At 69.2% G+C, this 46,273-nt stretch carries 46 protein-coding genes (1 of these 46 only partly in view); 25 read left to right on the top strand and 21 right to left on the bottom strand.

All coding sequences use genetic code 11. The features are described 5' to 3' along the window. The coding region (locus tag ACXC9Q_RS07640) for a transposase (protein WP_457055755.1) at nt 1-476 on the top strand (476 nt) is incomplete at its 5' end. 444 nt (nt 477-920) lie between these two features. Here ACXC9Q_RS07640 and ACXC9Q_RS07635 read toward each other — a convergent pair. Then, the gene (locus ACXC9Q_RS07635) at nt 921-2,315 is read right to left on the bottom strand and encodes an amidase (RefSeq protein ID WP_457055754.1); all 1,395 of its coding nucleotides are present in this window, start codon (nt 2,313-2,315) and stop codon (nt 921-923) included. Nucleotides 2,316-2,391: 76 nt separating this feature from the next. Further along, nucleotides 2,392-2,547: a hypothetical protein gene (locus ACXC9Q_RS07630; protein ID WP_328521459.1), complete on the bottom strand. Its 156-nt coding sequence runs from the start codon at nt 2,545-2,547 to the stop codon at nt 2,392-2,394. 364 nt (nt 2,548-2,911) lie between these two features. Here ACXC9Q_RS07630 and ACXC9Q_RS07625 point away from each other — a divergent pair, with 364 nt between their 5' ends. Then, nucleotides 2,912-3,877, top strand: coding sequence for a Mom family adenine methylcarbamoylation protein (locus tag ACXC9Q_RS07625; protein ID WP_457055753.1), 966 nt, complete (start codon nt 2,912-2,914; stop codon nt 3,875-3,877). Here ACXC9Q_RS07625 and ACXC9Q_RS07620 read toward each other — a convergent pair. Both ACXC9Q_RS07620 and ACXC9Q_RS07615 read right to left on the bottom strand, forming a co-directional pair. After that, nucleotides 3,874-5,415 (bottom strand): carbohydrate kinase family protein, encoded by a 1,542-nt coding sequence (locus ACXC9Q_RS07620; RefSeq protein WP_457055752.1) that lies wholly within the window; start codon nt 5,413-5,415, stop codon nt 3,874-3,876. The two genes, ACXC9Q_RS07625 and ACXC9Q_RS07620, sit on opposite strands and share 4 nt — an antisense overlap. Before the next feature lie 75 nt (nt 5,416-5,490). Next, nucleotides 5,491-7,581: a DUF2157 domain-containing protein gene (locus tag ACXC9Q_RS07615; protein WP_457055751.1), complete on the bottom strand. Its 2,091-nt coding sequence runs from the start codon at nt 7,579-7,581 to the stop codon at nt 5,491-5,493. A gap of 134 nt (nt 7,582-7,715) precedes the next feature. Between ACXC9Q_RS07615 and ACXC9Q_RS07610 the strand changes: the two genes are divergently transcribed. After that, entirely contained in the window at nt 7,716-8,378 is a 663-nt protein-coding gene (locus ACXC9Q_RS07610; protein WP_457055750.1) for a class I SAM-dependent methyltransferase, read from the top strand. A 185-nt stretch (nt 8,379-8,563) separates the two neighbouring features. Next, entirely contained in the window at nt 8,564-8,983 is a 420-nt protein-coding gene (locus ACXC9Q_RS07605; RefSeq protein WP_457055749.1) for a DUF805 domain-containing protein, read from the top strand. A 52-nt stretch (nt 8,984-9,035) separates the two neighbouring features. Here ACXC9Q_RS07605 and ACXC9Q_RS07600 read toward each other — a convergent pair whose 3' ends face one another. Beyond that, a complete protein-coding gene (locus ACXC9Q_RS07600) occupies nt 9,036-10,445 on the bottom strand; it encodes a metallopeptidase TldD-related protein (RefSeq protein WP_457055748.1) in 1,410 nt (469 codons plus the stop codon). Then, nucleotides 10,442-11,953: a TldD/PmbA family protein gene (locus ACXC9Q_RS07595; RefSeq protein WP_457055747.1), complete on the bottom strand. Its 1,512-nt coding sequence runs from the start codon at nt 11,951-11,953 to the stop codon at nt 10,442-10,444. Before ACXC9Q_RS07595 ends, ACXC9Q_RS07600 begins: the two co-directional genes overlap by 4 nt. A 113-nt stretch (nt 11,954-12,066) precedes the next feature. Between ACXC9Q_RS07595 and ACXC9Q_RS07590 the strand changes: the two genes are divergently transcribed. The 4 genes from ACXC9Q_RS07590 to ACXC9Q_RS07575 all read left to right on the top strand — a co-directional run bounded on the left by ACXC9Q_RS07590 (nt 12,067) and on the right by ACXC9Q_RS07575 (nt 16,180). Next, nucleotides 12,067-12,576, top strand: a complete 510-nt coding sequence (locus ACXC9Q_RS07590) for an RNA polymerase sigma factor (protein ID WP_457055746.1) — start codon at nt 12,067-12,069, stop codon at nt 12,574-12,576. Further along, nucleotides 12,573-13,241: a hypothetical protein gene (locus tag ACXC9Q_RS07585; RefSeq protein ID WP_457055745.1), complete on the top strand. Its 669-nt coding sequence runs from the start codon at nt 12,573-12,575 to the stop codon at nt 13,239-13,241. The genes ACXC9Q_RS07590 and ACXC9Q_RS07585 overlap by 4 nt, the downstream gene beginning before the upstream one ends. A 49-nt stretch (nt 13,242-13,290) precedes the next feature. Next, nucleotides 13,291-13,959, top strand: coding sequence for a hypothetical protein (locus tag ACXC9Q_RS07580; RefSeq protein WP_457055744.1), 669 nt, complete (start codon nt 13,291-13,293; stop codon nt 13,957-13,959). Nucleotides 13,960-14,167: 208 nt separating this feature from the next. Continuing rightward, entirely contained in the window at nt 14,168-16,180 is a 2,013-nt protein-coding gene (locus ACXC9Q_RS07575) for a hypothetical protein (RefSeq protein WP_457055743.1), read from the top strand. A 128-nt stretch (nt 16,181-16,308) separates the two neighbouring features. Here ACXC9Q_RS07575 and ACXC9Q_RS07570 read toward each other — a convergent pair whose 3' ends face one another. The 4 genes from ACXC9Q_RS07570 to ACXC9Q_RS07555 form a co-directional block, all read right to left on the bottom strand. Further along, a complete protein-coding gene (locus ACXC9Q_RS07570; protein WP_457055742.1) occupies nt 16,309-16,620 on the bottom strand; it encodes a hypothetical protein in 312 nt (103 codons plus the stop codon). Between the two features lie 184 nt (nt 16,621-16,804). Beyond that, on the bottom strand, nt 16,805-16,930 hold the full coding sequence (locus ACXC9Q_RS07565) for a nucleotidyltransferase domain-containing protein (protein WP_457055741.1): 126 nt from the start codon (nt 16,928-16,930) through the stop codon (nt 16,805-16,807). 84 nt (nt 16,931-17,014) lie between these two features. After that, nucleotides 17,015-17,725 (bottom strand): nucleotidyltransferase domain-containing protein, encoded by a 711-nt coding sequence (locus tag ACXC9Q_RS07560; protein WP_457055740.1) that lies wholly within the window; start codon nt 17,723-17,725, stop codon nt 17,015-17,017. Beyond that, a complete protein-coding gene (locus ACXC9Q_RS07555; RefSeq protein ID WP_457055739.1) occupies nt 17,722-18,594 on the bottom strand; it encodes an alpha/beta fold hydrolase in 873 nt (290 codons plus the stop codon). Before ACXC9Q_RS07555 ends, ACXC9Q_RS07560 begins: the two co-directional genes overlap by 4 nt. Nucleotides 18,595-18,739: 145 nt before the next feature. Here ACXC9Q_RS07555 and ACXC9Q_RS07550 point away from each other — a divergent pair, with 145 nt between their 5' ends. The 5 genes from ACXC9Q_RS07550 to ACXC9Q_RS07530 are packed head-to-tail and all read left to right on the top strand — an operon-like array spanning nt 18,740 to nt 24,320. Then, nucleotides 18,740-19,669 carry an ABC transporter permease gene (locus ACXC9Q_RS07550; RefSeq protein ID WP_457055738.1) on the top strand — a complete coding sequence of 310 codons (930 nt, stop codon included), beginning with the start codon at nt 18,740-18,742 and terminating at the stop codon, nt 19,667-19,669. A 1-nt stretch (nt 19,670) separates the two neighbouring features. Continuing rightward, on the top strand, nt 19,671-20,669 hold the full coding sequence (locus ACXC9Q_RS07545) for an ABC transporter permease (RefSeq protein WP_457055737.1): 999 nt from the start codon (nt 19,671-19,673) through the stop codon (nt 20,667-20,669). Next, nucleotides 20,662-21,660, top strand: coding sequence for an ABC transporter ATP-binding protein (locus ACXC9Q_RS07540; protein WP_457055736.1), 999 nt, complete (start codon nt 20,662-20,664; stop codon nt 21,658-21,660). Before ACXC9Q_RS07545 ends, ACXC9Q_RS07540 begins: the two co-directional genes overlap by 8 nt. After that, on the top strand, nt 21,657-22,631 hold the full coding sequence (locus tag ACXC9Q_RS07535; protein WP_457055735.1) for an ABC transporter ATP-binding protein: 975 nt from the start codon (nt 21,657-21,659) through the stop codon (nt 22,629-22,631). The genes ACXC9Q_RS07540 and ACXC9Q_RS07535 overlap by 4 nt, the downstream gene beginning before the upstream one ends. Nucleotides 22,632-22,637: 6 nt before the next feature. Continuing rightward, nucleotides 22,638-24,320, top strand: coding sequence for an ABC transporter substrate-binding protein (locus tag ACXC9Q_RS07530; RefSeq protein ID WP_457055734.1), 1,683 nt, complete (start codon nt 22,638-22,640; stop codon nt 24,318-24,320). A gap of 4 nt (nt 24,321-24,324) precedes the next feature. On the opposite strand, the gene ACXC9Q_RS07525 is transcribed toward ACXC9Q_RS07530, so the two are convergent. Beyond that, nucleotides 24,325-24,822: a phosphatase domain-containing protein gene (locus tag ACXC9Q_RS07525; RefSeq protein WP_457055733.1), complete on the bottom strand. Its 498-nt coding sequence runs from the start codon at nt 24,820-24,822 to the stop codon at nt 24,325-24,327. Continuing rightward, nucleotides 24,815-25,372: a GNAT family N-acetyltransferase gene (locus ACXC9Q_RS07520; RefSeq protein ID WP_457055732.1), complete on the bottom strand. Its 558-nt coding sequence runs from the start codon at nt 25,370-25,372 to the stop codon at nt 24,815-24,817. Before ACXC9Q_RS07520 ends, ACXC9Q_RS07525 begins: the two co-directional genes overlap by 8 nt. A 152-nt stretch (nt 25,373-25,524) precedes the next feature. On the opposite strand from ACXC9Q_RS07520, the gene ACXC9Q_RS07515 reads away from it, so the two are divergent. Genes ACXC9Q_RS07515 through ACXC9Q_RS07505 form a run of 3 tightly spaced genes read left to right on the top strand, consistent with a single transcriptional unit; the run spans nt 25,525 to nt 32,441 of the window. Next, the gene (locus ACXC9Q_RS07515; protein ID WP_457055731.1) at nt 25,525-26,655 is read left to right on the top strand and encodes a metallophosphoesterase family protein; all 1,131 of its coding nucleotides are present in this window, start codon (nt 25,525-25,527) and stop codon (nt 26,653-26,655) included. After that, entirely contained in the window at nt 26,652-29,402 is a 2,751-nt protein-coding gene (locus tag ACXC9Q_RS07510) for an AAA family ATPase (protein ID WP_457055730.1), read from the top strand. Before ACXC9Q_RS07515 ends, ACXC9Q_RS07510 begins: the two co-directional genes overlap by 4 nt. A 42-nt stretch (nt 29,403-29,444) precedes the next feature. Next, entirely contained in the window at nt 29,445-32,441 is a 2,997-nt protein-coding gene (locus ACXC9Q_RS07505) for a helix-turn-helix transcriptional regulator (protein ID WP_457055729.1), read from the top strand. Here ACXC9Q_RS07505 and ACXC9Q_RS07500 read toward each other — a convergent pair. The 3 genes from ACXC9Q_RS07500 to ACXC9Q_RS07490 all read right to left on the bottom strand — a co-directional run bounded on the left by ACXC9Q_RS07500 (nt 32,435) and on the right by ACXC9Q_RS07490 (nt 34,650). After that, nucleotides 32,435-32,710 (bottom strand): hypothetical protein, encoded by a 276-nt coding sequence (locus tag ACXC9Q_RS07500; RefSeq protein ID WP_457055728.1) that lies wholly within the window; start codon nt 32,708-32,710, stop codon nt 32,435-32,437. The two genes, ACXC9Q_RS07505 and ACXC9Q_RS07500, sit on opposite strands and share 7 nt — an antisense overlap. A gap of 93 nt (nt 32,711-32,803) precedes the next feature. Next, nucleotides 32,804-33,646, bottom strand: a complete 843-nt coding sequence (gene fdhD, locus ACXC9Q_RS07495; RefSeq protein ID WP_457055727.1) for a formate dehydrogenase accessory sulfurtransferase FdhD — start codon at nt 33,644-33,646, stop codon at nt 32,804-32,806. 17 nt (nt 33,647-33,663) lie between these two features. Then, nucleotides 33,664-34,650, bottom strand: coding sequence for a phosphotransferase family protein (locus ACXC9Q_RS07490; protein ID WP_457055726.1), 987 nt, complete (start codon nt 34,648-34,650; stop codon nt 33,664-33,666). 57 nt (nt 34,651-34,707) lie between these two features. Between ACXC9Q_RS07490 and ACXC9Q_RS07485 the strand changes: the two genes are divergently transcribed. Beyond that, complete coding sequence (locus tag ACXC9Q_RS07485) at nt 34,708-35,325, top strand: trimeric intracellular cation channel family protein (RefSeq protein ID WP_457055725.1); 618 nt, start codon at nt 34,708-34,710, stop codon at nt 35,323-35,325. Here the strand turns inward: ACXC9Q_RS07485 and ACXC9Q_RS07480 are convergent. Beyond that, a complete protein-coding gene (locus ACXC9Q_RS07480; RefSeq protein ID WP_457055724.1) occupies nt 35,308-36,036 on the bottom strand; it encodes a MerR family transcriptional regulator in 729 nt (242 codons plus the stop codon). The genes ACXC9Q_RS07485 and ACXC9Q_RS07480 overlap by 18 nt on opposite strands. Nucleotides 36,037-36,075: 39 nt before the next feature. Continuing rightward, a complete protein-coding gene (locus ACXC9Q_RS07475) occupies nt 36,076-37,275 on the bottom strand; it encodes an MFS transporter (protein WP_457055723.1) in 1,200 nt (399 codons plus the stop codon). A gap of 48 nt (nt 37,276-37,323) precedes the next feature. On the opposite strand from ACXC9Q_RS07475, the gene ACXC9Q_RS07470 reads away from it, so the two are divergent. The 3 genes from ACXC9Q_RS07470 to ACXC9Q_RS07460 all read left to right on the top strand — a co-directional run bounded on the left by ACXC9Q_RS07470 (nt 37,324) and on the right by ACXC9Q_RS07460 (nt 39,796). Beyond that, a complete protein-coding gene (locus tag ACXC9Q_RS07470; protein ID WP_457055722.1) occupies nt 37,324-38,403 on the top strand; it encodes a ferrochelatase in 1,080 nt (359 codons plus the stop codon). Continuing rightward, a complete protein-coding gene (locus ACXC9Q_RS07465) occupies nt 38,400-39,200 on the top strand; it encodes an inositol monophosphatase family protein (protein ID WP_457055721.1) in 801 nt (266 codons plus the stop codon). Before ACXC9Q_RS07470 ends, ACXC9Q_RS07465 begins: the two co-directional genes overlap by 4 nt. 296 nt (nt 39,201-39,496) lie before the next feature. Continuing rightward, nucleotides 39,497-39,796, top strand: coding sequence for a DUF4193 domain-containing protein (locus ACXC9Q_RS07460; protein WP_130379292.1), 300 nt, complete (start codon nt 39,497-39,499; stop codon nt 39,794-39,796). A gap of 76 nt (nt 39,797-39,872) precedes the next feature. On the opposite strand, the gene ACXC9Q_RS07455 is transcribed toward ACXC9Q_RS07460, so the two are convergent. Both ACXC9Q_RS07455 and ACXC9Q_RS07450 read right to left on the bottom strand, forming a co-directional pair. Then, nucleotides 39,873-40,199, bottom strand: a complete 327-nt coding sequence (locus ACXC9Q_RS07455; protein WP_457055720.1) for a DUF4235 domain-containing protein — start codon at nt 40,197-40,199, stop codon at nt 39,873-39,875. A gap of 29 nt (nt 40,200-40,228) precedes the next feature. Continuing rightward, a complete protein-coding gene (locus ACXC9Q_RS07450; protein WP_457055719.1) occupies nt 40,229-40,684 on the bottom strand; it encodes a DUF3093 domain-containing protein in 456 nt (151 codons plus the stop codon). A gap of 53 nt (nt 40,685-40,737) precedes the next feature. Here ACXC9Q_RS07450 and dut point away from each other — a divergent pair, with 53 nt between their 5' ends. The 4 genes from dut to ACXC9Q_RS07430 all read left to right on the top strand — a co-directional run bounded on the left by dut (nt 40,738) and on the right by ACXC9Q_RS07430 (nt 43,101). Further along, on the top strand, nt 40,738-41,190 hold the full coding sequence (dut, locus tag ACXC9Q_RS07445) for a dUTP diphosphatase (RefSeq protein ID WP_457055718.1): 453 nt from the start codon (nt 40,738-40,740) through the stop codon (nt 41,188-41,190). 77 nt (nt 41,191-41,267) lie between these two features. Beyond that, complete coding sequence (locus tag ACXC9Q_RS07440) at nt 41,268-41,918, top strand: DUF3710 domain-containing protein (protein WP_457055717.1); 651 nt, start codon at nt 41,268-41,270, stop codon at nt 41,916-41,918. A gap of 18 nt (nt 41,919-41,936) precedes the next feature. Further along, nucleotides 41,937-42,326: an OB-fold nucleic acid binding domain-containing protein gene (locus ACXC9Q_RS07435; protein ID WP_328521424.1), complete on the top strand. Its 390-nt coding sequence runs from the start codon at nt 41,937-41,939 to the stop codon at nt 42,324-42,326. Then, complete coding sequence (locus tag ACXC9Q_RS07430) at nt 42,319-43,101, top strand: DUF3159 domain-containing protein (RefSeq protein WP_457055716.1); 783 nt, start codon at nt 42,319-42,321, stop codon at nt 43,099-43,101. Before ACXC9Q_RS07435 ends, ACXC9Q_RS07430 begins: the two co-directional genes overlap by 8 nt. Nucleotides 43,102-43,107: 6 nt before the next feature. Here ACXC9Q_RS07430 and ACXC9Q_RS07425 read toward each other — a convergent pair whose 3' ends face one another. Together ACXC9Q_RS07425 and ACXC9Q_RS07420 are read right to left on the bottom strand one after the other, a co-directional pair. Beyond that, on the bottom strand, nt 43,108-43,785 hold the full coding sequence (locus ACXC9Q_RS07425; protein WP_329478431.1) for a potassium channel family protein: 678 nt from the start codon (nt 43,783-43,785) through the stop codon (nt 43,108-43,110). Continuing rightward, nucleotides 43,785-44,447, bottom strand: a complete 663-nt coding sequence (locus tag ACXC9Q_RS07420; RefSeq protein ID WP_457055715.1) for a potassium channel family protein — start codon at nt 44,445-44,447, stop codon at nt 43,785-43,787. Before ACXC9Q_RS07420 ends, ACXC9Q_RS07425 begins: the two co-directional genes overlap by 1 nt. Before the next feature lie 116 nt (nt 44,448-44,563). On the opposite strand from ACXC9Q_RS07420, the gene ACXC9Q_RS07415 reads away from it, so the two are divergent. After that, nucleotides 44,564-46,273: the 5' portion of an APC family permease gene (locus ACXC9Q_RS07415; RefSeq protein WP_457055714.1), read on the top strand. The gene runs 318 nt beyond the window's last position; 1,710 of the gene's 2,028 nt are visible here — the first part of the coding sequence; its start codon is at nt 44,564-44,566; its stop codon lies off the right edge, out of view.

Below are 46,273 nucleotides of genomic sequence, written 5' to 3'. Positions count from 1 at the left end.
TGATCGTCCGCAAGGAACGCCCCCACCCCGGTGCCCAACTGCGCCTCACCGACGTGGACGGGCACCGGATCACCGCGTTCGCGACCAACACCGCCCGCGGGCAACTCGCCGATCTCGAACTACGCCACCGCCGCCGGGCCCGCGCCGAAGACCGGATCCGCTGCGCCAAGGACACCGGACTCAGGAATCTCCCATTGCATGACTTCGCTCAGAACCAGATCTGGTGCGCGATCGTCGCCCTGGCCTGCGAACTCACCACCTGGATGCAGCTACTCGCGTTCACCGATGCCGACGGCACCACCCATGAGGCGCGCCGGTGGGAACCCAAACGCCTACGCCTGCGGCTGTTCTCGACCGCCGCAAGGCTCGCCCGGACCGGCCGCCGCACCGTCGTCCACCTCGCCCGCAACGGCGCCTGGACCGCCCTGCTACACGCCGGCCTCATTCGGGTCCGCGCACTCACCGCGCCCGGCTGAGGACACCCCACCCGTCACTGTGACCCGAAAACAGACCCGGCCCGTGGAACCGCGCCCACCCGAGACGACACTCGGGTCCCTGTCCTACCCGACTGCAAGAATCAACCCCGAATGCCGGCCACCAAGCCGCGGCCGCCGCCCGCGACGGAGTCACGAAAGATCCGGGCTAGGCGTCCTGAACCCCCTATCCGACCTCAACCTCATCCCCGAAGACACCTTCTGGGGATTGGCCCGAGGCGAAATAGACCTCTACACCACCGCCCACCCCGAATACGCCGACCGCCTGTCCGCCACCGCCCTAACCGCCGAAACCTTCGCCCGCTACCCCCTCAACGCCTACCGCCTAACCCTCGGCTACAAAGACCTCGACACCCGCCCCCCAATCCCCACCAGGGGCCGAATCCCCAATCCACTTCACTTCGCGGAATCCATCCCACCCATCAGCTAAACGCCGGTTGGGGGGCCGTGGCGCCAGAGGTGGAGGTCTTCGTCTATGCGGATGCCTAGGGCTAGGAGATTGGCTTCGCGTTCGGGGGTGGTGGCCAGGGAGAGGCCTACGGGGAGGCCTCGGGTGTCGAAGCCGGCGGGGACGTTGAGGGCGGGGAAGTCGGCGATGGACCAGGGGACGGACAGGCGGATGCGGGGACCTTTGGGTGGGCGGGTGTGGTCGATCAGGGGTGGGGCGGCGTCGATGGTGGGGTGGGCGATGGCGTCGAGGCGGTGGGTGGTCATGATCTCGCGCCAGTCGTGGGTCCATTGATCTCTCAGGCGCAGGGCCTCGGCGTAGCGTTCGGGGCTGATGCGTTCGCCTTTGCGGACCCGTTCGCGGACCTGGGGCGTGTAGAGGTGGCTGTGGGGGACCAGGGCGTCGTGGATCTGGTGGGCTTCGCTCTCGTTGATGGTGTCGAAGACGCCGGTGGACTTCTCGAGGACTGTCTTGGCGTTCGCGGGGTTGCCGATCTCGACCAGCTGTGCGCCGCGGGCGACCAGTAGGTCGAGTGCGTCCCGGCAGACCGCGGCGATCCGATCGTCGACCTGCTGCCAGGACATCTTGGTCGGCAGACCGATGCGTACGCCGCTCAGATCGGTCGGCGGCTCGAGCGGGTACGACGGGATCGGCTCGTCCCGTGTCGCCGGGTCGCGCGGGTCGTGTCCGGCCAGCACGTGCATCAGGATCGAGATGTCGAGCATCCGCCGAGCCATCGGACCTGCCACGTCGAACGACGGGCTCAGCGGGATCGCGCCGTACCGGGAGATGCGGCCGCGGGCGCTGCGGAGGGTGCAGACGCCGCACGCGGCGGCCGGGATGCGGAGCGAGCCGCCGGTGTCGGTGCCGGTGGCGATCGGGACCATCCGGCCGGCGAGCGCGGCCGCTGATCCGCCGGACGAACCACCAGGGGTACGGCGTACGTCCCACGGGTTGGCCGTCGGCGTCGACGCCGTACCGTAGGCGAACTCGTGGGTCGTGGTCTTGCCGAGCAACCCGGCGCCGGCGGCCGACAGGCGTTCCCAGACGGCGGCGTTCTCAGCCGGGACGTAGTTGGCCAGGACCTGGCTGCCCGCGGTGGTGAGCACGCCCTTGGTGAGGAACACGTCCTTCACCGCGACGGGTACGCCGGCCAGGGGGCCGACCGGCTCGCCCGTCACCCGGGCCTGGTCGGCACGGTCGGCGGCTTCCAGCGCGAGGTCGGGAGTGCGGGTGACGAATGCGCGAACCGATGATTCGGACAACTCGATCCGGCGCAGGCAATCCTCGACGAGTTCACGCGCGGAGAGTTTGCGCTGCCCCAATAACGGGAGCACCTCGGTCAGGCTGAGATCCGCGGCGGAGTCACTCACGTCTGCGAGCCTACGGAAAATACCCGCCCGGGGGAGTCCCGGGCGGGTGTCGAGGGGTACTGCGGGGATGCTGCGGTCAGTGCCCCATGGCGGTGGCGACGTTGTACAGGCCGAAGCAGAAGACCATGACCACCCCGAAGAGCAGAATGAACAGAATCTGTTTCCAGAAGGAGATCAAGAGCACCGCACTGGCCAGCACGACAACGGTCGCGACGAATTCGTTGGGAGGCATGGCGTTTCCTCTTTTCCTTCGATTCACTTCCCTTGAGTTCTTGTCTTTCGCCGCTCACTGGTTAGAGTTGGGCGGCGGCTCGGCGTTACTGGTTACGCTTTCAGTGAACGCCGCGACAATCGGTTGTCAATCCATATACATTGGCACGACTTTCTTTGTCCGGACATGATTTTGGCAACCTCGCGCCGGCGCGCACCGGAGCTTTGGCAGGCGGCGTTGATACGCTGGCGGCTTTCCCGGTATCGCTTTGCGCCAGTTGGCAGACCCGGCCTGCCAACTGGCAGGAACTGGCACAACACGCCGCCAAAACTCGTCCGGTTGGGAAGTTGCGAGGACGCGGCAACCGTCCGCTAGCATTCCGGGTGTGGTGATCAGCGCCGCCGGCCCGGCGGCTATGGCGGACGTCCCACCGCCTCCAGTTCCAGCAGTCGTCCACTCCCAGGCAGCCAGGTTCTCGCTCGACGATTGCCGGAGGCATGCACCGGGGTTCGCCGACCTGCTGCTCGACGCCGTGCAGCGGCACGACGTCCCGAGCCGTGCGCTGAGCGTGCGCACGCTGCTCCATCTGCCCCGGCTGGCACGGCCGAACGGGACCATCGGACGCAATGCGGTGATCGCCGAACTGAATCGCAATGCGGCCCGTCTGCAGCGCGATCAGCAGGCGATAGAAGACCTCATTCCGAAAGACAAGTACGAGCTCACCGACCTGCGTTTCGTGCGGCTCGGGAATACCGATGCCGACCAGATATTCAGTCGTCTGCATTACCTGCGCAGCGCCCGTGCAGGCTCGGTGAACTTCGCGCTGGTGGACCCGGTGAACAAGCTCCCGGTCACGCTCTGCAGTGTTTCCCCGCTGGAATGGATGCGGGTCGGCAAGCAGTTGCAGGCGCAGTTCGGCGTACCGCTCGGCGCGGCCTGGGACGTGTCCCGGGTGTATTCGTTCGACGTCGCTCCGGTGAATGCGATCTCGTATCTGCTGTCGAAAGTCCGGCAGGTGATCCGGCGCGAGATTCCCGGCGTACAACTGCTGACCACCGCGGTCGACCCGAATCTCGGATTCGTCGGATCCAGCTACCGGGCCGCCAACTGGCAGCAGTGGATGTCGATCGAGGCGCGGCCTTATCTGTACGTCGACGGCATCTACGCCAGCCCACGTCAGCTCCGGACCCGGTACGGCGGCGCGAACCTGGCCGAACTGCGTCGCGCCAACCCCGGCGGCCGCTTCGAGCAGAGCCGCGCCAAGCTGCTGGACTCAGTGATCTACTGCTGCCGCCTCCGCGGCATCACCGAGCCCGTCCCGCTCGAGAACCAGCGCCGCCTCCGGCGCTAGCCCAGGCCACCGCCGGTCACCGTGAACGGCGAGCGGGACAGCAGCGCGTCGATGCGTTTGCGGTCGGGCATCGAGTTGGACAGCGGGAAGTCGGCGGACGCGCAGGACATCGCGGCGGCCGCCCACAGCGCCACCTCGCCGGTGAACTTCCGGTCGTTGTCGATCAGCCTGGCCGCCAACGCCGCGCAGAAGGCGTCACGCGAGGCCGACGACTCCTTGTAGATCGACGGGATGATCGGCACGCTGAGCACCTCGTGGGCAGGGCCGGAGTACACCGTGCATCCGCCGTTGACCAGCAGGCAGAGGGTCTCCACCCCGAAGGCGAGCAGGTTCCGCGCGACTGGATCCGGGTCGAACGGGCTGAGGCCCTGCGACGCGAAGTGGCCGAGCTCCCAGGGGTGCGCGACCAGGTAGTCGATCCTCGGGAAGGCATCCCGCGAGATGCGTTCGTCGACGTACGGCTGTCCTGGCGTCACGATCACCAGTGGCCGACTGGCTGGGGTGCGATGGGCCAATGCGAGCGTTTGCTGCATCGTCTCCCGCGGGACCTCGAAGGTCATCAGCAACGCGTCGCAGCCGGCCAGGTGGTCGTACCGCTCGTCCATGTCCTCGGGCTCCAAGAACACCTCGGCCTGGTTGCGCCAGTTGACCGCGATGCTGTCGCCGAGCTCGCGTTCGAAGACGCCGGTGAACGGCGTACGGCGGCCGCGGACGCGCTTGACCAAGGACGTGTCGACACCCTCGTCGCGCAGGTACTGCAGGATCTCTTCGCCGAAGCGGTCGTCGGTGACCGCAGCGATCAGGGAGGTGTGCAGACCGAGCCGAGCGGCCGCGACCGCCTGAGACAGCGCCTTGCCGCCGGGGGAGAGGTCGAAGCCGTACGCCTCAGTCGACGTCTCGGGAGCCGGCAGCGCCTTGATGCGGAACGTCGCGTCCATGACCGCGCCGCCGACGACGATCACACGGCCTTTCCGTGGAGTGTCGGCGGTCGGGGCGGCGTCGAGCATCGCGACGGTCTTCGAGCCGACGGAGTAGATGTCTCGGCGGATGAGTTGGTTGGCGAGCTCCCGGAGTACGGCGGGTTCGGTGGTGCCGCGGAGAGCTCGGTCGCTGGGGGCCTCGCCGGGCTTGTGACCGAGGGCCTGGTGGAGGCGGTGCCAGTTGTTGAGGAGGGTCTCGCGGCGGCGGCCCAGGGAGGTGCTGTAGAGCCCGAGAGTGATGCGCTCCTCGATCCCGGCGCGTGTGTAGGTCTCCGTATGCAGTCCGAGGGCCAAGATCGCGTCGGCGACGATCTGATGGGTGCCGTTGAGGTCGTCGCCGACGCAGGTGGCGACCAGGTCGAACGCGGCCGACGCAGGGTCGAGCTCGTGAACCGAGGCGAACCGGCGGGTGGCCGCGAGCTCCATCAGAGGTGCTGCGATGCCGGACCGGCCGGCGTGCAGTCGAGCGGTGGTGAGGCCGTCATGGGTGCGGAGTTTCTCGAGCACGCTGGCAAGCAGCAGTACATCCGCGGTCTGCTTGTCGCTGCGGTTCGTCATCCGGCCCCCGGGTCGTGATTCTCCTCGAACCAAGTATGCGGACCAGCAGGCCATCCGGGAAACCGAGCGCGCGCGTCACCGCAGGGCGGTGACCCAGCGGGCGGCTTGTTTGGCTTGGGTGAGGCGGCGTTCGTAGGTGGCGCCGACGGTGAGGAGGATGGTGCCGGCGGCGCCGAGGGTGATCCAGCGGGGGATCAGCGGGGCGACCTCGAGGAACTGCCAGACGCCGATCTTGGCGAGGACCGCGGCGCCGATGACGAAGGGGGCCTGGAGGCCGCGGTAAACACCGACCAGGATGACCGCGAGCGCGGCGGCGACGACCAGGGGCACCCGGATCCAGTTGTCGTTGCTATCGGCAAGCAAAGCGGAAGGAACCAGCCCGATCAGCAGGCCGGGGCCGAGGTAGACCCAGCTGGATTCGTTGCGCCAGGCCAGTACGCCGATCGCGAGCATGACGACCGCCGGCGGGACCGTGAACCACTCGACCGTGGTTGCTCCGGAGGCGACGACGAAGGCCGTGTTGGCGATGATCAGCAGCAGGCCGGCGACCAGCAGTCCGATCCGCCGCACCGGATTCATGCCATAGGCAACCAGCGGTGCCGCCGCAATGGTCAGTACGACGCCGGTCGCCGTGTCGGCGGCGGTCACCATCACGGCCATGAGTTGCGCGAGCAGGACGGCAAGCGCCGCAGTACTCATCAACACCCGCTCCAGCGGCTGACCGACGTACCGGCACGCGAGTCCGATGCCGGCCGCGCCGACGACCGCGAGACTGACCGCGGCGGCCCAGAGGCCGATGTACTCGTCGCCGGCGCACAGCAGGATCGCGATCTGCGCGGCAAGCGATGCGACTCCCGCGGCCGGGACCGCGTCGACGACCTTGCGCACAGCGGCGAAGACCGCCAGTACGGCGACGATCGCCGCGAGGAAACCGAGTTGCCGGATGTCGTCCCGTGCCAGGCAGAAGAGGAGGTCGACCGCAGCCACGGTGATGATGCCGACGTGCAGGATGAGGGCGAGCTTGCCGGTTCGACGGGCCAGCACGATCTCCGTGATCCCCAGGACGGTGAGGACGCCGGTGGTCAGCCAGCGGCCGGGTCCGGGGATCTGCGGGAGACAGGTGGCGACGGCGAACCCGGCCCCGGCGGCGCAGACGGACTCGCCAAGTCCCCACTGGACCGAGGCGGGGAGCGGGCGCTTGCGGAGGATGACCAGGCCGGTCGCGGCGGCGAGACAGACGACGGCGGCCGTCGCGACCGTCTTCAGCAGCTCCGCGTGCGTGGGGACCGGGCCGAGGTCGAGGTAGCCGCCGGTGGAGTACGTCGCGAGCAGGCCGACGAAGGTTCGGGTCATGCCGGCGAGCAGGATGCCGCAGAAGACCACGGCCGAGGTGATCGCGCCGGTACGACGGACGACCGTGGTGCCCTTGGCCGACAGGATCAGCGTGATGACCACCTGGGCCAGGAGAGCGGCGAGCAGCACCGGGAGGCTGGTGCGGTCGATCAGGACCAGCGCCAGCGGAAGCTGACCGGCGATGACGGTGGTGACACCGTACGTGACGACCTTCGGTGCCATCCGCGTCATCAGGAGGTTGATCAGGGCAAGGGCTCCGAAGACGATCGCGCTGTAGGTGAACCAGTCGATGCCGTCCAGCGAGCCGAGGCCCAGGGCGCGGACGCCGTACAGGTCGACCGTGAGCAGGCCGCAGCCGAGAATCGCGAGGGCCTCGGCGGTGCCGGCCAGGGAGCGCCGGCTCGCGGGGACGGAGCCCGCGAAGGCGAGGGCGGCCAGGGTGCCGATGATGCCGGCCTGCAGGGAGACGGGAAGGCTGTCCCAGTTGACGGCCAGGAAGGTGACACCGGCCGCGAGGAGCAGCAGTACGCCGAGGCTCAGCAAGGTGCCCTGTGGACTCAGGTGTCGCGCCTTGTGGGTGGGCTTGGGCTGCCGAGGCGGCTCCGGCAGGCGGTGCGGCGCGCCAACAGACTCGTACGGCGGGGCCGGCCTGGTCGTTCGAGCTGCGACCGGTGCGGGTTTCGGAGTGACGACTCCCCGGGGCGGAGGCGCCGGGAACTGAGGCTGCGGTGCGGGTTGCACAGGCTGCACGGGCTCGAGGCTGAGCTGCAGCGGAGTGTGGCACGTCGGGCAGGTGATTGCGGCGGTCGGCATCGCGTCCTCCTGAGGCTCACTTCACTATCCCGAGGAGGAACGGATGCCTGCGTGAGTACGTCTACTCAACTTGTGACGTAGGCTGCTGCGGTCTGCCGGTCGTCCAGACCGGCGTGACGAACACGGGGAGCAACATGAAGACTGGACACGTCGAGCTCGCGAGAGCTCAGCAGGACCGTTGGCAGACGGCGTACGCACACCATCCGCAACTGCACGGATCGGAGCCGTCGGCCGCCGCGCAGTGGGCGGCCGAGGCGTTCGGTGCCGCAGGCATCGATGACGTGCTCGAGCTCGGCGCCGGGCATGGTCGCGACGCGCTTTTCCTGGCCAGACAGGGTTTCAGCGTGCACGCCACCGACTTCAGCGAGTCGGCCCTCGACCAGTTGCGCCTGGAAGCACAGCGTGAGGGCCTGGACGACCGCGTCACGGCCGCGCTGCACGACGTCCGCGATCCGTTGCCGCCGGCCGACGCCACGGTCAACGCGGTGTTCGCGAATCTCCTGCTGAACATGGCGTTCTCCCGGGCCGAACTGCGATCCCTGGTCGCCGAGATCCACCGCGTGCTCTGCCCTGGCGGGCTTTTCGTGTACGCCGTGTGGTCGGTGGCGGACCGGTGTTCGGGGAATTGGCAGCAACTGGACGGCGGCCTGTCGGTGCACGACGGTTTCGTCGGGCGGTTCTTCGACGAGCAGTTGGTGGCCGAGTTGGCCGATCAGTGGGAGTTCGGCGAGGCAACGCCGTACGACGAAGGCCGGCGGCGGCTGTGGCGCGTCACGCTGACCAAGCCGGAAGGCTGAGCTGACCCGACGGCAAGCTGAAGCCGGCTCTAGCTGTCGGTCGGTTCCGAAAAGGTCAACTTGGCTCTGGCCCCGGCGCGGGAGATTGCGGTGTGGTCACCAAAGCGAAAAGTTGCATTGACGAACCCCGACCGGTTCCGACAGGCTCTGTCCGCGTCTCACCTTCGACCATCGGAGAATCAGCAATGCAGTGGTACATCGACGTTCTCAAGAAGTACGCCGTGTTCAGTGGCCGGGCCCGGCGCAAAGAGTACTGGTTTTTCGTGCTCTTCAACGTGATCGCCTCGATCATCCTGGGCATCGTGGACAAGATCATCGGCACGGACTACGGCAATGGTGGCAGTGGCATCCTGTCCACGATCTACAGCCTCGCGGTGCTGCTGCCGTCGATCGGTGTGGCGATCCGGCGGATGCACGACACCAACCGCAGCGGCTGGTGGATCCTGATCAACCTGATCCCCTGCATCGGCTGGATCTGGTTCATCGTGCTGGCGGCCCAGGAGGGTGGGGCCGGTGACAACCAATACGGTCCCGACCCGAAGGCGGCTGAGCGCTTCGGCCAGCCGGGTGCCGGCCCTGCCGAGCCGGGCTACCCGACTGTCTGACCCCAGACATGCAGAACGCCCCGCGAGCTACTCGCGGGGCGTTCTGCTGTCTTCAGCTGGCCTGGCTGACGCTCGACATGTTGAAGTCGGGGACCAGAAGCGGCGGTGTCGCGGTCCGGGAGAAGTAGTCGCCCCACTCCCGCGAGAACGACGGGACCGTGGCGCCCGCGGTGGTGAAACGAGTGAGTAGGTCGACCGGGCTCTCGTTGAAGCGGAAGTTGTTCACGGCACCGATCACCTCGCCGTTCTCCACCAGGTAGACGCCGTCGCGGGTCAGGCCGGTGAGCAGCGATGTCTGCGGGTCGACCATCCGGATGTACCACAGGCAGGTCAGCAACAATCCGTGCTCGAGCCCGGCGACCAGGTCGTCGGTCGATCCGGAGGCGCCGTCGACGGACAGCACATAGTTGCCGATCGCCGGTGTCGCGGCCGGAGCCTCGATCAGCGCGGCTGTATGCCGGCTGGTCATCAGGTGCTCGAGCTTGCCGCCGCGGATCCAGTCCGTCGCGGTCAGCGTCAGCCCGTTGTCGAAGACGCTCGACGATCCGCCGGATGACCGGGCCACCGCGAACGGGAAGGTTTCGAGGCCGGGCAGCTGCGGGTCCGACACCAGGTTCACCGACTGCGACGACAATGTGTCACCGAGCCGCGTGCCGCCCGCCGGCTTGGAGAAGACAGTGCGCCCCTCGAAGGCCTCGCGCCCGTCCAGCTGCCAGTACAGGTACGTCATCAGGTCCGCGACAGCGGCCGGCGGGAGCACAGTCGCATGCCGGCCCGGCTCGACCGAGACGGTTCGCGTCGCCCAGCCGAGCCGGCGGGTGAGCTCGGCGTCGAGCCCCAGCGCGTCGATGTCGGCGAAGTCGCGGGTGGCCGCGCCGACCCAGGCCGACTGGCTCAGGTCACCCGACTTGCCGGTCGCGGTGACGTGCCCGCGGGGGAGCGCCTGACGCAACCGCAGTCCGGCGGACGAACCGACGTACAGGGTGACGACCTCGTGGTCGGCGAACCCGTAGAGCCAGCGGCCCTCCTTGGTCGCCCGCTGCAGCGTCTCACCGAGAGCGGGAGCGAACTTCGAGTAGACGTTGACCGACGTTTCCTCCGGCTCCGCGTCCCAGTCCTCGTCGGCGGTGCCGTCGACGAGGGGGCGGGCGTCTTCGGCCGGGCTGGACGCGCGGGCGGTCGCGACGGCGGCCGATACGACCTCGCGCAGCGACGCCTCCGTGACCGACGAGCGGCCGACCACCCCGGCCGCCGTACCCTCGCCCGCGCCGACCGTGGCGATCACGGTCACGCTGGTGCCGCGCATCGCGCCGTTGGTGGTGAGGGTGTTGTTCGCCCAGCGCAGGTTGGCGCTGGAGGTCTCGGCGACGATGACGACGCAGCCGTCGGCGCCCTCGGCCGCGGCCAGGGCGAGACCCCGCTCGATCGTGTCCTGCGGGGTGAGCTGAATGGCGGTCGTCACCGGCCGGCCTCCTGCGTGGTGTTGAGAATGCGGACGCTGCGGAACAAGGCGGACGGGCATCCATGGCTGACCGCACCGGACTGCGCGGGCTGGGCCTTGCCGCAGTTCAGCGCGCCACCGAGAACGTACGTCTGCGGGCCGCCGACCGCCTCCATGGACCCCCAGAAGTCGGTGGTGGTCGCCTGGTAGGCCACATCGCGCAGCTGGCCGTCGAGCTTGCCGTCGGTGATCTTGTAGAACCGCTGCCCGGTGAACTGGAAGTTGTACCGCTGCATGTCGATCGACCAGGACTTGTCGCCGACGATGTAGATCCCGTTCTTGACCCGGCTGATCAGCTCCTCGGTGGACGGGCCGTCTGCGGCGGGCTGCAGGGAGACGTTGGCCATCCGCTGAATCGGGATGTGGCCGGACGAATCGGCGTACGCACAGCCGTTGGAGCGCGGCGTACCGAGCAGGTCCTCGTTGACCTTCGCCATCCGGCGGTCGACCTGGTAGCCGACCAGTACGCCGTCCTTGACCAGGTCCCACTGCTGTCCGGCGACACCCTCGTCGTCGTACCCGACGGTTGACAGGCCGTGCTCGGCGGTGCGGTCGCCGGTGACGTGCATGACCGGCGAGCCGTACTTCAGCGTGCCGAGCTTGTCCGTGGTGGCGAAGCTGGTGCCGGCGTAGTTCGCCTCGTAGCCGAGAGCGCGGTCGAGCTCGGTGGCGTGGCCGATCGACTCGTGGATGGTGAGCCAGAGGTTGGTCGGGTCGATGACCAGGTCGTAGGTGCCGGCCTCGACGCTCGGCGCGGCCATCTTCTCGGCGAGCCAGCCGGGGATCTGGGCGAGCTCCTCGTCCCAGTTCCACCCCGTGCCGGTCATGTACTCCCAGCCGCGGCCGGCCGGCGGCGCGACGCTGGACATCGAGTCGAATCGGTCGGCCTGGACGGCGTGGGCGGTGATGTCCGGGCCGATCCGGACCCGCTGCTGGGTGTACGACGTCCCTTCGGAGTTCGCATAGAACTTGCCCTCGTGGACGGTGGCGACGTGGACGCTCACGTGCGCGACACCCTCGGCCTTCAGCAGCCGGTCGCTGTAGTCGGTGAGCAGCGCGACCTTCTCGGCCCGTGGCACGCTGAACGGGTCGATCTCGTACGACGACACCCATGTGACGTCGTCGTACACCGACTCGTCGGCGAGCTCGATCGACTCGGCGTTGATCGGCCGGGACACCTGGGCCATGTTCACCGCCTGCTCGGCGACCTGGACCGCCTCGTCCTCGGTGAGCGCGACACCGGCGGCGAACCCCCAGGTGCCGTCGTGGATCACGCGCACCGCGAGGCCGAGGTCCTCGTCGTCCGTGGCGCTCTCCAGCACGCTGTCGCGCAGGGCGATCGACTCGGACCGGATCCGCTCCAGGCGGAACTCGGCGAAGGTGGCACCGAGGTCGCGTGCACGCTGCAGCGCGGCCTCGGCGAGCTCGTGACGGGGAAGGGCGAGGAAGGTCGCATCGACTTCAGGCACAACCCGACCCTATACACGGGAACCTGGCGATCACCCGCGGTGTAGTCACAATGTCAGGAAGTTGACCAGGAGGCGCGATCAGTCAGGCCGACGAGGCGGAGATTCTGGCTCGGGTGCGCGGTGGGGAATCGGCCGCGTACGGCGAGTTGGTGCTGCGGCATGCCTCGGTGGCGAAGCGTACGGCGGTGTTCCTCGGAGCGGGCGCGGATGCGGACGACGTGGTCCAGGAGGCGTTCGTCAAGGCATACCGGGCGCTCGGGGGCTTCCGGTCGGGGTCGGCGTTCCGTCCGTGGCTGCTGCGGATCGTCGCGAACGAGACACGGAATGCGGTGCGCTCCCGCGGCCGCCGGTCTCGCCGTGAGGAGCTGGCCGCGCCGCTGGACGTCGTACTGGATCCAGCCGAGGAGGCGGTGTCGCTGGAGCGGCGGACCGAGCTGCTGGCCGCAGTACGCACGCTCCCGGACCCGATGCGGCTCGTGGTGACCTGCCGCTATCTGTTGGACCTGGACGAGCAGGAGACGGCGGTAGTGCTCGGCTGGCCGCGCGGAACGGTCAAGTCCCGGCTGCACCGCGCACTGGGGCGTCTGCGGGACTCACTGCCCGACAAGGAGGTGCAGCGATGAACTTGGACGAGGAACTGCGAGTCCTCGGACGTACTGCCGTCGTACCTCCGGTGGCTGAGGACCTGACCGCCGCAGTGCTGTCCCGCGTGGCCGATCTGCCCGTGCGGAGGCGACTGCGGGACCGCTGGCGCGCGTTCGTGGCTGGATTGCTGGTGTTGGTTGCCGGTGCGGCGCTGACACCGCCAGTACGAGCGACCGTCGCGGAGTGGCTGAACATCGGGGGAGTGCAGGCCCAGCCGGTCGGCACCGGACCGAGCACCGCACCACCGGTGCCTGGAGTGCCAGGGCACCTGTCGCCGGAGGAGGCCGAGCGTCTCGCCGGTTTCAAGCCTGTGAAGCCGAAGGACCTGGGCGCTCCGGTCGGTGTCGAGGCGTCGAAGGGATTCGTGGCGATGAGCTGGGACGGCGTTCGGCTGGAGCAGTTCCAGGCGCAGATGTCGATGAGGTACATCAAGAAGTACTACGCAAGCCTCGAATATGTGCCCGGGATCGACGGCTACTGGTTCAAGACGCCGCATGAGCTCGTGCTGGAGGACGCGAACGGCGCGGAGCGTGTCGTACGCGTCGCCGGGCCCACGCTGGTCTGGGTGCAGGACGGAGTCACCTTCCGCCTTGAAGGGGTCGAGAAGGCCAAGGCCATCGAGCTGGCGAGCGGAACCTCGTAGCCGGCGGCGGTGTATCCGGGGTGAGTCCTCGTCTTCAGGGAGAGCCGCCATGGTCCGCCGCACGCTCGCATTGCTCGCCACCCTGCTCGCCGTCGCCGCCTTCGGCGCCACCCCCGTGCACGCGGGCGGCCCGACCAGCGTGATCCTCAGCGCGCCGCCGCATGTGGTTGCCGTCGGCTACGAGGATCCGGCGTACGGCGAACTCCAGCGGGTGACCGAGAACGGCGGATCGACCAGCGCGGGGAGTGCGGGCAACGTCGAGGAGCATGCCTCGGGTCACTTCGTCCGGGCGACGTGGCTGATCCACGACATGTCGGTCTGGCGGATCGACATCATCTACCCCGACGCACCTGGTGGACCGTGGATCGCGACCACCGAGTCGCTGACGACCGGCAGCATGCCTGAGACGCCGACGTGGCACCTCGCCGCGGACGGTGCCGCCCTCATCAAGCTCCTCGACGCACTCAAGCTCCTGCATGGCCAAACCTTCGACGGTGGCCCGACCACCCTCGACTACCTTCCGGCGCCGGCTTCTGAGCCCTCAGCGGAGCAGCCCTCCGCTGCTGCACAGCCAGCGGCAACAGCCCAAGCCGCGTCCCCCGGAACGTTCACCGGCTGGCGCTGGACCATCCCCGGCTTCCTCGTCGGTGCCGCAGCAGCAGTCCTCGCCGTCCGCCTCCTCCCCAAACGCCGCTGGGACCTCATCGACACGCAATGACGGTTGTCCTGCGTGACCAGATCAGCGGCAACTACACCAAGAAGGACGCGGTAGCTCGGATTCGACGTACTCCCGGTCCTGGCCGCAGCCGCTCGAGAGTACATGTTTCCTCGGTCGATCGTTGTGTGATGTTTGCCCTTGTGGATAAGGGCTTTCGGGGCCTCGCTGGATTTGCTGCGGCCTGATGTCGGTGCGTAGAATCGCACACATGTTCGATGGAGATCTGGAGTCGCTGACGACGGCCGCCCTGCTGGCCTCGGCCGCCGAACACGACGCCGAGGCCCGGCGGGTCGACGCGCGGCGCCTCGAGCACGCCCAGGTCTACGCCGACCGCTACCACCCCTCCGCCCACCCGGGCCGGCCCGGCCGCCGTGCCTGCGACGGCCGCGAACGCGCGGTCGTGCTCGGGGGCGACGGGTGCCCCGAGATCCTGGAGTTCGCGATCGCCGAGTTCGCAGTGATGCTGGGCATCTCACCGCGGGTCGCGGCGAACTACCTCGGTCAGGCGTTGGCGTTGCGGCACCGGTTCCCCTTCACCTGGGCCAGGGTCCTGGCCGGCGAGGCCACCGCGTGGAAGGCGTGCCGGATCGTCGCCGACCGCGTGAAACTGTCCGAGGACGCCGCCGCCTACGTCGACCAGCGCATCGCGCGACTGGTGGACTCGATCACCCCGTACCGGTTGAACAAGATCGTCCAGGCCGCGAAGCTGCACGCCGACCCCGACCTGGCGCGGGCCGAGGCCGCCGAGCAGGCCCGCGAACGCGGCGTGTTCATCGGCCGCTCGGACACACATGGCACCAAGACCATGTACATCAAGGCCGCCGCCGGCGCAGTCATCCGCAACAAGGCCACCCTCGACGCGATCGCCGAGGCGTTGAAGACCTTCGGCGACACCCGCCCCGTCCAGCACCGCCGCGCGGACGCGGTCGGGATCATCGCCGACCCCCGCTACACCCAAGAACTCCTCACCCAAGCCCGCCACCACCACCTCACCAACACCCCAGCCACCACCGGCACCGCGGACACGACCGCTCCGGGCACAGCGACCCCGGGCACCTCGGTCGCGGGCACCACGGCGCCGGGCACCTCGGTCGCGGGCACCACGGTCGCGGGCACCACGGTCCCGGACACCACGGGCTCGGACACCACGGGCTCGGGCACCACGGTCCCGGACACCACGGTCCCGGGCACGGCCGGGCCTGTGAGCACGAGCCGTCCGGGTGCGAGTCACCGGGGCGCCGGGTGGCCCGAGGCCGGTGACGACGATCGTCCTCGCGCGACCACCGACCCGGCCAGGGCTCGTGCCGACCACCAGGTCGGCTCGGGCCACGGCATCGCTCCCGCGAGGGCGACCGGGATGCCCGGCGCGGGCTCGGCATCCCGGTGGCGTGATGAGGACTGGGCCGACATCCACGACGAACCCGGCCTGGACGACGAGGCCGACCGCGACACACCCCACCCGAGTAGCAGCGCCCTGCCCGACCCCCTCGACACCCCCGACACCGTGCCGATCGAACCCTTCGACCCCTCCGACCCCGGCCTGCACCTCGACCCCGACGACGGCCAGCCTATGGACGCCGCCGCCCGCCGGGCCCTGCACGCGCGCCTGGCCCAGATCAAACAGGACGCCTACACCACCCACCCCACCCACGGCACCCGAACCGGCGCGGGCCGCGCCGGTAGTCCCGACCGTGCCGGCCGACGGGTGCGTCCGGGCCAGACCGAGATCTACGTTCACCTCACCGACCACACCCTGGCCACCGGCACCGGCGTCCTGCGCGCCGAGGGCATCGGCCCGCTGCTCGCCGACCAACTGACCGACCTCATCGGTTACGGCCCCTACACCGTCAAACCCGTCATCGACGTCAACGACGCCGTCAGCGTCGACGCCTACGAAATCCCCGACCGGATCCGCGAACGCGTCAAACTCACCCACCCGGTCGAACTGTTCCCGTTCGGCACCCAAGAAACCCGCCGCGGCATGGACCTGGACCACATCCAGCCCTACGACCCCCTCGGCCCACCCGGCCAAACCAGCACCCTGAATCTCGCACCCCTCGGCCGCTTCGGTCACCGGGTCAAGACCCACGCCCACGGCTGGACCGTCCGCCGCATCGACCACCAGACTCTGGAATGGACCACACCCCACGGCTTCACCTTCCACGTCGACCCCACCGGCACCCACCGAGTGCACGCCGATCCGGACAGCCGACCATCGTGATGATCGTGAATCCAGTCGATGTGCTGAGCAGGGCTCGGCATCCCAGGTGCGCGTCCGGCGGCGAACAGTCCGCGGACGTGCTCGATGCCGGGTTCGTTCGTCGTACGCCGTGGCGCCGAGTGCGGTCTTCAGGTGAGTGCTGGGATCCATGGATGGTCGTCGCCCTTCGCGTGGGCAAGGGCGGCGGCCAGCCACGTCCGAGACTCTGTGCTCAGGAACGGAGCGGCGGCCTCGAAGTCCGCCTGATCCTTCGGCCGGGTCTGCAGGCCCTTGAACAGCAGCACCTTCTCCGGGCGCAAGTACGGTACGCCGTCCGGCGTGACCGCATCGTCGTACGGACAATGGATGCTGCGGTCGAGCGAACAGATCCAGTTGACACCGTCGTCGGGAATCCGTATCACATCGGCCCGCCATTTCCCGGACGACGGATCGCGAACCATCGTTTGCTGATACTCGAAGTACGCCAGGCCGGCGCCGTCGACGGGCCAGAAGCCCTCGGCCCGCGACGAAGAACTCGTAACCCGCCAACCGCTCGCGGATCAGGTCGAGCCGACTCGACTGCTCGCGGATCAGGTCGAGCCGACTCGACTGCTCGCGGATCAGGTCGAGCCGACTGCTCGCGGATCAGGTCGAAGTGGCCATCGGTGTCGCGATCTCCAGATCCTCGTGCTCGCGGGTCTGCCGCCCGTGGAACAGGTCCAGCGCCCACCCGCCCACGACGAACCAGCGCGCACGGATCCCACCGAGCAACTCGGCGATGGCCTGCGGATCCCATGCATCCCACGCATCCCAGGCATCGGGTCCAGCATCGAACCTGACTGTTCAGCCAGTTAGTCAGCCGGACTCAGGAGTCGCGGCCAGCTCGAAGCCGGCGAAGAGTCTCCCGCCGTACGCGGCGAGGATGCGGTCCACCGCTTCGGCCAGGCTGTTGTCCTCGGCCCTCACGCCCTGAATCAGAGCTCGAGCGTGGTCGGTGCCATGCGTGGAGTCGTAGGCGACGACTTCGCGCAGGAGGCCCTTGCCGGTGCCGGACCAGTGTCGGGCTCCGGTCAGCAACAAGCGAGCGGCGTCTTGCCAGAGGACCGAGGCGAGGGCGGTGCGTTCGTCACCCGAGGCGTCGGACAGGTCGTCCAGCAGGTTGGTGATCGTGTAGCGCAGCAGGTCCAGCTCCGCGGCGCTCAGCGGGGCCGGCCCGGCTGCCACCTCCGCGCGGCAGCTCTCCTGGAGGCGCTCCCCGGACCCATCGGTGTCCAGCAGTACGACGGACTCGCCGACGAGCCGCATCATCGTGGGCTGGCGCCGTTCCTGGTCCTTGCCGGAGAAGTACGCCAGCGACTTCTCGGTGTGCACGAACAACTCCACCGGCCACCCGCCGTACACAAGCGACTTCCGCATCGGCGCGGGCGGCCCGTCGAGCAGCACGGTGATGTCCAGGTCGGACGTAGGCGACGCATCGCCCCGCACCACACTGCCCCCAAGCCACGCCGCCCGAGCACCCGGAAACTCTTCCTCCACAAGCCGCCGCGCAACATCCACCGGACTCATCCCCCTATTCTCCCGCCCACCCAGCGCAAGAGGTCCCGGTAGGCAGCCGGCGGCGGGATGTGGCCGCCGGTGTAGGGGATGCGTTCGGCGTGGGGGATCTCGCTGGCCAGGATGTCGGCGTACTTGGCGGCGCGCTCGTCGGCAGAGCCGTACCAGATGCTCACCGGCACGCGGAGGTCACCTAAAAGGAATCCCCAGTCACGAGCGAAGGCGACGTGGTCGTCGACCCAGCCGTCATGGCTGGTGACGAAGGTGGCGGTGAGACGTGCCATCGCCGAGGGGTCGTCACGCGCGGGCGGAGCGGACGGGCCGGGGGAGTGCGGGTCGGGCGGGATCTCCGGTCCGCCGGCCTCGATGCCCGCCATGATCCGCTGGGCGGTGTCCTCGAGCAGTGGCCGGAGGTGGTGTTCGCCGCGGGCCGCGAGCCAGGAGGTGCGGTTGCGGCGGGGGTCGGCAGCCTCCTCGTCGTCGGTTGGCTCGGGGCCGTCGACGATTGGTGGTGCGTTGCTGCCAGTCACGGCACACCTGGTCACGCGGTCGGGAAGTAGGGCGGCGCAGGCCAAGGCGTGCGGGCCGCCGCCGGATCCACCGGTGACGGCGAAGCGGTCCCAGCCGAGCGAGTCGGCCAGGGCGCGAGCGTCTTCGGCTGCTGAAGCGACTGTGCGACCCGGTTGCCGCGTGGAGCCGCCGTACCCGGGCCGGTCCGGGATCACCATCCATAACCCCGACTGCGAGATCGCCCGGACGGCATCCGGCCGTTTCCACCGAGTGCTGGGCGAACCTCCGAACGACATAGCCGGCATCCCATCCACCGAGCCATAAACGGAGTACCGCACCACTCGGTCACCGACTCGCACCTCGCTGTCCACGTGCGGAGGGTAACCGAGCCAGACCAGCTATCCGAATGTGGAGTTGGTGAGCTGGGATTCTCAGGATTCGGGATGAGACCAGCGTGATGGGAGGATGCGGCCTAGCGTTTGTCGGCTGCGTGAATCGAACCTGTCGGGAGTGCTTGTGAGTTCCTCGGTCGCCGGGACCGTTTCGCCGACCCGGCAGGCGTTGCGTCGGGTACGGCGGGATCGCAGTGCGCGGCTGGGCTTCGCGCTCGTCGCCGTGCTGATCCTGGTCGCGGCCGCGGCGCCGTTGCTGGTCAAGCTGTCCGGCCAGGACGCTTACACGTACCACATCGACCTGCTCGATCCGGCCCGCGGCAACGCCCCGAGCGGCGCGCTCGGCGGGGTGAGCCCCGACCATTGGTTCGGCGTGGAGCCGCTCACCGGCCGCGACCTGTTCTCGATCGTGGTCCTCGGCCTGCGCACCTCGCTGTTCATCGCGATCGTGGTCACGGCGATCACCACGGTCGTCGGCACGCTGGTCGGCATCAGCGCGGCCTACTTCGGCGGCTGGTACGACTCGGTCGTGTCCCGGGTGCTGGACTTCCTGTTCGGTTTCCCACAACTCGTCTTCATGATTGCCCTGGGCATCATTGTCCCGGCCGCCTTCCCGCGCTGGCTGCTGCTGATCCTGGTGCTCAGCGTGTTCGGCTGGGCCGGCCTGGCCCGGCTGATCCGCAACCAGGCCAAGTCCCTGGTCGCCCGCGAGTTCGTCGAGGCGGCCCGAAGCGTCGGCTCGACGGGATGGCATGTGATCACTCGTGAGCTGCTCCCGAACCTGCTCGGCCCGGTGCTGGTGATCGCGACGCTGGCCATCCCCGGCTACATCACGGCCGAGGCCGCTTTGTCCTTCCTCGGCGTCGGCGTACCACCGCCGACACCGAGCCTCGGCCGGTCCATCTCCGATTCGATCGCCTGGGTCTACACCGGCGCGGACCCGTGGTTCCTGGTGTTCCCGGGGTTCGCGCTGTTCCTCGCCGTCCTCGGCTTCACCCTGCTCGGCGACGGCGTCCGCGACGCGTTCGACGTCCGGCTACGGAGGGAGCGCTGAGATGGCCGGCGTCACCTGGTTCGTCCTCCGCCGGCTGTTCGGGGCGTTGCTCGTGATGCTCGCGCTCAGCCTGGCCGTCTACCTGGTCTTCTACGCGATCCCGGCCGACCCGGCCCGCCTGGCCTGTGGCAAGCCCTGTACGCCGGACCGTCTCGAGCAGGCCCGGCACTTCATGCAGCTCGACCAGAGCACCCTTCAGCAGTACTTGAGCTTCCTCAAGGGCATCTTCGCCGGCCGGACGTACGGCGAAGGTGCGGCGGTCGTGCACTGCGACGCACCGTGTTTCGGGTACTCGTTCCCGCTGGCCCGTCCGGTCACCACGCTGATCCTCGACCGGCTGCCGGTCACCGCGTCGCTCGCCCTCGGCGCTGCCGTGCTGTGGCTGCTGGTCGGGGTGTCACTCGGCGTGGTCGCCGCCCTCAACCGCGGCCGGCTGCTCGACCGGCTGTCGATCGGCTTCGCGCTGATCGGCGTGTCGATGCCATCGTTCCTGCTCGGGCTGCTGGCGATCCTGGTCTTCGGGTTCTGGCTGAATATGGTTCCGGTCAACGGGTACGTCCCGTTCACCGAGAGCCCGATCGACTGGGCCTGGCACCTGATCACGCCGTGGATCGTCCTCGCGACCCTGCAGGCGGCGGCGTACGTCCGGCTCACCCGTGCGCAGATGCTCGAGGAAATGAACCTCGACTACATCACCACCGCCCGGGCGAAGGGCGCCGGCCAGGCACGCGTGGTCGTGACGCACGGGTTGCGCGGCATACTCGTGCCGATCGTGACGCTGTTCGGTCTGGACCTCGGTGCTCTGCTCGGCGGCGCGATCGTCACCGAAAAGGTGTTCAGCATGCAGGGCCTCGGCGAGCTGCTGATCAGCTCGGTCGCCCAGTTGGACGTGGCCGTGGTCGTCGGCGTGACGCTGTTCGCGGCCTTCCTGATCATCCTGGCGAATCTGGTGGTGGACGTGGTGCACGGTGTGCTCGACCCGAGGGTGAGCCATGGCTGAGCCGGTGCTGGAAGTGCACGACCTGCACGTCACGTTCACGACCGAGGGCGGTCTCGTCCCGGCCGTCGACGGCATCGACTTCTCGGTCGCGCCCGGGAAGACGCTCGCGATCGTCGGCGAGTCCGGCTCCGGCAAGAGCGTCAGCTCAGCCGCGGTCATGGGCCTGCTGCCGTCGAACGCCGCCATCACCGGCGAGGTGCTGCTGGACGGCCGGGAGCTGATCGGCCTCCCGAACGACGACCTCCGCAAGATCCGCGGCAACGACATCGCGCTCGTGTTCCAGGACGCGCTGTCCGCGCTGAACCCGTACTACAGCGTCGGCTGGCAGGTCGCCGAGGCGTACCGGCTGCACCACGACGTGTCGAAGAAGGTGGCCAACCGGCGAGCGGTCGAGATGCTCGACAAGGTCGGCATCCCGGACGCGGCCCGGCGCGCGGACAGCTACCCACACGAGTTCTCCGGGGGAATGCGGCAGCGGGTCGTGATTGCTATGGCTCTGGTGAACGACCCGAGGGTGCTGATCGCGGACGAGCCGACGACCGCACTCGATGTGACCGTTCAGGCACAGATCATGCGCTTGCTCGACGACGTCCAGGAGGAGTTCGGTACTGCGCTCGTCCTGATCTCGCACGACCTCGGAGTGGTCGCGGAGGTCGCCGACGACGTTCTGGTCATGTACGCCGGTCGCGCGGCCGAGCGGGGTACGGTCCGCGACCTGTTCTTCCGGGCGGCGCATCCGTACAGCCTGGGTCTGCTCGGTGCGATGCCGCGGGTCGACGTACCGCCGCAGCCGCGGCTGACCACGATCCCCGGGACCCCGCCGTCGCCCGGCTCGATCAAGACCGGGTGCCCGTTCCAGCCGCGGTGTGCCTACACCCACCTGGTCGGCGAACGCTGCATCTCCGAGCGCCCCGAGCTCACGCCGCGTCCCGGCGAGGGCGATCACGAAGCAGCCTGCCATCTGGGTCGCCGGCCTGAGGTGATCAGGTGAGTGACGAACTGCTCCACCTCAAGAACGTCAAGAAGTACTTCGGTCTCCGCGGCGTGCCGTGGCGCAAGGCCCAGGCGGTCAAGGCCGTCGACGGGGTGAACTTCGTCGTACGCAAGGGCGAGACGGTCGGTCTGGTCGGCGAGTCCGGCTCCGGCAAGTCCACGCTGGCCCGCGTGGCGACCCGGCTCCTGGACCCGACCCAGGGCACCGTCGAGATCGGCGGTGCGGATGTCACCAAGGTCCGCGGCCGCAGGCTCCGCCCGGTCCGGCGCAAGATCCAGATGGTGTTCCAGGATCCGCAGGCGTCGCTGAACCCGCGGCAGTCGGTCGGCACCATCCTGAGTACGCCGTTCCGCGCCCAAGGGATCCGGCCGACCAGGGCGCAGCTCGTCGAGTTGCTCCATCAGGTCGGGCTGTCCGAGGAGCACCTCGACCGCTATCCACACGAGTTCTCCGGCGGTCAGCGGCAGCGGATCGGGATCGCGCGGGCGTTGTCCGTGAAGCCCGATCTGCTGGTCTGCGACGAGCCGGTGTCCGCCCTCGACGTGTCAGTGCAGGCCCAGGTCCTGAACCTGCTCGCCGACCTTCGCGACGAGCTCGGTCTGTCCTACGTGCTCGTCGCCCACGACCTGGCCGTCGTACGCCAGGTAGCGAGCCGGCTGGCCGTCATGTACCTCGGCACGATCGTCGAGGAAGGTCCGGCCGACCAGGTGTACTCGGCGCCGGCCCACCCCTACACGAAGGCCTTGCTATCCGCGGTCCCGGTGCCCGAGCCGGGTGTCGAGCGGGACCGGATCGTGCTGACCGGCGACGTCCCGACGCCGATCGCGCCTCCGTCGGGCTGCCCGTTCCGGACCCGCTGTTACAAGGCGGAGGACGTGTGCGCCACCCAGCGACCGGTGCTCGAGCCTGTCCAGGGCAGCACCGAACACCGGGCCGCCTGCTACTTCCCTGAGCCCCCCACCTCCTGAGAGGACATGATGAAACACCTAACCCGAGCGGTCGCGGTAGCGGCCGCGTTGGTGCTGGCGGCGGCCGCCTGCAACGCCAACGACAAGTCCGCCCCCAGCGGCGGCAGCACCGCGGCCGCGGAGCAGGGCGGCACCTGGCACGTGCTCACCACGAGCAAGGAGATCAACCTCGACCCGGCCAAGAGCCAGAACCTCGGGATCAGCACGATCCACCTGGTGCTGCGCGGCCTGACCTCGTGGAAGACCGAGCAGGGCAAAGCGGCGCAACTGGTTCCCGACCTGGCCACCGACACCGGTCAGGTCAGCGACGGCGGCAAGACCTGGACCTACAAGCTGAAGCCCGGCCTCAAGTACGCCGACGGGTCGCCGATCGTTGCCGCCGACATCAAGTACGGCATCGAGCGGTCGTTCGCGCCGGAGCTGTCCGGTGGCCTCGGCTACCACAAGTCGCTGCTGGTCGGTGGGGACAAGTACACCGGCCCGTACAAGGGTGGCGACCTGGCCTCGGTCCAGACGCCGGACGACACCACACTCGTCTTCAAGCTGAACAAGCCGTTCGGCGACTGGCCCTGGATCGTCAGCATGCCGGCGTTCTCGCCGGTGCCGAAGAAGGCCGACACCGACCCGGCGCACTACGGTGAGAAGCCGGTCGCCAGCGGTCCGTACCAGGTGAAGTCGTACGCCCCGGGCTCGAAGCTCGAGCTGGAGCGCAACCCGGGCTGGGACAAGTCGACCGACCAGGCTCGCAGCGGCCTGCCGGACTCGATCGAGTTCGACATGGGCCTGCAGCCCGACGTGGTGAACCAGCGCCTGATCGCCGACGCCGGCGACGACAAGTTCGCGGCCACCACCGGTACCTCGGTGCCGGCTGCGTTGATCCCGACGGTCACCGGCAATCCAGCCGTCAAGGCCCGCGTCGCCACGTCGCCGTCCGGCGCCCTGGAGTACCTGGCGATGAACATGAAGCGCCCCGCGCTCGCCAACCCCGAGGTCCGCAAGGCGATCCAGTTCGCCGTCGACAAGCAGGCCGTCCAGGTCGCCGAGGGCGGTCCGGAGTACGGCGGTGAGCTCGCCACGACCCTGATCACGCCGGGCATCGACGGCTTCAACAAGTTCGACCTGTTCCCGGCGCCCCCGCAGGGTGATCCGGAGAAGGCCAAGCAGATGCTCGCGGCCGCCGGCGTCAGCAACCTCAACCTGGTGCTGGTCGCCGACAACACGACCGCGACCGGCCTCCCGGTGGCGCAGGCGATCCAGCAGGGCCTGAAGCGGGCCGGGATCACGGTCACCATCAAGCCGCTCGACACCGAGCCGCTGACCGACCTGATCACCGGGAACAAGCCGGACTTCGACCTGACCGTGTCCAGCTGGCTGCCGGACTTCCCGAGCGCGATCGGCAACATCCAGCCGCTGTTCGCGTCGTCGGAGATCGGCAACGGCGGGTACAACATCTCCCGCTACTCGAACCCGGCGGTCGACTCCGCGATCGCGGCGGCGACGGCCGAGTCGGACCTGAGCAAGGCCGCCGGGATGTGGGGCGCGGTGGACAAGCAGATCATGCAGGACTCGCCGGTCGTGCCGCTGATCTACGCGCGCAACGCGTTCCTGCACGGGTCGAAGGTGCAGAACTTCTACCTGTCCGCCTACCCGCCGTACCCGAACCAGTTGATCGTGGGTCTGAGCAAGTAAGGCCTCAGGTCCGTCCTTCGGACTCCTGAGCGTCGAAGAGGGTCGGCTGGGTCTCGGCATCGAGTCCCCAGTCGGCCCTCATCACCGTGTAGCCCGCTTTCTCCGCGGCCGCACACACCCTCACGTCGTCGTCGACCAGGACGGCGACCGCACGGTCCTCGGCCAGGCGCTTGAGCCGGCCGAGCTTCATCACCACCGACGGACGGCGGTCGGTGTTGCCGCGCATGTAGACCGTGCCGTCCGGGAAGCCGTTGTCCTTCAGCCACTTGAGCGTGTCCCGCCGCAGCCGCTCGGGCCGGCCGGTCAGGTAGACGATCTCGTGGTTGGCGGCCAGCGTGGTCGCGACCGCCAGGCCTTCGTCCAGGACCGCGTCCTCCTTCGCGTGCGCGAAGAACGAGTCCCAGTCCTTCGGCCGCTTCGCCAGGAAGTGGATCCGCTCGCTGGTGTCGGACAAGGTCGCGTCGATGTCCAGTACGGCGTACGGCTGTCGATCGTCAGGCACGTCGTCCAGCTTCCCAGGTCCGCCGGTCGACGGCGTACTCGACCTCGCCGAACTCGGTCCCGGGCAGCGGATCGTCGAAGTGCTCGTGGTAGAGCCGGGCGAACCGCAGCCCCGACCGCCGCATCACCGCGCGGGAGCGGTGGTTGACCGCCATCGTGTCCGCGACCACCTGCTCCATCCCGAGTTCGGCGAACGCCTTGTCGATCAGCGCTCTGGTGCCCTCGGTCGCGTAGCCCTTGCCCCAGGCGGTCCGATTCAGCCGATAGCCCACCCCTACTGTCGTGACCGCGCTGGTCGGTTGCATCCCGAACCACCCGATGAATGCGCCGTCAACCTTCTGCTCGGCGGCGAACGTGCCGAGCTCCGGATGCTCGTCGTACATCTTCAGGATCTCCGGGAGTACGACGTTCTCGATCTCCTCCCGCGGTGTCGGCTGCCCGGTCAGGAATCGCATCACCTCCGGATCCGAGTCAAGCGCGGTGAGCAGGTCAACGTCCGTTTCGGCGAACCGCCGCAGCGTGAGCCGCTCCGTCTCCAGATACACGTCCACTCCGCGACTCTCTCACCCCACCTTGAGCACCCACCAACCACTTTGGCTGCCGAAAAGTCGGCTGGCCGGGTGTCCGGAGTGTGGGCGGTGTGGGGGTGGTGGGTGTGTTGGTTGGGCGGTTGTCGGCGGGGCAGGTTAGCGTTCTCAGCGCGATGGACGAGTCGATCACGTTTCTGCACAGTTCGGACTGGCAGCTGGGGATGATGCGCCGGTTCCTGGGGCCGGACGGCCAGGCCCGGTGGGGTCAGGCGCGGCTGGACGCTGTCGCGCGGATCGGCGAGGTCGCGACGGCCACCGGGGCGGCGTTCGTGGTCGTCACCGGGGACGTGTTCGAGCACAACCAGGTCGAGCGGCAGACCATCCTGCGGGCGTGTGAAGCGCTGAAGCGGATCCCGGTGCCGGTGGTGCTGCTGCCCGGCAACCACGACGCGCTCGAGCCCGGCTCGCTGTGGACCTCGAGTCAATGGCAGGCGCACGCCCCCTCGCACGTCACCGTTCTGACCGATAGCAAGCCTCTCGAGATCGTGCCGGGTGTGGAGATCGTCGGGGCGCCCTGGCGATCCCGCCGGCCGATGTCCGACCCGGCCGCGCCCGGGTACGCCGACCTGACGCCGGCCAAGCCCGGTACGACGAGGATCCTGCTGGCGCACGGTCAGCTGACCAGTCTGTCCGGCGGCATGTCCGACGTACCGACGATCGATCAGGCCGCGCTGGAGGCGGCGGTCGCGGACGGACGGGTGCAGTACGTCGGTCTCGGCGACCGGCACTCGACGACGCGCGTGACCGATCGGATCTGGTTCTCCGGGACGCAGGAGGTCACCTCGCCCGAGGAGGACGCCCCGGGCAACGTGCTCAAGGTGACCGTCGGCGGCGACGAGATCGAGGTCGAGCCGGTGCGGGTCGGTGCGTGGCACATGGTTGACCATCGCGTCGAGTTGTTCGACGAGGAGTCGCTGCAGGCGCTGGAGGACTGGTTCGCGGAGCTGCCGGAGAAGGAGCGGACCTATGTCCGGCTCGCCGGCGACGGCTCGCTGCCGCTGCCGCTACTGAGCCGGCTCGACTCGATCATCGACGCCCAGGGCGAGGTGTTCGCCAGTGTCGAGCGGTGGGCGAAGTTCTGGACCGTGCGGCCGGCGCCGGACGCGGCGGATCTCGACGCGTTGCAGTTGAGCGGACCGGCGCGGGCCGCGATGGAGGAGTTGCGGCAGGCGCTGGCCGGTGGCGACGAGGGTGCGGGCGCCGCGCTGTCGTTGATGCACAGATTGGCGCGGGACGCGGGATGAGGCTGCACAGCTTGGCGCTGCGGGACTTCCGCGGCGTCAAGGACCGTACCGTCCGGTTCCCCGCGCTCGGCACCACCGTGGTGGTCGGCGACAACGAGGTCGGCAAGTCCAGCCTGGTCGAGGCGTTCGGGCTGGTCTTCGACCTGCCCGACGACTCCAAGTCGACCCGGATCCGCGACATCCAGCCGGTCGGCCAGGACGTCGGCCCCGAGGTCACGGTCGAGCTGACGCTCGGCGGCCGCGAGCTCATCTACACCAAACGCTGGCTGAAGAACCGCTCGACCGAGCTGACCATCGTCGAGCCTGACGGCCGACGCCAGTTGTGGACCGGCCGTGAGGCCCACAACGAGGCCGAGCAGCTGTTCCACCAGCACGTCGACCCGGTGTTGTGGCAGACCCTGATGGTCAGCCAGGGCCAGTCGTTGGTGCTGCCAACGCCGGCCGACGCCGAGCCGTTGATCACCGCGGTGACCGCCGAATCGGGGACGCCGGTCGACGGTGCGTCGATGCCGCTGGTGTCAGCGGTCGAGCACGAGTACCTGCGCTACTGGACGCGTGGTGGTCGTCCGACCGGTGACTTCGCGAAGTCCGAGCGGGCCGTGTCCGCGGCCGAGCTGGCCGCGGCCCAGGCGTTGAAGGCGATGGAGGAGGTCCAGCAGGACATCCGCCGCGCCGAGCGCCTCACGCTCGACCTGTCCGATGTCGACAATCGTTCGCTCGACCACCTGAAGTCGGTCGAGGAGCTGCGCGAGCGCAAGAAGGCGACCGACGAGATCCTGCTCCGCCGCGACTCGGTCCGGCACCGCGCCGAGACCGCGCGGGCCCGGCTGGAGAACCACACCCGAACCCGGGTCGAGCGCGAACGCCTGCTCGACGAGGTCGAGCGGTTCACGAAGGCCGATGCCGAACTGGCCGAGCGCCGGGTCGATGCCGACCTCGTCGCCAGGACCGCGGCCGAGACCGTGCAGGCGGCCGAGGCCGCGCTGGCCGAGGTGATCGAGCTCAAGGACCTCCGTCGTACCGATGTGCAGGAGGCGGAGCGCCGGGTCACGGAGCTGATGGACCGCGCCGAGCTCGACCGCCTGCTCGGGCAGCAGGCCGAGCTGGTCGACGTCCGCGCCCGGATCGCCGCGGCCGGGACGATCCTGGACCGGATCAAGGTCGACGACGGGCTGGTCGCCGCGTTGGAGGACGCGCGGGCCGCGGTTGTCGAGGCCCGGGCCGCGCTGGCGGCCGGCGTACCGGAGGTTCTGGTACGGCGGCTTGGTGCGGAGCCGGTCGAGTTGTCGGGGACCGGGCTGGACGGCGACGTGCCTTCCGAGCTGGGCTTCGACGAGTCGGCCGAGGTGCTGGTCTCCGGTGAACTGGTCGTCGGCGTACCGGGGCACGTTGAGGTGACCGTGCGGGCCGGCGGCGAGGCGGCGACGCTGCGGTCGCGGGTGGACGACGCCGTACGGCGCGAGAAGGACCTGCTGAAGAAGGCGGGCGTGAAGGATGTCGCGGCCGCGCGGGAGTTGCTGCGCAAGGCCGACACCGCGTCCGCCGAGTTGCATGAGGCTCGCCGGACCGAGAGATCGCTGACGGCCGGTGGGGATCCGGGGGAGCGGATCGCGGTCTTGACGGCGCGGCTGGGTTACGAGGACGAAGCGGACGAGGCCGGCGGGAAGCAGCCCGCGGTCGAGGGCGTGCCGGGGCAGATGTCGCTGTTCGAGGAGTTCGCCTCGCCGCACGACACGCTGTTCGACGACTTCGAGGTGCCGGCTCCGGCGCCTGGGGATCTGGCCGGTGCACAGCGGGCGCTGGAGGACGCGCGGGACGCGTTGGCCGAGGTCGAGCGGATACTCGCGGACGCGGAGTTCGCGGCGGCGCAGGCGCGGAAGGCGGCCGACGAGGATCGGTCCGAGGCACAACAGGCCCGGGCGCGGTCGGAGCTCGCGGGGGAGCGGTTGGCCGCCGCGGTCGAGGCGTTGGAGGCGGCTCGGGCTGTGCTCGAGGACGAGGCGGTGTCCGCCGCCGAGGGCGAGGCGACGGCTGAGGTCGAGGCGGTGCTCGAGGACCTGACCGCCGTACAGGAGCAGGTGGACGCGGCCGGGGCCGATCGGGTCGCAGGCGAGCTGGCGGATGCGTTGGCGGTGGCGAAGCGGCTGCAGGATGAGCGGGATACGTTGCGCGACGCGTTGCGGACGACCGAGGGCCGGCTGGAGCAGTCGGGCCGGGACGGCTTGGCGACCCGGCACGATGTGGCCGACCTGGAGTTGGCCGCCGTACGCGCGGAGCACGACAGTCTGCGGCGGCGCGCGGAAGCGGCTCGGCGGGTGCACGAGACGCTGAGCCGGCATCGGGCCGAGGCACAGACGAAGTACTCCGAACCGCTGCAGAGCCGGATCGAGTCGCTCGGGCGGAGTGTGTACGGGCCGTCGTTCAAGGTCTGGCTGGACGACGACCTCGCGGTGGCCGAGCGGGAGCTGGACGGCGTACGGCTGCCGGTGGCGGCGTTGTCGACGGGCGCTCAGGAGCAGCTCGCGATCATCACCCGGCTCGCGATCAGCCATCTGGTCAGCACCGGCGAAGGCAGCGTGCCGGTCATCTTCGACGACGCCCTCGGCTGGTCGGACAAGGCCCGGCTGCGCGACATGGGCGCCCTCCTCGGCCGGGCCGGCGACCACGGGCAGGTGATCATCCTGACCTGCATGCCCGACCGCTACGAATACGTCCCCAAGGCAACCTTCATCAAGCTGGACGCCTGACCCCTGCTGGCGACCGCCCGGCAGCGGGTGGAGACTGAAGTGATGAGGGCCGTGGGGGTGCGGCTTGGTGGTCGGCTCGCCGGGCGGGATGCCGAGGCGGATCTGCTCGCCCAGGTGGTGCGGGCCGGGGCGGCGGGGGAACCGCGCGCGGTGGTTGTCCGCGGCGAGGCTGGAGTCGGCAAGACCCGATTGGTTCGAGACGTGTGCGACGATCCGGGACTGCTGGTCCTGTGGGGTTCGTGCGTGCACTTCGGTGGCGCATCGCTCCCGTACGCGCCGATCATCGGTCTCCTGCAGGACTGGCTCGCCGATGCGGACGAGGCGGAACGGGCGGAGGTTCTGGCCGGTGCCGACGAGCTGAGCACACTGCTGCCGACACTGGGAACCACCCGGGTGTCTGCGACGGTACGGCTGATCCCGTTGATCGATCTGGTTCTCGACCGCATCTCGCAGCGCCATCCCGTGGTCGTGGTCATCGACGACCTGCACTGGGCGGACATGTCTTCGCTGGACGTCCTCTCGTACCTGATCACCTGCTTCCACGGCCAGCGCCTGACGCTGTTGGCCACGTGCCGCGACGAGGACCTCGGCGAGGGTCATCCACTCCACAGTTGGCTGGCGGACATGCGACGTACGCCGGCCTTCGACGAGATCCACCTCGACCGGCTCGGCCCGGATGCGACCGGAGTACAACTGGCGCACTTGCTCGGGCGGTCTGTGGACATCGACCTGGTCACTCAGGTGCAGGCGAGATCGGATGGCAACCCCTATCTGACCGAGTTGGTCGCCGGGCAGCTGTCCGGGGCCGAGTCCAGCCTCTCGGCCACGGTTCCGGAGGCCCTCCGGGATGCGCTTCTCGCTGCGTGGCACCGCCTGTCCGGGCCGGCGCGTCAGCTGGTCCGGGTACTCGCCGTCGGTGGGCGTCCAACCCCGTTGCCTCTCCTGGCCGCAGTGGCTTCGGAGCATGGAGTCGATGCCACCACGCTGTCCGGCTGTGTGAGTGAAGCCCAGCAGCACGGCGTCCTCCGGTCCGGATCGGTTGACCTGCCCTGGTTCCGCCACCCCGTGCTCGCCGAGGTTCTGTACGACGCTCTGCCGCGGGACGAAGCCGCACTCATCCATGCCACCTACCTCCGGGAGCTGGAGGCGCGGTCCGTCCCGGTGGAAGCAGCCGCGGCCGACCTCGCGGTCCACAGCCAGCAAGCCGGCCGGGTCGCTGACACGTACCGTTGGTCCCTCATGGCCGCTCAGTACGCAGCCAGGCTGCGGGCACCTGCGGAGCAGGCCATCCAGCTGGAGCGACTGTGTGCCCTCTGGGAGCAGGTCCCGCCGGATGTCCGTGGCCCGGTCGATCGGACCACTCTCGCGCTCCAGACGAGCGAGGTGTGCCTGCGAGTCGGCCGGAACGAAGCTGCCCTGGAGCAGCTCAACACCGGCCTGAGTCTGGTGGATCGCGAACGCGATCCGCTGATCGCGGCGAACCTGCTCGTTGAACGGAGCATCCTGCGCTGGCACCGGACGGAGCCGATCGAAGCCGTCCTGGCAGACATCTACGAGGCGCTCGACCTCACAGCTCCCTTCCCGGCCAGCGCTGAGCGGGCGCGGACACTGTCCGCCCTCGGGTCGGCCGAGAGCTGGAGCGGTAAGCCCGGAGCCATGGCTCATGCGGACGAAGCAGTACGGATCGCCGGCCGGGCCGGATCAGAGCGGGCCCTCGCGGAAGCATTCGCCGAGCGATCGAGTGTCATCCTCGACGAATCGCCCCTGCTTGCCTTGGCGGACGCACAGCGGGCCGAGCCGCTGGCACGCTCGTGCGGGTCGATGCTCGATCTGCTGAATGCCTTCGTCTGGCAGGCCAACGCGCTGCACACTCTCGGGCGCCGGAAGGACGCGACCGAGGTAGCCCTGCGCGGCCAGGCCGAACTGCTGGCGCCTGGCCCGGATCCGTTTGCCTACTTCCTGGCCTTCATGGCAGCTGACGAATTGCTGGACTCCGGCCGGTGGCAGGCGTGTGACGACCTGCTCCGGCCCGCACTGGCCGCTCGCAGTCACAGCATCGCCGGAGCCGCCATCCGGCTCACAGCCGCGTCGCTGGCTGTCCGCCAGGGCCGGGTGCCCGAGGCGCGGCAGCATCTCGACCGGGCCCGCGAACTGATCTCCACGACCTTCATCGGAATTCGAGCTGCCCTCGCCATCGGCGGCAGCGAGGTGCTCGCGGCCGAAGGCAAGACCCGGGAGGCGCTCGACTGGCTGCGGTCCAGGCTCACCCTTCCGGGCGCCGCTCCGGGCGAGGACGACGACACCCTGCTGGTGCACTACGTCCACACCGCCGCCGACCTGGCCGTCGCCGCCCGCGACGGCCAGGTCGGCGACTCCGGCGGCGTCGCTGCCGCAGTGGCCGCCGCCGACGAGGTGGTGAACGGGTGGCCCTGGGAGTCCTTCACGACCGGGCCGGACAGGGTGTTCCACTTGATGAACCAGGCGCTGGTCCAGGCTGAGCTCGCCCGGTGCCGCGATGACCTGGATCAGGTTGAGCGATGGCAGCGCGCTGCCGAGGCGTGCGATGCGGCCGGTGTGCCCTGGTATCGGGCGATCTCGCAGTGGCGCTGTGCGGAAGCGGCGGTAGCCGACGGTCGGCCTCCGGTCAGCGTCGGTGCCGTACTGCGGAATGCCCATCGGTCCGCCGTCGAGCTGGGTGCGAAGCCGTTGCAGGACGAGGTCGAATCACTCGCGCGGCGTTCGCGTATCAGCCTCCGTGAGCGGGAGCCTCTCGTCGTACAAGAGCAGGCGGCCACTCCGTTGGCGACGCTGACCGCGAGAGAGCGAGAGGTCCTGGCGTTGCTGGTCGCCGGCCGCTCGAACGGCGAGATCGCGAAGGAACTCGTCATCAGCGACAAGACCGTGAGTGCTCACGTCTCCAACATCCTGCGGAAGACCGGTACGGCGAGCCGGATGGCGGCTGCTGCCCTGGCGACGCGGCTCGGCGGTCCTGGCGGACGACCTCCGCCAGGGCCGCCCCCCGAGCCCGCGCGTCAGTGAACAGCGAGCGGATGACGACGCCGGTACATCCAGAGGCCGGCCACGGCCATACCGGCGCCACCCAGGGCTCCGGCACTCACCTGGAGCGCTTCGGTCAGCGAGTCGTCGACCGGGACCTGCTTGATCGGTCCCGGCTGCTCGACGACCACGACGGCGTCGTGGTAGCCGGCGTCCGGGTCGATTGGTCGCGCCGACGCCTGGGACGAGCCGGCGACGATCGTTCCGACGACCAGCACCGGCAGCGCGGCGAGGGTGTAGCTGTGCTTCATGATTCCTCCCTCACGGCGATGATCGCCGTCTGCCTCCACGATGCGGCGGCAGGAGGGACTCACACATTGGGCATACCCCCTTAGATCTGCCCGTTACCTCCTTACGCGGTCACCGAGGATGCGCTCGGGGGAGCTGTAGACGACGCAGCGGTCGCCTCGCGTGAACCCGGCCACGGTGATGTTGAAGCGGCGGGCTAGGTCGACGGCGAGGCTCGAGGGGGCGCCGACGGCGACGATCATGCCGATCCCGGCGGCGACGGCCTTCTGGATGATCTCGTAGCCGGCGCGGCCGCTGACGGCGAGGACGAGGCCCTTGCGGCTGTGGTGGTTCAGGACGGTCCAGCCGACGACCTTGTCGACGGCGTTGTGGCGGCCGACGTCCTCCTTCACGACAACCTTGCGGCCGTCCGTGGTGAACAGGCCGGCCGCATGCAGGCCGCCGGTGCGACTGAAGGTCGGCTGGGCATCCCGGAGCAGATCGGGCAGGCGGCGTACGACGTCGAGCGGCACCTCGACCGGGTCGACCGGGTCGTACTCGCGCTCGGCGAGTTCGTCGAGGCTCTGCTGGCCGCAGACACCGCACGCGGCCGACGTGACGCCGTACCGCTGGGGTGGTTCGCGGTCCGGGGGTCCGTCGAAGGTGACCGTGACGGTGTTGAACTGCTGGTCCCGGGTCAGCTTCACGTCGGTGCAGTAGGCAACGGTCCGGATCGCGTCCGGCCGGACCGCGAACCCCTCGCCGAGGCAGAACCCGGCGGCCAGCTCGAAGTCGGACCCCGGCGTCCGCATCGTCACCACCAGCGGCTCGGGCGGCCGGCCCGGCCACTCCAGCCGCAGCTCCAGCGGTTCCTCGGTGACGACGACATCCTCACGCCGGGATGTCCGGTCGCCGTCCAGCACCTCGACCTTGAACCTGGCAGTGGGGCCTTTCGTCATACCTCCACCGTAGGCGCTCACCAGCCGCGGCGTACGGCGAGCCAGTCGAGGAAGGTCCAGGCGTAGAACCGCTGATGCTCACGGAGCGCCGGCGTACACCCGAGCGGCGGGGGCGCGTCGGCGTTCCTCATCATGTACGCCGCGATCACGCCGGCGAAGCAGTCGAGGTGTTCGGGAGGTACGTCGGCCGTCAGCGGGCTGCTGCGGATGGCGGCGGCTGCGTCGATGCCTTGGTGCTGCGCGACCGGAAGCAGTCCGACCCAGTCCATCCAGCGTGGGCCGAGCGCCAGCCAGTTCCAGTCGACGATCCAGCAGGTGCCGGTCGCGTCGAGCAGGAGGTTGTCCGGCCGCAGGTCGCCGTGCGTCGCAGCCTCTCCCGCGAACGCGTCCGGCGCCAGCTGCACCAGGTCCGCCAGCTCGGGCAGGATCCTGGGCACCCACGGCTGCAACCGCTCCGGCAATGGCCGCTCACCCGCGACGATCTGCCCGGGGATCTGCAGCGGCGACTCGTCCCCTTCCAGATCCTGGATGAAGGCGTGCAACCCCTGCAACGGACTCGGCTCCATCGCGTCCGCGATCCGCTCACACATCGCGGTCACCACCGCGAAGTCGTCCCCTGTCCACGGCGCCCCCGGCATCCGCCCCTCCACCCACTCGGACACCACCGCAAACCACCGCCGCCTGCCATCGACAGCGTGGGCGGTGGTGATGATGGGTGGGACGCGGATCGCCGCTGGTAGCTGGGGGACTACCTCGGCTTCGCGTTGGTACGCGTGGTAGGCGTGCATGGAGTCGTCGGCGGCCTTCACGAAGACGCGGCGGCCGTCGGCCAGCTGGATCGGGGCCGCGAAGCCGCCGGTGAAGCCAGAGCCCACCGAGGCAGCGGCCGCGGTGATCTCGGTGCCTAGGGCAACGGCTAGGGATTCGTGGAGAGCGGATGGAAGCGTGTTCCAGTCCGGACGCAGCGAGGTTGCGGTGTAGTCGACGTCGGGCGCTCCGCTCATGTCCACCGACGATAGAGCGCACAGGCCGCCGGAGGCGCGTGGTTTAGCGTGCGGGGTGTGACTGGATCCGTGGTTCTGCAGGTGCTTGATCTGGTTGGCATCTTTGTGTTCGGGATCACCGGCGCGCTGGTCGGCGTACGCAAGAAGCTCGACGTGTTCGGCATCCTGGTGCTCGCGCTCGTCACCGGGCTCGGCGGTGGATTCATCCGGGACGTGCTGCTCGGCGCTACCCCGCCCGCGGCGCTGCAGGACTGGCGGTACCTGGTGGCGCCGGTCGTGGCCGGGCTGCTCACGTTCTTCCTGCATCCCGGCATCGGCCGGCTGGAGCGGCAGGTGAACATCTTCGACGCGGCCGGTCTCGCGCTGTTCTGCGTGATCGGCGCGCTGAAGGCCCTCGACTACGACCTGTCGCCGCTCGCGGCCACCCTGATCGGCACGATCTCCGGCATCGGCGGCGGTGTGATCCGCGACATCCTCAGCGGCCGGGTTCCCGTCGTGCTCCGCGCGGAGATCTACGCCACGCCGGCTTTCCTCGGCTCCGGCATTGTGGTCGTCGCCGCAGCCTTGGGGTACCAGGCCCTCTGGGTGCCGATCGCCGCGGCGGTGACGTGCTTCGGTATCCGGCTGATCGCGATCCGCCGTGGCTGGAACGCGCCGCTACCCCGCAATCCGTGACGGCGCGGCCCAGCCGTTGACGACGGCAAGCAATTCCAGGTATCGCGGCCAGCGCGGGCCGGCCTCGATACGACGAAGCTCGATCAACCGCCCGCGGAACTCCGGATCGTGCCGCAGCGGGCCGTCCGCGACCAGAGCACGGTAGCCGACGGCCATCCGTCGTACGGCGGCCCGGAAGTCGTCGTCCTGCACCAGCGCGGCCAGCTCCAGCCACGCCTCGACCTGCTGTGCGTCGGCGTCGTCGGGGAGCACCGGCGTCAGGTTCTGCCGGATCGCCGCGAAGGCGGGGTCGTCGCCGAGCGTCGAGGTGAGGAAGTCCGCGATCAACGTACGGCGTTCCCGCTCGGACTGGGCAGTCAGTTCATGCATGAGGTCGAGCTCCTCCGGGGTCGAATGACGATGGGCGGCCACCGACAGCACCGCCTGCTGGAGGCGCAGCGTCCGGATCTGCAGGGCGACGGCCTCGGCATGCGCGGTCAGTACGTCGGCCAGCGTCCGCTCGCGCTCCAGCACGGACCGCACCGTCGGCAGATCGATGCCAAGGGAACGCAGCGTCCGGATGAGCTCGAGCCGCGCCACCGCGTCAGCGCCGTACCGACGATGACCAGCAGCGGTACGCCGTGACGGCAGCAGCCCGTGGTCGGAGTAGAACCGCACGGTCTTCACCGTCACACCACCGAGCCGCGCCAACTCACCGATCGAGTGGTCCATGCCGACACCCTCACATCTCCCGTAAGAGGAGATGCAAGCCTAATTGTGGGCGAAGCGAGTCTTGGGGCGGGCGAAGGTGGTGGCGAGCGCGGCGACCAGGGCGCAGACGATGCCGATGGAGAAGGGGACCCAGTAGGCGGTGGAGGGGCCCCAAACGTCTACTGCGTGGCCGGAGGCCGCGTTGCCTGGGGCTACCCCCAGGAGGATGCCGGTGACGGTCCAGGTGATCGCCTCGGTGAGGCGCTGGGGCGGGACCCACTCCTCGACGCAGGCGGTGAGGGCGACCATCGTAGGCGCGATGGTGAAGCCGCAGAAGAACAGCACCACACCGACGAGCAGCACACTGTTGACCCAGGGGAGCGGGGCCAGGCTGACGGCGAGCAGGATCGTGCCGAACAGCAGCCGCCGCTCGACCGGAGCGCGCCAGTGGACCGAGCCGTACCAGAGACCGGCCAGCAGGCTGCCGAATGCCCACACGGCCAGTACGACGCCGGACAGCCCGGCCTGCCCCATCTCGGTGGTGAACGCGATCGTGACCACCTCGACGCCGCCGAGAGTCGCGCCGAGCCCGAGACCGATGAGGCTGAGCAGCATCAGCGAGAGCCAGGGGAGTGGCGCCTGCTCGGCACCGTCGGACCTACCGCGGCCGGGCGGGTCGGAGGCACGCAGCGACGCCAGCCAGATCCCGCCGGCCAGTCCCAACACCCCCGCCGCGGCCAGGGCGGCGTACGGGCTGATCTGGGTGGCGAGCGTGGTGACGAGGACCGGACCGACGATGAAGACGACCTCGTCGCCGACCGCCTCGAGGGCGAACGCGGTCTGCAGAGCCCGCCCGCGGCCGAGCAGATGGGTCCAGCGGGCGCGGACGAACGAGCCGACCTGCGGACGGGTGCCACCGGCAACGAACGAGACGGCGTACAGCACCCAGACGGGCGCGTCGGCACGCACTGCGACGAGGAGTGCCCCGAGAGCGATCGTGCAGAGGACCGAACCGATCAGCAGCAGCGTCCGCTGGCCGAAGCGGTCGACCAGCCGGCCCTGGATCGGGCCGGTCAGCGCGCCGGCGATCACCGCGACGCCGGACACCGCGCCGGCCAGGCCGTACGAGCCGCTCTCGCGCGCGATCAGGATGACGATGCCGAGGCCGATCATCGAGATCGGCATACGCCCGAGGATCCCGGCAGTGAAGAACGCACTGGCACCGGGACGGCGCATGAGGTGGACGTAGGGCTTGAGCATGAGGGACCGGCAACACCCTAACTGTTGCCGGTCTGAGAAACTCGGAATATGCCGCTGCCCCAGTCGCCCGCCGCCGCGCCGTACGACGCCGTCCTCCTGCTGTCCTTCGGCGGTCCCGAGAAGCCCGCGGACGTGTTGCCCTTCCTGCAGAACGTGACGCGCGGCCGCGGCATCCCGGACGAGCGGTTGAAGCAGGTCGGGGAGCACTACTACGCGTTCGGCGGGAAGAGCCCGATCAACGACCAGAACCGCGCGCTGCTGACGGCGCTGCGGGAGTCGTTCGACGAGATCGGCCTCGACCTGCCGATCTACTGGGGCAACCGCAACTGGACGCCGTACCTGACCGACACGCTGCGCGAGATGGCCGCCGACGGGATCCGTCGCGCGGTGGTGATCGTGACCGCCGCCTACCCGTCGTACTCCGGCTGCCGGCAGTACCGGGAGAACCTCGAGGACGCGGCCCGTGAGGTCCCGGACGCGCCGCGGATCGACAAGCTCCGGCACTACGCGAACCACCCCGGCTTCGTCGGCTCGTTCGTCGAGTCGACCGCCGAGGCGCTGAGCCGGCTGCCCGAGGGGTCGGCGATCGCCTATGTGACGCACTCGATCCCGACCACGATGAACGCGACCAGCGGCCCGGACGGCAACGGGTACGTCGACTGGCACCTGGATGTAGCCGCGGAGATCAGCGCGGAGCTCGAGCGCCGTACCGGGCGGACCCGGCGGACCGACCTGGTCTACTGCTCGCGGTCCGGGCCGCCGCAGATGCCGTGGCTCGAGCCGGACGTGAACGACCACCTGGAGACCCTCGCGGCCGAGGGTGTGCCGGGCGTCGCCGTCGTACCGATCGGGTTCGTGAGCGACCACATGGAGGTCATCTACGACCTCGACACCGAGGCCGCCCGGACGGCCGAGAAGCTGGGCCTGCCGATGGCCCGGGCCGCGACGCCCGGGACCGACCCGCGGTTCGTCACGATGCTGCGCGACCTGGTCGTCGAGCGGGCCGCGGCCGAGCGCGGTGAGCAACCGGTCCGCCCGTGTGTCGGCAAGCTCGGCCCGGCCTGGGACGACTGCCGCCACGACTGCTGCCCACCTTTGCGCCGTCCGACCTTTAAGGAAGCCGTATGACCGCCGAAAGCCCGCAAGACCTCCTCAAGCTGGCCGTGGAGGTGGCGGAGGAGGCGGCCCGGCTGATCGTCGAACGCCGCCGCGGCACGATCACGGTCGCGGACACCAAGAGCACCGTCACCGACGTCGTCACCGCGGTCGACCGCGAGTCCGAGGAGCTGATCCGGGCCCGGGTCCTGAAGGCCCGCCCGGACGACTCGTTCCTCGGTGAGGAGGGCGACGACGTGGCCGGTACCAGCGGCGTCCGCTGGGTGGTCGACCCGATCGACGGCACGGTCAACTACCTCTACGACCTCCCGACGTACGCCGTCTCGATCGCGGTCGAGTACGACGGGGAGACGGTCGCCGGTGTGGTCGTGGACGCACCCCGGGGCGAGGTGTTCACCGCGACCAAGGGCGGTGGTGCGTTCGCGGACGGTCAGCCGATCCGGGTGTCGGGGTGCACCGAGCTGAGCACCGCCCTGGTCGGGACCGGGTTCGGGTACGACCCGGCCCGCCGGCAGGTCCAGGCCGAGGTGATCCAGCACGTGATCACCAAGGTCCGCGACATTCGCCGGATCGGGGTCGGCGCGATCGATCTGTGCTACGTCGCGTGCGGCCGGCTCGACGCGGTCTTCGAACGCGGTCTGAATCCGTGGGACTACGGAGCGGGTGCGCTGATCGCGGCCGAGGCCGGCGCGACCACGGGCGGGCTGAACGGTGCCCCGGTCTCACCGGAGATGTCGATCGCGGCCAGTCCGGCGCTGTTCGGGCCGCTCCACGACCTGCTCGCCGCCGCGAACCCCTTGCGTGCGTAACCGTCTCTGAGTGTTCGTTTCTGCGCAGTACTGAGCATTAACGAGCATTCTCGTGTTCGGTCATGACATTTTTGCGACACGCGGGTCAGAACCTGGACCCCGACGCGCGTGAAGGGCCCTTCATAGGGCACAATCCCGTCCTCGGGAACGGTTTGTTGCCGGTCCCGGCCTGGCTGTCAAGGGTTTCGGGGGACGAAGGTTCAGCGTGGTGCTCATGCGCGGAATTTCTCGGCCGCTTTACCTGTTCAAGGGCTCAGCAGGCAACACCACGGGTACGAAGAGGGCAGGGAAACACCATGGCGACTGATTACGACGCCCCGCGCAAGACGGACGAGGACGCATCCGAAGAGTCGATCGAGGAACTGAAGACTCGCCGTCACGACAAGAACTCCGGCAAGGTCGACGAGGACGAGGCCGAGGCCGCGGAGAGCTTCGAGCTGCCCGGCGCCGACCTGAGCCACGAAGAGCTGGCGGTGCGGGTCCTCCCGCGCCAGGCCGACGAGTTCACCTGTTCGAGCTGCTTCCTGGTTCACCACCGCAGTCAGCTCGCGGAGACGAAGAACGGGCAGTTGATCTGCCGCGACTGCGCTGCCTGACACCAGCGCCCTTCTTCGCCTTGACCAGCACGGGACCGTCCCCAGATCCTCGGGGACGGTCCCGCGCTGTCTCAAGTCAGTCCTGCTTCTTCACCAGACCGGTGTCCGTGTCCTTGACCAGGCCCTTGGTCCCGTCCTGCTCGTACCCCGGCGGCGCGTAGCCGGTCGACTTCAGCCAGTACTCCGCCGCCCGCCGCTCGGCGAACAGTTTGGCCGCCGCCGCGGCGGCTCCACTCGCCACCGCCCAGCTGACTACCTCGGCGTACCCGCCCTCACCGGCCTTCGGCGGCTTCCCGCCCGAACCGATCTTCCAGGCCGTACTGACGGCCTTGTTCACGACTAGACCCACCACCAGCGTAAACGCCGCCAGCACCAGCTTCCAGCCGATCTTCGCTCCGACCACAGCAGCCTCCTAACGCAAGTCCCCGACACTCAGGATCTTGCCACGCTGTTGCCCCTCAGGGCTGCCGCCAAGCGGTCCGGGTGCCGCGTGGCGATCACCCAGTACGGCGCCGGGTCGCGCGGATCGGTGATCTGGACCCGGACCGCGCTCCGCACATACGGGCGGAGCAGCAGGTACGCCTTCGGGTCGCACTCCCGCCCGAACGCGCGCCGCGCGTCGTCGCCGGTCAGTGCCTCGACCGTGCCCAGATGCGCCCGTTCGATCACGGCCCGGCCGGCCCGGAGCCGCTCGCCGTCCACCTCGACCCGCGCAGCGCCGTACTGGAGGAAGAAGAGCACCAGCAGGACCGCGGCGGTGCCGCCGACGAAGACGCCGCCGAACGACCCGACCGGTACATAGGTGATGACGAAGAGCGTGGCTGTCGCGACGACGGCGATGATCCACCACGACACCGGCACGCTCAGCTTCTCGCGATAGGTACCCACAAGGACCAGCCTGGCATGAGGGCGGTGCAGACTCATCGGTAAGGTCGCCTCTCGTGACCGAGGTTCTCATCCAGCGACTCGACCCCGACGTCCCGCTCCCGGCGTACGCGCATCCCGGCGACGCCGGCGCGGACCTGGTGGCGACGAGCGACATCACTCTCAAGCCCGGCGAGCGTGGCCTGGTCGGCACCGGGATCGCCATCGCCCTGCAGGACGGGTACGCCGCCTTCGTGCACCCGCGCTCCGGACTGGCCGCGAAGCACGGGGTGACGCTCGTGAACGCACCCGGCACTGTGGATGCGGGCTACCGTGGCGAGATCAAGGTGTGCCTGATCAACCTCGACCCGCGCGCCGAGGTGACGCTGCGACGTGGCGACCGGATCGCACAGTTGATCATCCAGCAGGTGGAGAAGGCGCGGTTCGTCGAGGTGACCTCGCTGCCCGGTTCGGCCCGCGGCGAAGGCGGACACGGCTCGACCGGCGGTTTCGGTGATGTGACACGCTGAGCGGACCAGGTGCACCCGTTGACCTGACGGATGCGCGAAACTACGGCGGGCTTGTACCGACACCATAAGGAAACAGAATGATCTTCCGCCGCAAGGCCAAGAACGAAGACCCCGAGACGACCGAGACGGACGCATCCGTCGAGGAGACGGCGGAACCCCGCGCCGAGGGTCCGTTCGACTCCAGCGAGGTCGACCCGTCGGTCCTGGAGGCGGAGGACCGGATCGACCTGGGCGCGCTGGTGATCACCGGCATGCCCGGGATGGAGCTGCGGCTGCAGGTCGACGAGCAGACCGGCCAGGTGCAGGCGATCCTGCTGGTGCTCGAGGACTCCGCGCTCGAGCTGCGGGCGTTCGCGGCACCGAAGAAGACCGGCATCTGGACCGAGGTCCGGCGCGAGATCGCCGCCGAGGCCAGCCGGATGGGCGGTACGGCGACCGAGACCGAGGGCACGTTCGGCACCGAGCTCGTGCTGGTCGTGCCGGTCGAGGACCCGGACGGACAGATCTTCAGCCAGACCTCGCGGGTCGTCGGCGTGGACGGTCCGCGCTGGCTGCTCCGGGCGACGGTGCTCGGCCGGGCCGCTGTCGAGCCGGATGCCGCGGCACCGATGGAAGAGACGCTGCGCAACGTCATCGTGGTCCGCGGCGCCGAGCCGATGGCGGTCCGCGAGTCGCTGCCGTTGCAGCTGCCGCCGGGCGCTCAGCCGGCTCCTGACGAAGAGGCCTGACGGACTACACTCGATCGCATGGGTAGTGAGAAACCCGCGGGGCTGTGGCGGCGTGCCTTCCGTGGGCTGGCCGGAGACCGCGACCAGCAGGACGCCGAGGTCCTCCAGGACTTCGCGCAGGACTGTGGTGCGCGGTCGATCACCGGCTGCCACGATCGCGAAATGGTCACGCTGTACGGCACGCTGCGCACGATCACGTTCAGCCCGCGCGGCGGCGTACCGGCCTTGGAGGGCGAGTTGTACGACGGCACCGGCACGGTCAAGCTGATCTGGCTCGGCCGGCGCAAGATCGCCGGGATCCATCCCGGCTCGGAACTGATCGCCTCTGGGCGGATCGGTGTCGTCGACGGCGACCGGGTGATGTTCAACCCGCGCTACGAACTCCGCCCGACGGCCGCCCATGGCTGAGCCGACGCCGCGCCGCGACCAGGTCGAAGAGAACCTGGAAGAGAAGCTGGTCGACATCCTGAAGCCGGAAGTGGAAGCTGCCGCGACCACACCGCCGGCCGAAGCGAAGGACAAGCCCGCGCCGAGCACCGACAAGGACTTCTTCCAGGCGCTCGGCGGCTGGGGTGCGCTGCTCGACATCGGGCTGCCGTGGATCGCGTTCCTGATCGTCTACGCGGCCACCGACCACAACCTGCAGGTCGCGCTGATCGTCGCGGTCGCGTGCGGTGCCGCGGTCGCCCTACTGCGCCTCATCCGCCGGCAGCCGCTTCGCAACGTCTTCGGCGGTTTCGTCGGCGTCCTGATCTCCGCCTGGGTCGCGAACCGCACCGGCAACGCCAAGGACGTCTACGTCCCCGGCCTGCTGACCAACCTGGGGTACGGCGCTCTGTACCTGATCACCGTGCTCGTCCGCTGGCCGCTGTTCGGCGTGCTGTACGGCGTGATCACCCAGACCGGCACGGCCTGGCGCAAGGACCCCGCGATGCTGAGGGGTTTCTCCCGGGCCACGCTGGTGTTCGTCGGCCTCTTCGCGGTCCGGCTGATCGTCCAGGTGCCGCTGTACTTCACCGGCAGCCTGAACGCGCTCGGCATCGCGAAGATCGGCCTCGGACTCCCGTTCTACGCGCTCGCGCTCTGGCTCGCGTACGCCGTACTGCGCGGCTCACTGCCGCCGGAGAAGTGGGACGAGGCGCGTGACCACGTGACCCACCTGCTCCGGGGCAACAAGAAGTAAGCGGTCTTACTCGGCCGCGTGGCGGTGGTGCGGGGAGAGCATGTCCTCGAGCTGCTCCTCGGTCTCGTCCGCGGCGACGAACAGCAGTTCGTCGTTGAGCTCGAGCGTGCCTTCCGGGTCCGGCCGCAGGACGCGGCCCTCGCGCAGGATGACCACCAGCGCGGTGTCCAGCGGCCAGTCGATGTCGCCGACCCGCTGACCGATCATCGGGGAGTCCTCGGGCAGGGTCAGCTCGACCAGGTTCGCATCGCCCTGGCGGAAGGTGAACAGCCGGACCAGATCGCCGACCGAGACCGCTTCCTCCACCAGCGCGGACATGATCCGCGGGGTGGACACCGACACGTCGACACCCCAGGCCTCGTTGAACATCCACTCGTTGCGCGGATGGTTGACCCGGGCAACGGTCCGGGGAACGCCGAACTCGGTCTTGGCGAGCAGCGAGACGACCAGGTTCACCTTGTCGTCACCGGTGCTGGCGATCGCCACCTGGCAACGCTGCAGGGCGGCCTCCTCCAGGGAGGACAGCTCGCACGCGTCGGCCAGCAGCCACTCGGCCCGCGGCACCGACTCGGCCTTGATCGCCCGCGGGTCCTTGTCGATCAGCAGGACCTCGTGGCCGTTCTCCAGCAACTCGGCGGCGATCGACCGACCGACGTTCCCGGCTCCGGCGATGGCTACCCGCATCACAGCTCCTCAGGCTTGGTGCCGAGTTGGGACTCGACCGCCGCGACGTCCCGCTCCAGCATCACGACGTGGACCAGGTCGCCTTCCTGGATGACCGTGTCGGCCCGCGGCAGCAGGCCCTCGCCGAGCCGGGTCAGGAACGCGACCCGGGCACCGGTGGCCTTCTCGATGTCGAGCGCGAGCCGGCCGACCCACTCGGTGTGCACGTGCACCTCGGCCAGCCGGACCGTCCCGGACGGGTCGCGCCACTCCGGCTCGGAGCCCTCCGGCAGCAGCCGGCGCATCATCTGGTCGACGGTCCAGCGCACGGTGCCGACGGTCGGGATGCCGAGCCGCTGGTACACCTCGGCGCGGCCGGGGTCGTAGATCCGGGCCACCACGTTGCTGATCCCGAAGTTCTCCCGGGCCACCCGGGCGGCCAGGATGTTGGAGTTGTCGCCGTTCGAGACGGCGGCGAACGCCTCCGCCTGCTCGATCCCGGCCTCGATCAGCACCTCGCGGTCGAAGCCCATCCCGACGATGGTGCGGCCGGTGAAGTTCGGGCTCAGCCGGCGGAAGGCGTCGGCCGACTGGTCGATGATCGCGACCGTATGGCTCCGCTTCTCCAGGCCCCGCGCCAGCGTCGACCCGACGCGGCCGCAGCCCATGATGACGACGTGCACTCGCTGATCACTCCCTGCCCCGCCTGGGGCCGCTGGGTCGGTTCGGCAGGGATAGACGCTACACCGGAACTGAGGTCGTGTCTGACACGTGACCGGAGCCCTCTAACATCACCGGTGTGACTCCCGCTCTCGGCGATATCGGCAAACGGCTGCTGCTCGGTCGCAAACTGCGCAGCACCCAGCTGGGCGAGACGCTGCTGCCGAAGCGCATCGCTCTCCCGGTGTTCGCCAGCGACGCCCTGTCGTCGGTGGCCTACGCCCCCGACGAGATCTTCCTGACGCTGTCGATCGCCGGCCTGGCGGCGTACAGCTACTCGTGGAAGATCGGCCTGCTGGTCGCGTTCGTGATGCTGGTCGTGGTCGCGTCGTACCGGCAGAACGTGCACGCCTACCCGTCCGGCGGCGGTGACTACGAGGTCGCCACGGTGAACATCGGGCCGTCGGCCGGCCTGACCGTGGCCAGCGCGCTGATGGTCGACTACGTACTGACGGTGGCGGTGTCGATCTCGTCGGGTGTGCAGAACGCGAAGTCTGCGCTGCCGTTCCTCTCCGGCCACGAGGTGCCGCTGGCGGTCGGGCTGGTGCTGCTGCTGACCGCGATGAACCTGCGCGGGGTCCGCGAGTCGGGGGCGATCTTCGCGATCCCGACGTACATCTTCATGCTGTCGATCATCGGGATGGCGATCTGGGGCCTGATCCGGCTGAGCGCCGGGAACCTGCCGCTGGCCGAGAGCGCCGGCTTCGAGGTCCGGCCCGAACCCGGTCATGAGATCTTCTCCGGATTGGCCGCGGTCTTCCTGCTGGCCAGGGCGTTCTCGTCCGGGTGTGCCGCGCTGACCGGTGTCGAGGCGATCAGCAACGGCGTACCGGCGTTCCGCAAGCCCAAGAGCAAGAACGCCGCGACGACGCTGCTGCTGCTCGGCACGATCGCGGTCACGATGCTGATGAGCATCCTGTTCCTCGCCTCCAAGATCCAGCTCCGGTACGCCGAGGATCCCGCGACCCAGCTGTACGAGAACGGCCAGCCGGTCGGCGAGTCCTACACCCAGAAGACCGTGATCGGCCAGATCGGCGACTCGGTGTTCTCGAACTTCACCCCCGGCTTCTACCTGGTGATCGGCGCGACGATGCTGATCCTGGTGCTGGCCGCGAACACGGCGTTCAACGGCTTCCCGGTGCTCGGCTCGATCCTCGCCCGGGACGGGTACCTGCCGCGGCAGTTGCACACCCGCGGCGACCGGCTCGCCTACAGCAACGGCATCATCCTGCTGGCGCTGTGCGCGATCGGCCTGATCATCGCCTTCGACGCCCAGGTCACCAAGCTGATTCAGCTCTACATCGTCGGCGTGTTCGTCAGCTTCACGCTCAGCCAGTTCGGCATGATCCGGCACTGGACCCGGCACCTGAAGACCGAGACCGACGCCGCCAAGCGGCGGCAGATGATCCGCTCCCGGGTGATCAACGCGATCGGCCTGACCATGACCGGGATCGTGCTGGTGATCGTGCTGCTGACCAAGTTCGTCCATGGCGCGTACATCGCGATCCTCGCGATGGCCGGGTTGTACGTGCTGATGAAGGGGATCCACCGCCACTACGACACCGTGCGCCGGCAGACGGCGGCCGAGGGGGACGAGCCGCTGATGCTGCCGTCCCGGGTGCACGCGATCGTGCTGGTGTCCAAGTTGCACAAGCCGACCCTGCGGGCGCTGGCGTTCGCGAAGACGGCCCGGCCCTACATGCTCGAGGCGGTCACGGTCGACGTCGACCGGGACGAGTCGGACGCGCTCCAGGCCGAGTGGGACGCCCGGGGCATCCCGATCCCGCTG

The sequence above is a fragment of the Kribbella sp. CWNU-51 genome (assembly GCF_054073265.1).
Note: the sequence above shows the minus strand (reverse complement) of the source record. Positions and strands in the feature narration are given on the sequence as shown.

Excerpts from the sequence above, each read along its gene's own strand:
- ACXC9Q_RS07510 (WP_457055730.1), top strand. The coding sequence starts at position 26,652 with ATGAGGCTGCACAGCTTGGCGCTGCGGGACTTCCGCGGCGTCAAGGAC.
- ACXC9Q_RS07540 (WP_457055736.1), top strand. The coding sequence starts at position 20,662 with ATGGCTGAGCCGGTGCTGGAAGTGCACGACCTGCACGTCACGTTCACG.
- ACXC9Q_RS07480 (WP_457055724.1), bottom strand. The coding sequence starts at position 36,036 with ATGGACCACTCGATCGGTGAGTTGGCGCGGCTCGGTGGTGTGACGGTG.
- ACXC9Q_RS07545 (WP_457055737.1), top strand. The coding sequence starts at position 19,671 with ATGGCCGGCGTCACCTGGTTCGTCCTCCGCCGGCTGTTCGGGGCGTTG.
- ACXC9Q_RS07610 (WP_457055750.1), top strand. The coding sequence starts at position 7,716 with ATGAAGACTGGACACGTCGAGCTCGCGAGAGCTCAGCAGGACCGTTGG.
- ACXC9Q_RS07570 (WP_457055742.1), bottom strand. The coding sequence starts at position 16,620 with ATGGTTCGCGATCCGTCGTCCGGGAAATGGCGGGCCGATGTGATACGG.
- ACXC9Q_RS07580 (WP_457055744.1), top strand. The coding sequence starts at position 13,291 with ATGGTCCGCCGCACGCTCGCATTGCTCGCCACCCTGCTCGCCGTCGCC.
- ACXC9Q_RS07530 (WP_457055734.1), top strand. The coding sequence starts at position 22,638 with ATGATGAAACACCTAACCCGAGCGGTCGCGGTAGCGGCCGCGTTGGTG.
- ACXC9Q_RS07605 (WP_457055749.1), top strand. The coding sequence starts at position 8,564 with ATGCAGTGGTACATCGACGTTCTCAAGAAGTACGCCGTGTTCAGTGGC.
- ACXC9Q_RS07440 (WP_457055717.1), top strand. The coding sequence starts at position 41,268 with ATGATCTTCCGCCGCAAGGCCAAGAACGAAGACCCCGAGACGACCGAG.
- ACXC9Q_RS07465 (WP_457055721.1), top strand. The coding sequence starts at position 38,400 with ATGACCGCCGAAAGCCCGCAAGACCTCCTCAAGCTGGCCGTGGAGGTG.
- ACXC9Q_RS07500 (WP_457055728.1), bottom strand. The coding sequence starts at position 32,710 with ATGAAGCACAGCTACACCCTCGCCGCGCTGCCGGTGCTGGTCGTCGGA.
- ACXC9Q_RS07615 (WP_457055751.1), bottom strand. The coding sequence starts at position 7,581 with ATGCCGACCGCCGCAATCACCTGCCCGACGTGCCACACTCCGCTGCAG.
- ACXC9Q_RS07435 (WP_328521424.1), top strand. The coding sequence starts at position 41,937 with ATGGGTAGTGAGAAACCCGCGGGGCTGTGGCGGCGTGCCTTCCGTGGG.
- ACXC9Q_RS07475 (WP_457055723.1), bottom strand. The coding sequence starts at position 37,275 with ATGCTCAAGCCCTACGTCCACCTCATGCGCCGTCCCGGTGCCAGTGCG.
- ACXC9Q_RS07490 (WP_457055726.1), bottom strand. The coding sequence starts at position 34,650 with ATGAGCGGAGCGCCCGACGTCGACTACACCGCAACCTCGCTGCGTCCG.
- ACXC9Q_RS07575 (WP_457055743.1), top strand. The coding sequence starts at position 14,168 with ATGTTCGATGGAGATCTGGAGTCGCTGACGACGGCCGCCCTGCTGGCC.
- ACXC9Q_RS07620 (WP_457055752.1), bottom strand. The coding sequence starts at position 5,415 with ATGACGAACCGCAGCGACAAGCAGACCGCGGATGTACTGCTGCTTGCC.
- ACXC9Q_RS07470 (WP_457055722.1), top strand. The coding sequence starts at position 37,324 with ATGCCGCTGCCCCAGTCGCCCGCCGCCGCGCCGTACGACGCCGTCCTC.
- ACXC9Q_RS07515 (WP_457055731.1), top strand. The coding sequence starts at position 25,525 with ATGGACGAGTCGATCACGTTTCTGCACAGTTCGGACTGGCAGCTGGGG.
- ACXC9Q_RS07585 (WP_457055745.1), top strand. The coding sequence starts at position 12,573 with ATGAACTTGGACGAGGAACTGCGAGTCCTCGGACGTACTGCCGTCGTA.
- ACXC9Q_RS07430 (WP_457055716.1), top strand. The coding sequence starts at position 42,319 with ATGGCTGAGCCGACGCCGCGCCGCGACCAGGTCGAAGAGAACCTGGAA.
- ACXC9Q_RS07460 (WP_130379292.1), top strand. The coding sequence starts at position 39,497 with ATGGCGACTGATTACGACGCCCCGCGCAAGACGGACGAGGACGCATCC.
- ACXC9Q_RS07505 (WP_457055729.1), top strand. The coding sequence starts at position 29,445 with ATGAGGGCCGTGGGGGTGCGGCTTGGTGGTCGGCTCGCCGGGCGGGAT.
- fdhD (WP_457055727.1), bottom strand. The coding sequence starts at position 33,646 with ATGACGAAAGGCCCCACTGCCAGGTTCAAGGTCGAGGTGCTGGACGGC.
- ACXC9Q_RS07560 (WP_457055740.1), bottom strand. The coding sequence starts at position 17,725 with ATGAGTCCGGTGGATGTTGCGCGGCGGCTTGTGGAGGAAGAGTTTCCG.
- ACXC9Q_RS07425 (WP_329478431.1), bottom strand. The coding sequence starts at position 43,785 with ATGCGGGTAGCCATCGCCGGAGCCGGGAACGTCGGTCGGTCGATCGCC.
- ACXC9Q_RS07630 (WP_328521459.1), bottom strand. The coding sequence starts at position 2,547 with ATGCCTCCCAACGAATTCGTCGCGACCGTTGTCGTGCTGGCCAGTGCG.